General features: G+C 68.4%; 58 protein-coding genes and 2 riboswitches (1 of these 60 cut by a window edge). Of the genes, 35 read left to right on the top strand and 23 right to left on the bottom strand.

Annotated elements, in window-relative coordinates; all coding sequences use genetic code 11:
* The 4 genes from FN976_RS01190 to paoC all read left to right on the top strand — a co-directional run.
* Window positions 1-601, top strand: partial view of an alpha/beta fold hydrolase gene (locus FN976_RS01190; RefSeq protein WP_255440029.1) — the 3' portion only. It extends 221 nt beyond the left edge of the window; 601 of the gene's 822 nt are visible here — the last part of the coding sequence; its start codon lies off the left edge, out of view; it ends in the stop codon at window positions 599-601.
* 122 nt (window positions 602-723) lie between these two features.
* The gene (gene paoA, locus FN976_RS01185; RefSeq protein ID WP_145890156.1) at window positions 724-1,356 is read left to right on the top strand and encodes an aldehyde dehydrogenase iron-sulfur subunit PaoA; all 633 of its coding nucleotides are present in this window, start codon (window positions 724-726) and stop codon (window positions 1,354-1,356) included.
* Complete coding sequence (locus FN976_RS01180; RefSeq protein WP_145890154.1) at window positions 1,353-2,303, top strand: FAD binding domain-containing protein; 951 nt, start codon at window positions 1,353-1,355, stop codon at window positions 2,301-2,303. Before paoA ends, FN976_RS01180 begins: the two co-directional genes overlap by 4 nt.
* A gap of 2 nt (window positions 2,304-2,305) precedes the next feature.
* Entirely contained in the window at window positions 2,306-4,564 is a 2,259-nt protein-coding gene (paoC, locus tag FN976_RS01175; RefSeq protein ID WP_145890152.1) for an aldehyde oxidoreductase molybdenum-binding subunit PaoC, read from the top strand.
* Window positions 4,565-4,568: 4 nt separating this feature from the next.
* Here paoC and FN976_RS01170 read toward each other — a convergent pair whose 3' ends face one another.
* Window positions 4,569-5,462, bottom strand: coding sequence for a LysR family transcriptional regulator (locus FN976_RS01170; protein WP_145890150.1), 894 nt, complete (start codon window positions 5,460-5,462; stop codon window positions 4,569-4,571).
* Between the two features lie 194 nt (window positions 5,463-5,656).
* On the opposite strand from FN976_RS01170, the gene FN976_RS01160 reads away from it, so the two are divergent.
* From FN976_RS01160 to FN976_RS01150, 4 genes are all read left to right on the top strand, one after another.
* A complete protein-coding gene (locus FN976_RS01160) occupies window positions 5,657-6,382 on the top strand; it encodes a carboxymuconolactone decarboxylase family protein (RefSeq protein ID WP_145890148.1) in 726 nt (241 codons plus the stop codon).
* A 14-nt stretch (window positions 6,383-6,396) separates the two neighbouring features.
* On the top strand, window positions 6,397-6,528 hold the full coding sequence (locus FN976_RS29335; RefSeq protein ID WP_255440028.1) for a hypothetical protein: 132 nt from the start codon (window positions 6,397-6,399) through the stop codon (window positions 6,526-6,528).
* 9 nt (window positions 6,529-6,537) lie between these two features.
* Window positions 6,538-6,951 (top strand): cyclophilin-like fold protein, encoded by a 414-nt coding sequence (locus tag FN976_RS01155; RefSeq protein ID WP_145890146.1) that lies wholly within the window; start codon window positions 6,538-6,540, stop codon window positions 6,949-6,951.
* 162 nt (window positions 6,952-7,113) lie between these two features.
* Window positions 7,114-7,425 carry a KGG domain-containing protein gene (locus tag FN976_RS01150; RefSeq protein WP_145890143.1) on the top strand — a complete coding sequence of 104 codons (312 nt, stop codon included), beginning with the start codon at window positions 7,114-7,116 and terminating at the stop codon, window positions 7,423-7,425.
* Between the two features lie 27 nt (window positions 7,426-7,452).
* Here FN976_RS01150 and FN976_RS01145 read toward each other — a convergent pair whose 3' ends face one another.
* Entirely contained in the window at window positions 7,453-8,019 is a 567-nt protein-coding gene (locus tag FN976_RS01145; RefSeq protein WP_255440027.1) for a hypothetical protein, read from the bottom strand.
* The gene (locus FN976_RS01140) at window positions 8,016-8,528 is read right to left on the bottom strand and encodes a hypothetical protein (RefSeq protein WP_145890141.1); all 513 of its coding nucleotides are present in this window, start codon (window positions 8,526-8,528) and stop codon (window positions 8,016-8,018) included. The genes FN976_RS01145 and FN976_RS01140 overlap by 4 nt, the downstream gene beginning before the upstream one ends.
* 128 nt (window positions 8,529-8,656) lie before the next feature.
* Between FN976_RS01140 and FN976_RS01135 the strand changes: the two genes are divergently transcribed.
* Together FN976_RS01135 and FN976_RS01130 are read left to right on the top strand one after the other, a co-directional pair.
* Window positions 8,657-9,937: an SDR family oxidoreductase gene (locus tag FN976_RS01135; protein WP_145890139.1), complete on the top strand. Its 1,281-nt coding sequence runs from the start codon at window positions 8,657-8,659 to the stop codon at window positions 9,935-9,937.
* Between the two features lie 3 nt (window positions 9,938-9,940).
* Complete coding sequence (locus FN976_RS01130; protein ID WP_145890137.1) at window positions 9,941-10,402, top strand: DUF2269 family protein; 462 nt, start codon at window positions 9,941-9,943, stop codon at window positions 10,400-10,402.
* A gap of 8 nt (window positions 10,403-10,410) precedes the next feature.
* Here FN976_RS01130 and FN976_RS01125 read toward each other — a convergent pair whose 3' ends face one another.
* Entirely contained in the window at window positions 10,411-10,782 is a 372-nt protein-coding gene (locus tag FN976_RS01125; RefSeq protein ID WP_145890134.1) for a hypothetical protein, read from the bottom strand.
* A 149-nt stretch (window positions 10,783-10,931) separates the two neighbouring features.
* A complete protein-coding gene (locus FN976_RS01120) occupies window positions 10,932-11,126 on the bottom strand; it encodes a hypothetical protein (RefSeq protein ID WP_145890132.1) in 195 nt (64 codons plus the stop codon).
* On the opposite strand from FN976_RS01120, the gene FN976_RS01115 reads away from it, so the two are divergent.
* From FN976_RS01115 to FN976_RS01090, 6 genes are all read left to right on the top strand, one after another.
* A complete protein-coding gene (locus FN976_RS01115) occupies window positions 11,113-11,781 on the top strand; it encodes a DUF4130 domain-containing protein (RefSeq protein ID WP_145890130.1) in 669 nt (222 codons plus the stop codon). The genes FN976_RS01120 and FN976_RS01115 overlap by 14 nt on opposite strands.
* Before the next feature lie 25 nt (window positions 11,782-11,806).
* Complete coding sequence (locus tag FN976_RS01110) at window positions 11,807-12,160, top strand: hypothetical protein (RefSeq protein ID WP_145890128.1); 354 nt, start codon at window positions 11,807-11,809, stop codon at window positions 12,158-12,160.
* 371 nt (window positions 12,161-12,531) lie between these two features.
* The gene (locus FN976_RS01105; protein ID WP_186510706.1) at window positions 12,532-14,541 is read left to right on the top strand and encodes a S9 family peptidase; all 2,010 of its coding nucleotides are present in this window, start codon (window positions 12,532-12,534) and stop codon (window positions 14,539-14,541) included.
* An 89-nt stretch (window positions 14,542-14,630) separates the two neighbouring features.
* Entirely contained in the window at window positions 14,631-15,440 is an 810-nt protein-coding gene (locus FN976_RS01100) for a ferritin-like domain-containing protein (protein WP_145890124.1), read from the top strand.
* 11 nt (window positions 15,441-15,451) lie between these two features.
* The gene (locus FN976_RS01095) at window positions 15,452-16,624 is read left to right on the top strand and encodes a hypothetical protein (RefSeq protein WP_145890122.1); all 1,173 of its coding nucleotides are present in this window, start codon (window positions 15,452-15,454) and stop codon (window positions 16,622-16,624) included.
* Window positions 16,621-16,824: a hypothetical protein gene (locus FN976_RS01090; RefSeq protein WP_145890120.1), complete on the top strand. Its 204-nt coding sequence runs from the start codon at window positions 16,621-16,623 to the stop codon at window positions 16,822-16,824. The genes FN976_RS01095 and FN976_RS01090 overlap by 4 nt, the downstream gene beginning before the upstream one ends.
* A 22-nt stretch (window positions 16,825-16,846) precedes the next feature.
* On the opposite strand, the gene FN976_RS01085 is transcribed toward FN976_RS01090, so the two are convergent.
* On the bottom strand, window positions 16,847-17,710 hold the full coding sequence (locus tag FN976_RS01085; protein ID WP_145890118.1) for a transglutaminase-like domain-containing protein: 864 nt from the start codon (window positions 17,708-17,710) through the stop codon (window positions 16,847-16,849).
* A gap of 210 nt (window positions 17,711-17,920) precedes the next feature.
* Between FN976_RS01085 and FN976_RS28730 the strand changes: the two genes are divergently transcribed.
* On the top strand, window positions 17,921-18,328 hold the full coding sequence (locus tag FN976_RS28730) for a response regulator (RefSeq protein ID WP_186510705.1): 408 nt from the start codon (window positions 17,921-17,923) through the stop codon (window positions 18,326-18,328).
* Between the two features lie 49 nt (window positions 18,329-18,377).
* On the opposite strand, the gene FN976_RS01075 is transcribed toward FN976_RS28730, so the two are convergent.
* Window positions 18,378-20,021: an adenylate/guanylate cyclase domain-containing protein gene (locus FN976_RS01075; protein ID WP_145890114.1), complete on the bottom strand. Its 1,644-nt coding sequence runs from the start codon at window positions 20,019-20,021 to the stop codon at window positions 18,378-18,380.
* A 79-nt stretch (window positions 20,022-20,100) separates the two neighbouring features.
* Window positions 20,101-20,193: riboswitch (glycine riboswitch) on the top strand.
* Window positions 20,194-20,197: 4 nt separating this feature from the next.
* A riboswitch (glycine riboswitch) is annotated at window positions 20,198-20,296 on the top strand.
* Between the two features lie 57 nt (window positions 20,297-20,353).
* Between FN976_RS01075 and FN976_RS01070 the strand changes: the two genes are divergently transcribed.
* Complete coding sequence (locus tag FN976_RS01070) at window positions 20,354-21,616, top strand: D-amino acid dehydrogenase (RefSeq protein ID WP_145890113.1); 1,263 nt, start codon at window positions 20,354-20,356, stop codon at window positions 21,614-21,616.
* Here the strand turns inward: FN976_RS01070 and FN976_RS01065 are convergent.
* Window positions 21,580-22,491, bottom strand: a complete 912-nt coding sequence (locus FN976_RS01065) for a LysR family transcriptional regulator (RefSeq protein WP_145890111.1) — start codon at window positions 22,489-22,491, stop codon at window positions 21,580-21,582. The genes FN976_RS01070 and FN976_RS01065 overlap by 37 nt on opposite strands.
* Window positions 22,492-22,601: 110 nt before the next feature.
* Between FN976_RS01065 and FN976_RS01060 the strand changes: the two genes are divergently transcribed.
* Complete coding sequence (locus FN976_RS01060; RefSeq protein ID WP_145890109.1) at window positions 22,602-23,243, top strand: NAD(P)-dependent oxidoreductase; 642 nt, start codon at window positions 22,602-22,604, stop codon at window positions 23,241-23,243.
* A 32-nt stretch (window positions 23,244-23,275) separates the two neighbouring features.
* The gene (locus FN976_RS01055) at window positions 23,276-24,334 is read left to right on the top strand and encodes an RNA methyltransferase (RefSeq protein WP_145890107.1); all 1,059 of its coding nucleotides are present in this window, start codon (window positions 23,276-23,278) and stop codon (window positions 24,332-24,334) included.
* Here FN976_RS01055 and FN976_RS01050 read toward each other — a convergent pair.
* Window positions 24,304-25,005 carry a Crp/Fnr family transcriptional regulator gene (locus FN976_RS01050; protein WP_145890105.1) on the bottom strand — a complete coding sequence of 234 codons (702 nt, stop codon included), beginning with the start codon at window positions 25,003-25,005 and terminating at the stop codon, window positions 24,304-24,306. The two genes, FN976_RS01055 and FN976_RS01050, sit on opposite strands and share 31 nt — an antisense overlap.
* Before the next feature lie 139 nt (window positions 25,006-25,144).
* Window positions 25,145-25,870 (bottom strand): Crp/Fnr family transcriptional regulator, encoded by a 726-nt coding sequence (locus FN976_RS01045; protein ID WP_145890103.1) that lies wholly within the window; start codon window positions 25,868-25,870, stop codon window positions 25,145-25,147.
* Between the two features lie 158 nt (window positions 25,871-26,028).
* Here FN976_RS01045 and FN976_RS01040 point away from each other — a divergent pair, with 158 nt between their 5' ends.
* The gene (locus FN976_RS01040) at window positions 26,029-26,940 is read left to right on the top strand and encodes a sensor histidine kinase (protein WP_145890101.1); all 912 of its coding nucleotides are present in this window, start codon (window positions 26,029-26,031) and stop codon (window positions 26,938-26,940) included.
* Between the two features lie 70 nt (window positions 26,941-27,010).
* On the top strand, window positions 27,011-27,424 hold the full coding sequence (locus FN976_RS01035; RefSeq protein ID WP_145890099.1) for a hypothetical protein: 414 nt from the start codon (window positions 27,011-27,013) through the stop codon (window positions 27,422-27,424).
* Window positions 27,425-27,498: 74 nt separating this feature from the next.
* On the opposite strand, the gene FN976_RS01030 is transcribed toward FN976_RS01035, so the two are convergent.
* Window positions 27,499-28,533, bottom strand: coding sequence for an MBL fold metallo-hydrolase (locus tag FN976_RS01030; RefSeq protein WP_145890097.1), 1,035 nt, complete (start codon window positions 28,531-28,533; stop codon window positions 27,499-27,501).
* Between the two features lie 65 nt (window positions 28,534-28,598).
* Here FN976_RS01030 and FN976_RS01025 point away from each other — a divergent pair, with 65 nt between their 5' ends.
* Both FN976_RS01025 and FN976_RS01020 read left to right on the top strand, forming a co-directional pair.
* Complete coding sequence (locus FN976_RS01025) at window positions 28,599-29,435, top strand: hypothetical protein (RefSeq protein WP_145890095.1); 837 nt, start codon at window positions 28,599-28,601, stop codon at window positions 29,433-29,435.
* 61 nt (window positions 29,436-29,496) lie between these two features.
* The gene (locus FN976_RS01020; protein ID WP_145890093.1) at window positions 29,497-30,855 is read left to right on the top strand and encodes an alpha/beta hydrolase; all 1,359 of its coding nucleotides are present in this window, start codon (window positions 29,497-29,499) and stop codon (window positions 30,853-30,855) included.
* 236 nt (window positions 30,856-31,091) lie between these two features.
* Here the strand turns inward: FN976_RS01020 and FN976_RS01015 are convergent, their stop codons facing one another.
* Entirely contained in the window at window positions 31,092-31,508 is a 417-nt protein-coding gene (locus FN976_RS01015; RefSeq protein ID WP_255440026.1) for a hypothetical protein, read from the bottom strand.
* A gap of 149 nt (window positions 31,509-31,657) precedes the next feature.
* Between FN976_RS01015 and FN976_RS01010 the strand changes: the two genes are divergently transcribed.
* Complete coding sequence (locus FN976_RS01010) at window positions 31,658-31,984, top strand: DUF2200 domain-containing protein (RefSeq protein ID WP_255440025.1); 327 nt, start codon at window positions 31,658-31,660, stop codon at window positions 31,982-31,984.
* Window positions 31,985-31,999: 15 nt separating this feature from the next.
* Here the strand turns inward: FN976_RS01010 and FN976_RS01005 are convergent, their stop codons facing one another.
* The 7 genes from FN976_RS01005 to FN976_RS00975 all read right to left on the bottom strand — a co-directional run bounded on the left by FN976_RS01005 (window position 32,000) and on the right by FN976_RS00975 (window position 40,804).
* Window positions 32,000-32,707, bottom strand: coding sequence for an HAD-IA family hydrolase (locus tag FN976_RS01005; RefSeq protein WP_145890089.1), 708 nt, complete (start codon window positions 32,705-32,707; stop codon window positions 32,000-32,002).
* Window positions 32,704-34,212, bottom strand: coding sequence for an NAD-dependent succinate-semialdehyde dehydrogenase (locus FN976_RS01000; RefSeq protein ID WP_255440024.1), 1,509 nt, complete (start codon window positions 34,210-34,212; stop codon window positions 32,704-32,706). Before FN976_RS01000 ends, FN976_RS01005 begins: the two co-directional genes overlap by 4 nt.
* Window positions 34,209-35,324, bottom strand: coding sequence for an aromatic ring-hydroxylating dioxygenase subunit alpha (locus FN976_RS00995; protein ID WP_145890087.1), 1,116 nt, complete (start codon window positions 35,322-35,324; stop codon window positions 34,209-34,211). Before FN976_RS00995 ends, FN976_RS01000 begins: the two co-directional genes overlap by 4 nt.
* A gap of 27 nt (window positions 35,325-35,351) precedes the next feature.
* Window positions 35,352-36,152 (bottom strand): SDR family NAD(P)-dependent oxidoreductase, encoded by an 801-nt coding sequence (locus FN976_RS00990; protein ID WP_222432755.1) that lies wholly within the window; start codon window positions 36,150-36,152, stop codon window positions 35,352-35,354.
* Window positions 36,153-37,967 carry a PEP-utilizing enzyme gene (locus FN976_RS00985; protein WP_145890085.1) on the bottom strand — a complete coding sequence of 605 codons (1,815 nt, stop codon included), beginning with the start codon at window positions 37,965-37,967 and terminating at the stop codon, window positions 36,153-36,155.
* Window positions 37,968-38,004: 37 nt separating this feature from the next.
* Entirely contained in the window at window positions 38,005-39,084 is a 1,080-nt protein-coding gene (locus FN976_RS00980; RefSeq protein ID WP_145890083.1) for a PEP/pyruvate-binding domain-containing protein, read from the bottom strand.
* Window positions 39,085-39,160: 76 nt separating this feature from the next.
* Window positions 39,161-40,804 carry an AfsR/SARP family transcriptional regulator gene (locus tag FN976_RS00975; protein ID WP_145890080.1) on the bottom strand — a complete coding sequence of 548 codons (1,644 nt, stop codon included), beginning with the start codon at window positions 40,802-40,804 and terminating at the stop codon, window positions 39,161-39,163.
* A 199-nt stretch (window positions 40,805-41,003) separates the two neighbouring features.
* On the opposite strand from FN976_RS00975, the gene FN976_RS00970 reads away from it, so the two are divergent.
* Complete coding sequence (locus tag FN976_RS00970; protein WP_145890078.1) at window positions 41,004-41,366, top strand: hypothetical protein; 363 nt, start codon at window positions 41,004-41,006, stop codon at window positions 41,364-41,366.
* 124 nt (window positions 41,367-41,490) lie between these two features.
* On the opposite strand, the gene FN976_RS00965 is transcribed toward FN976_RS00970, so the two are convergent.
* Window positions 41,491-41,793 (bottom strand): hypothetical protein, encoded by a 303-nt coding sequence (locus FN976_RS00965; RefSeq protein WP_145890076.1) that lies wholly within the window; start codon window positions 41,791-41,793, stop codon window positions 41,491-41,493.
* A 159-nt stretch (window positions 41,794-41,952) separates the two neighbouring features.
* Window positions 41,953-43,155 carry a multidrug effflux MFS transporter gene (locus FN976_RS00960; protein WP_145890074.1) on the bottom strand — a complete coding sequence of 401 codons (1,203 nt, stop codon included), beginning with the start codon at window positions 43,153-43,155 and terminating at the stop codon, window positions 41,953-41,955.
* A gap of 81 nt (window positions 43,156-43,236) precedes the next feature.
* Here FN976_RS00960 and FN976_RS00955 point away from each other — a divergent pair, with 81 nt between their 5' ends.
* The 3 genes from FN976_RS00955 to FN976_RS00945 all read left to right on the top strand — a co-directional run bounded on the left by FN976_RS00955 (window position 43,237) and on the right by FN976_RS00945 (window position 45,951).
* Complete coding sequence (locus FN976_RS00955) at window positions 43,237-43,824, top strand: TetR/AcrR family transcriptional regulator (protein ID WP_145890071.1); 588 nt, start codon at window positions 43,237-43,239, stop codon at window positions 43,822-43,824.
* Window positions 43,825-43,897: 73 nt separating this feature from the next.
* On the top strand, window positions 43,898-44,599 hold the full coding sequence (locus tag FN976_RS00950; RefSeq protein WP_145890069.1) for an SDR family oxidoreductase: 702 nt from the start codon (window positions 43,898-43,900) through the stop codon (window positions 44,597-44,599).
* Window positions 44,596-45,951 carry an MATE family efflux transporter gene (locus tag FN976_RS00945; RefSeq protein WP_145890067.1) on the top strand — a complete coding sequence of 452 codons (1,356 nt, stop codon included), beginning with the start codon at window positions 44,596-44,598 and terminating at the stop codon, window positions 45,949-45,951. Before FN976_RS00950 ends, FN976_RS00945 begins: the two co-directional genes overlap by 4 nt.
* Here the strand turns inward: FN976_RS00945 and FN976_RS00940 are convergent, their stop codons facing one another.
* Complete coding sequence (locus tag FN976_RS00940) at window positions 45,952-46,242, bottom strand: helix-turn-helix domain-containing protein (protein WP_145890065.1); 291 nt, start codon at window positions 46,240-46,242, stop codon at window positions 45,952-45,954.
* 84 nt (window positions 46,243-46,326) lie between these two features.
* Between FN976_RS00940 and FN976_RS00935 the strand changes: the two genes are divergently transcribed.
* Window positions 46,327-47,043: an RNA pseudouridine synthase gene (locus FN976_RS00935; protein ID WP_145890063.1), complete on the top strand. Its 717-nt coding sequence runs from the start codon at window positions 46,327-46,329 to the stop codon at window positions 47,041-47,043.
* Here the strand turns inward: FN976_RS00935 and FN976_RS00930 are convergent.
* Entirely contained in the window at window positions 47,021-47,824 is an 804-nt protein-coding gene (locus FN976_RS00930) for a L,D-transpeptidase (protein ID WP_145890061.1), read from the bottom strand. The two genes, FN976_RS00935 and FN976_RS00930, sit on opposite strands and share 23 nt — an antisense overlap.
* Before the next feature lie 172 nt (window positions 47,825-47,996).
* Between FN976_RS00930 and FN976_RS00925 the strand changes: the two genes are divergently transcribed.
* The 5 genes from FN976_RS00925 (at window position 47,997) to gudD (ending at window position 54,012) form a co-directional block, all read left to right on the top strand.
* Window positions 47,997-49,046, top strand: coding sequence for a serine hydrolase domain-containing protein (locus FN976_RS00925; protein WP_255440074.1), 1,050 nt, complete (start codon window positions 47,997-47,999; stop codon window positions 49,044-49,046).
* 132 nt (window positions 49,047-49,178) lie between these two features.
* Window positions 49,179-50,090 (top strand): 5-dehydro-4-deoxyglucarate dehydratase, encoded by a 912-nt coding sequence (kdgD, locus tag FN976_RS00920; protein ID WP_145890057.1) that lies wholly within the window; start codon window positions 49,179-49,181, stop codon window positions 50,088-50,090.
* Window positions 50,091-50,123: 33 nt separating this feature from the next.
* Window positions 50,124-51,089, top strand: a complete 966-nt coding sequence (locus FN976_RS00915) for a Bug family tripartite tricarboxylate transporter substrate binding protein (RefSeq protein WP_145890055.1) — start codon at window positions 50,124-50,126, stop codon at window positions 51,087-51,089.
* A 17-nt stretch (window positions 51,090-51,106) separates the two neighbouring features.
* On the top strand, window positions 51,107-52,666 hold the full coding sequence (garD, locus tag FN976_RS00910) for a galactarate dehydratase (RefSeq protein WP_145890053.1): 1,560 nt from the start codon (window positions 51,107-51,109) through the stop codon (window positions 52,664-52,666).
* A 20-nt stretch (window positions 52,667-52,686) separates the two neighbouring features.
* Entirely contained in the window at window positions 52,687-54,012 is a 1,326-nt protein-coding gene (gene gudD / locus FN976_RS00905; protein WP_145890051.1) for a glucarate dehydratase, read from the top strand.
* The last annotated feature ends 43 nt before the right edge of the window (window positions 54,013-54,055 follow it).

The raw sequence follows: 54,055 nt of genomic DNA, 5'->3' as shown, positions 1-54,055 counted from the left end.
ACTCGACGACATCCTCGCTTTGCTGCTGGAAGTGGTGGACGCCCTCTGCCCCGGCGGCAAAGTGACCCTGGTCCTGCACGACTGGGGCTGCATCTTCGGCTACCAGTTCGCCATGCGGCACCCGGAACGCGTCGAGCGCATCATCGGCGTGGACATCGGCGACGTGGCCTCCCTCGTGCGCGAACTGGACGGGCGCGGCAAGCTGGCCATTGCGGCCTATCAGGTGTGGCTGTCGGCCGCGTGGAAGATGGGTGGCGCGCTGGGCGACTGGATGACGCGCAGCATGGCGCGTTGGCTGCGCGCGCCCGCGCCGGCTTCAACGCTCCACTGGCAGATGAACTGGCCGTACTACCTGACCTGGTTCGGCGGCAAGGCCGCGCTGCCCAGGCACAGTGTTCCGTTCCACCCCAGTTGCCCCATGCTCTTCATTCACGGCAGGCGCAAACACGTCCGTTTCCACTCGCGCTCGTGGGCGGCCGCGCTGGCCGAACAACCAGGAAACCGCGTCGAGGCTTTCGACACCGGGCACTGGGTGATGGTGCAGGCGCCGGCACGCTTCCACCAGGTCGTGCGGGACTGGTTGCTGCAGCGATCCGGCTGACGACTCCGCGGGGAACTGCCGCGCTGCATTCATGAACCCCGTTCATCACGCCATGCCGTAGCCACGCCGCACGCGCCGGCGTGGCGGCATAGATTCCAGGGTCGAAATCAAAGGGACCCTGCATGGACGACATCGCATCGAACCTGGCGCTCACGCGGCGCGACCTGCTGCTGGCTGGAGCGGCTTCCGCCGCGACCGCTGCGGCACCGGATGCGCAGGCCCAACCCACAGGCGGCGCCGTGGCGCTGGCGAAAGTCAGCCTCAACGTCAACGGCCGAGTTCACGCACTCGAGCTCGACACACGCACCACGCTGCTGGATGCCCTGCGCGAGCAGTTGCACCTGACCGGCAGCAAGAAGGGCTGCGACCAGGGCCAATGCGGCGCCTGCACCGTTCTCGTGGATGGCCGGCGCGTCACGTCCTGCCTGACGCTGGCGGTCATGCAGCAGGGCCACAAGGTCACGACCATCGAGGGGTTGGGCACGCCGGGCAAGCTGCATCCGATGCAGCGAGCCTTCGTCAAGCATGATGGCTACCAATGCGGCTTCTGCACGCCTGGGCAGATCTGCTCGGCCGTCGGGATGCTGGCGGAGCTGAAGGCGGGCGTCCCCAGCCACGTCACCGGCGACCTGACCCGGCGGCCGCAGCCGACCGACGCCGAATTCCGCGAACGCATGAGCGGCAACATCTGCCGCTGCGGCGCCTATTCCAACATCCAGGAAGCGATCGTCGAAGTGGCGGGGGTGAAGCGATGAAACCCTTCACCTACGAACGCGCGCGGACACCAGCGGAAGCCGCCGCGGCGGCGGCGCGCGTGCCGGGCGCCAAGTTCATCGCCGGCGGCACCAACCTGCTCGACCTGATGAAGCTGCAGATCGAGACACCGGCGCACCTGGTCGACGTGAACGACCTGGCCCTCCAACGCATCGAGAAGACGCGGGACGGCGGCCTGCGCATCGGCGCTCTCGTGCGCAACACGGACCTCGCAGCGGACGCCGCCGTGCGGCGCGACTACGGCGTGTTGTCGCGCGCCCTGCTGGCCGGCGCCTCCGGGCAACTGCGCAACCAGGCCACGACCGCCGGCAACCTGCTGCAGCGCACGCGCTGCCCCTATTTCTACGACACGAACCTGCCGTGCAACAAGCGCGTGCCGGGCAGCGGCTGTTCCGCCATCGGCGGCTACAGCCGGCACCACGCCGTGGTCGGCGCCAGCGACGCCTGCATCGCCACCCACCCCAGCGACATGGCGGTGGCGCTGCGCGCGCTCGACGCCACCGTGGAAACCGTGAGCCCGACCGGCGCGACCCGCACCATCCCGATCGCCGACTTCCATCGGCTGCCCGGCACCACCCCGCACCTTGAAACGGCGCTGGAGCCTGGCGAGCTGATCACGGCCGTGACCCTGCCCCGGCCCATTGGTGGCACGCAGATCTATCGCAAGGTGCGCGACCGCGCGTCGTATGCCTTTGCGCTGGTGTCCGTGGCGGCGATCGTGCAGCGCGACGGCTCCGGCCGCGTCGCACTCGGCGGCGTCGCCCACAAGCCCTGGCGGGTGGAAGCGGCGGAGCGGGAGATGCCACGCGGCGCCGGGCCGGTCGCCGCCGCACTGCTGGCCGACGCACGCACCACCCACGACAACGCGTTCAAGCTGCCGCTGGTGCAACGCACCCTGGCCTCGGTGCTCTCGGAAGCGAAGGCCTGACCATGAAATTCGACACCCCAGCCACCAGCAACCCCATCGACCAGCTCAAGGTGGTCGGCAAGGCGGTCGACCGCGTCGACGGGCCGCTCAAGACCACCGGGACGGCCGCGTATGCGAACGATCGCCACGACGTCGCGGCCAACCAGGCGCACGGCTACATCGTCGGCGCGGCCATCGCCAAGGGACGCATCGTTTCCATGGACTTGACGTCGGCCCGGGCCGCGCCAGGCGTGCTCGCCATCGTGACGGCGGAGAACGCCGGCAAGCTCGGCAAGGGCACCTTCAACACCGCCCATCTGCTCGGCGGCCCGGACATCCAGCACTACCACCAGGCGGTGGCGGTGGTCGTGGCCGAGACCTTCGAACAGGCCCGCGCGGCGGCTCACCTGGTGCGTGTCGAGTACGCGCGCGCCCAGGGCGTCTACGACCTCGCGGCGGCGACGGATTCGGCCAAGCCGGTGGAGAGCAACGGTGCCGCCGCGGAAACCGCGGTCGGCGACTTCACGGTCAACTTCGCGCAGGCCCCGGTGCAACTCGATGCCAGTTACAGCACCGCGGACGAATCGCATTCGATGATCGAGCCGTTCGCGAGTGTCGCTGCCTGGAACGGCGACCAGCTCACGCTCTGGACCGCCAACCAGATGATCGCGTGGACCGCGGCGGACGCCGCCAAGACGCTCGGGATCCCCGCAGACAAGGTGCGCGTGGCATCCCCCTTCATCGGCGGCGGCTTCGGCGCCAAGCTCTGGCTGCGTGCCGATGCGCTGCTCGCGGCCCTCGGCGCGCGCGCGGCCCGGCGCCCCGTCCGCGTCGCCATGCCGCGTGCCCTGATCCCCAACAACACGGTGCACCGCGCCGCAACCATCCAGCGCATCCGCATCGGCGCCGATCGCGACGGCAAGATCACGGCGATCGCGCACGAGAGCTGGTCGGGCAACCTGCCGGAGGGCGGCCCGGAAGCGGCGGCGATCCAGACCCGTTCCCTCTACGCCGGCCCGCATCGCATGACGGCGAACCGGATCAGCGTGCTGGACCTGCCCGAAGCCAACGCCATGCGCGCGCCGAACGAGGCGCCGGGCCTGGCCGCCCTGGAAATCGCGATGGACGAGATGGCGGAGAAGCTGGGCATGGACCCGGTGGCCTTCCGCATCGCCAACGACACGCAGGTGGTGCCCGACAACCCGGCCAAGCCGGCCTCGAACGATCCGCAGTCCAAGGCACCCACCGAGAAGCACAACCCGCATCCGCCCTTCTCGCAGCGGCAACTGGTCGAGTGCTTCCGGCTCGGCGCCCGGCGCTTCGGCTGGGACAAGCGCAATCCGCTGCCTGGGCGCGTGCGTGACGGCCGGTGGCTGGTCGGCCTGGGCGTGGCGGCGGCGATCCGCGACAACCTGGTGATGAAGTCCGGCGCGCGCGTGCGCCTCGACCGGCGCGGCTTCGTGACCGTCGAAAGCGACATGACGGACATCGGCACCGGCAGCTACACCGTGATCGCCCAGACGGCGGCGGAGATGATGGGCGTGCGGCTCGAACGGGTCGTCGTGAAACTGGGCGACTCCACCTATCCGATCTCGTGCGGCTCCGGTGGCCAATGGGGCGGCAACAGTTCGACCGCCGGCGTCTATGCGGCGTGCATGAAGCTGCGGGAAGCCGTCGCGCAGAAGGCAGGGTTGGCCGTCGGCACTGCCGTGTTCGCCAATGGCCAGATCCGCGCGGGATCGCGCAGCATCCCGCTCGGCGAAGTGGCGGGCGATCAGGGAATCGTCGCGGAAGATGCCATCGAGTTCGGCGACCTCAACAAACAATTCCAGCAGGCGACCTTCGGCGCGCATTTCGTGGAGGTCGGCGTCGACGCCGCCACGGGCGAGACGCGGGTGCGCCGCATGCTGGCCGTCTGCGCGGCCGGGCGCATCCTGAACCCCAAGACGGCGCGCAGCCAGGTGATCGGCGGCATGACGATGGGGGTGGGTGCGGCGCTGATGGAGGAGCTCGCCGTGGACAAGCGGCTCGGCCTGTTCGTGAACCACGACCTGGCTGGCTACGAGGTGCCGGTGCACGCCGACATCCCGCACCAGGAAGTGATCTTCCTGGACGAGGTGGACCCCACCTCGTCGCCGATGAAGGCCAAGGGCGTCGGGGAACTCGGCATCTGCGGGGCGGCCGCGGCCGTGGCCAACGCGGTCTACAACGCCACGGGCGTGCGGGTGCGCGACTATCCGATCACGCTGGACAAGCTGCTCAAGGGCCTGCCCGCGATCTGAACCGCTAGGCCCGGTGGCGGATCGCCTCGATCACGATCCGCAAGGCCCGCGAGGAATTGCGGTGGCTGGGGTAGTAGGCATGCAGTCCGGCAAAGGGCGGGCAGGCCTCGTCCAGCACCCGTCGCAGGCGGCCGGCTTCCACGTGCGGCTGTGTCAGTTCCTCCGGCAGGAAGGCCAGGCCGTAGCCGCTGAGCGCGGCATTGAGCAGCTGGTAGGCGCCGTTGACGATGATCTGCCCGCTCACCTTGGCATCCACCTTGCGGCCGTCGTCGAGCAGTTCCCACGCATAGAGACCGCCGGACGACGAGAGCCGGATGGTGATGCAGTTGTGCCGCGCCAGGTCGCGCACACAGGTGGGCACCTTGTGGGTCTCGAAGTAGCGCGGCGAGGCCACGATGGTCATCGGCACCTCCGGCGTCAGGCGCACCGCGACCATGTCCTTCTGCACCTGGTCGCCGTAGCGCACGCCGATGTCGAAGCGTTCAGCGGCGATGTCGACCATGCGGTAGTCGGCGCTCAGCTCGAGGCGCAGATCCGGGTACTCTGCGATCACGGGTGCCAGCCGGGGCCACAGCACCGAATCGATGACATGGTCGATCGCCGTGATGCGGATCGCCCCCATGGCCTTCTCGCCGAGTTCGCTGACGGCGGCGATCTCGGCCTCGATCTCCTCCAGCCGCGGCCGCACCGTCTGCAGCAGCCGCTCGCCCGCATCCGTTGGCGAGACGCTGCGCGTGGTGCGCGACAGCAGCCGCACCCCCATGCGTGTTTCGAGGGCTCGAATGGTGTGGCTCAAGGCGGACTGCGAGACCCCGAGCTTGCCGGCCGCGCGGGTGAAGCTGCGCTCCTGGGCGACGGCCAGGAAGGCGAGGAGGTCGTTGATGTTTTCGCGAGGCATGGGAGCGTGTGGCAGGTCCATTCTATGCATGGGTTGCATTGATGTGGACAGCTCATAAGCGCTTGCGGCCATCGCGCGTTCATCCGGTTCGGGCGCGCCTACCATCCATCGCATGATGATGACGAACCGATGGAACAGCGCGGTGACCGGCACGCTGGACGGCAAGAATGTGAACTGGATGGAGAAGGTCAGCGATGAACAGTACAACGCCCGCTAGCGCACTGCGGAACCTGGTGCTTGCCATCGTGACGGCGGGGGCCGCGGCGCTCGCCGCCGCGCAACCCGCGCAAAGCGCGCTTTCCTCGAGGCAACAGGCCATCGCGCCGATCACCGCGGCGACCGCGGTCGGTGACCTGCCGCAATTGAACGCCGCTCTCCACCGCGGCCTCGACGCCGGACTCACCGTGAGCGATGCGAAAGAGATCCTGGTGCAGATGTATGCCTACGCGGGCTTCCCACGCAGCCTCAACGCTCTGGGCGAACTGATGAAGGTCCTCGACGCGCGCAGGCAGCGCGGCATCCAGGACACGCCCGGCCGCGGCCCGGGCCCGGTTCCGACCGGCCAGGCATTGCTCGAGGCCGGCACGGCGAACCAGACGAAGTTGTCAGGTGCGCCTGTGAAGGGCCCGCTGTTCGAGTTCGCGCCCGCCATCGACGAGTATCTCAAGACACATCTGTTCGGCGACATCTTCGCGCGCGACAACCTCGATTGGCAAAGCCGCGAGCTCGCCACCGTGGGTGCGCTCGCGGCGATGACGGGCGTGGAGTCGCAACTGCAATCCCACATCCGCATCAGCATGAACGTCGGGCTGACGGCAGCGCAGCTGCGAGAGCTCGCAGAGGTCCTTGCACGGGCTGGGCAGCCTGAAGCGGCCGGCCGGACGCGCGCGGCACTCGACAAGCATCTGGCAGGCTCATGACACAGGAACTCACCATGCAGATCCAATCACAGGGTGGCACCTTCACCGCATTCGATCCTGGCACGCTCGTCGACATGTGGGCCAGCCTCTCGCTGGCCAGCCTGTTCGCCACGGGTTGCCTGGCCATGCTGCTGGCGCGTTGCTGACGCACAGCCATGAGCAAGCTTGCACGACTCGCGGTGCTCACCGCATTCCTTGTCATCACCGGAACCTCCATGGCCACCGAACGCATCCGCATCTCGTCCCCGTGGGGCGAAGTCACCGCGCGGCTGGACGACAATCCGGCGGCCCGATCGCTCCTGCGGATGCTGCCACTGGACATCCCCATGGACGACCACCTCCGGCAGGAAAAGACGAGCCGTCTTCCCACCCCGCTCGCGGAACACACGCGGACGCTGGACTTCAAGAGCGGCGACCTCGGCGTGTGGGGCAACAACGCATTCGTCATCTACTACACGGATGGCACGGTCCCCTCCCCCGGCATCATCCGCATCGGCCGCGTGGAAGGCAGCGCCGGCATCTTCAACCGGCCCGGCCCGGTGACCGTGAAGGTCGAGCGCATCCGGTAGAGCCTGGACGCTATCGCTCGGAGAGTGCGGGCCCGACCTGTGCGTGAGCCGAATCCGACAGGAGATGCGGTTTCTGCCGACATGACAAGGACACACCGTCGTCCCAAATCAGCTCCGTGGCGCCGGCAGGGGGCTGGCGCCCAACAACTTTCAGGAGTCAAGATGGCATCGAACCAAGGTAACCAGGGCGGCGGCAACCAGGGCGGCAACCAGGGCGGGGGCAGCCAAGGGGGCAATCAAGGGGGCAATCAGGGCGGCAAGTCGGAGCGTGGCTTTGCGTCCATGGATCCGGAACGCCAGCGCGAGATCGCCAGCGAGGGCGGCAAGGCCGCCCATGAGAGCGGCAACGCCCATGAGTTCACCTCGGAAGAAGCGCGCGAAGCCGGCCGCAAGGGCGGCCAGGCCAGCGGCGGTGGCAACCAAGGCGGCAGTCAAGGCGGGAACCAGGGCGGCAACCAGGGCGGCAATCGCTGAGGTCGGCTCATGAGGTGCGCAAGCGCCTCAGTCCATGCGGGCCGTCGCACCTCCAGGGCGCGGCGGCCTTTTCATTGCGGGTCGCGCTCGCCAGCACCGGCGGAATTCTTCGAGCAACGGCAGCACGTTGAGCAAGACGACCGCAACCACGACCCCCACCAGGTACGCCGGCGGCAGCGGCTCGTCTTTCAGCCGCAGGCGCCAGTCCGGGAGACTCGCGTTCATGCCCGCCACGACCACGAGCAGCAACAGCGCCGACAGCGGCAGGATCTCCATCAAGCTGTGAATCATCTGCTCGATCGGGCGGACTTCCCGGCGCGCCACCACGAAACGCAGCTCCGCCCACGTGGTCAGCTCGTGCAGCACGAACAAGAGCCCGAGCAGCAAGAGAATCGCTGCATTGACCTGCAGCAGCAGGACGGCCAGCACGCCGACGCCCATCTGCGCGAACAGCGCAAGGTGGAAGGCCGATTCGCGCACCCCGCTCGTCGTTTCGATCGACGTCCGGCGGTGGCACCACCAATCCGCCAGCCCGGCCGCCACCCAGAGCGGCAGGATCCCGTAGGCCAGCAGCTGGCGGGGCAGGTCCGTCACTCTTCCAGCTGTGGCTCTTGCGGCCGCTGCGGCAGCCGCAACTGCGGCGGGCGGCGCATCAGCCACGCGCCGGCCGCGAGCCCGAGGGCCATGGCGCCGTAAACGCCCACCATCGCGCCGGTCGAGAGCCGGTGTTCGAAGCCCGGCGTCAGGCGCTTCGGTACAACGCAGTAGTCGACGAGGTTCGCCAATGCACTCGTGACGACGGCGCCGGTGACGACGGCTTGCGGCGTCCGCAATGCCGGCCGGCCTTCCGCGGCGGCGGCGTGCAGCGCGGCCCAGAACACCGCGGCGCCATGATGGGTGGCGTAACCGGCCGCGGTGTGCTTCCAGTCGACCGCATCGGTCCTGAGGCTTTCCCGGTCCCACATCCAGTGGCTCACCGCGTTCACGGGGGCGGCCGCCGAGCCGGACTCGCGCCGGCCGGCCATCACCAGGACGACCGAGGACAACAGGCTGCCCATGCTGCCGGCCACGAATGCTTCCTTCAAGACCTGTTTCCAATCCATCGCGTTGCTCCGAGTTGGCGAGTCCCCCAATATCGCCGCGCCACGCAGTGCCCGGCGTAGGCGCGTGCCGACCGATTCGATCGGCTCGCGTCCGCCGCCGGGCAGCCAGTGGCGGCTAGCATGCGGCCATGAGAGTGCTCGTCGCCGGCGCCACGGGTCTGATCGGCCGACGTCTGTGCGCGGCCTTGCTGGACCGTGGCTACAGCGTCATTGGCGCGTCGCGCTCGCCCAACGGGCTGCCGCGCGGTGCCAGCTTTCTCGAGGTCGATTTCTCTTCCGTGCCCCCAGAGGCCTGGTGGACGGAGCGGCTCGCGGGCGTGGAGATCGTCGTCAACGCCGTCGGGATCCTCCGGGCGGGGCGCGGCCAGGATTTCGATGCGCTGCATGCCCGGGCCCCTTGTGAACTGTTCCGCGCCTGCGCCGGCTCCGGTGTGCGGCTGGTCATCCAGATCTCAGCGCTGGGCAGCGATGCGCAGGCTGCGTCGGCCTACCACCTGAGCAAGCGTACGGGCGACGACTGCCTGCGTTCGCTGCCCGTCCCTTCAGTCATCGTTCAACCGTCGCTGGTGTATGCACCGGACGGCCCCAGCGCCACGCTGTTCCAGAGCCTCGCTGCGCTGCCGGCGTTGCCATTGCCCGCCGGCGGGCCGCTCGTGCAGCCAGTGCATGTGGACGACGTGATCGAAGGGCTGCTGCGCCTGGTCGAACAGCCCGGGACGGGAACACGCACCCTCGCCTTCGTCGGTCCGGCTCCGCTGCCGATCGATGGTTACCTGGCCGAACTCCGCCGGGCGATGGATTTCCGCCGGCGCGCCGTGGTGATCCCGGTGCCGCACGGCCTGTGCCTGGCCGCTGGGCGCGCCGCGGGATGGGTCTCCACCGTGATCGACCGGGATGCCGTCGCCATGCTGCTGCGCGGCAACGCGGCGGACGCCGGGGCTTTCACTTCACTGCTAGACCGGCCACCGCGACCGCCCGCCACTTTCATGGATGGGGCCGCGGCACCGGCCGCACGCACGCAAGCCGTTCTGCACTGGTTGCTTCCACCATTGCGCTGGACCATCGCCTTCGTGTGGATCTGGACGGCACTGATGTCCTTCGGGCTCTACCCGATCGAGGGCAGCCTGGCCCTGCTGGACGATTTCGGGCTTTCGGGCCGCCCGGCGATGGCGGCGCTTTTCGCGGGCGCCGCGATCGATCTCGTGCTGGGAATCCTCATTCTGCTGCCGGGTTCGCGCGACCGCGGCTGGCTCTGGGCGGCGCAGTTTGCGGTCATCCTCGGCTACACGCTCATGATCACGGTGCGCATGCCGCACTGGTGGCTGCACCCGTACGGCCCGCTGTCGAAGAACCTGCCCATGCTGGCTGGCATCGCCATGGCCTGGGCCCTGGAAAGCAGGAGGCGCTGACCGGTGGAATACCTGATCGTCAAGTGGCTGCACGTCCTGTCGTCCACCGTGCTGTTCGGCACGGGGATCGGCTCCGCGTTCTACCTGCTGGTGGCGAGCTTGAGCCGCGACGTGCGCTTCACCGCGGGCGTGACGCGCTGGGTGGTGCGCGCCGACTGGATGTTCACCGCGACCACCGCGGTGCTGCAACCGCTGACCGGCCTCTGGCTGGTCCATCTGATGGGCATGCCGCTTGCCACGCGCTGGCTATCGGCCTCGCTCGTCTTGTATGGCATCGCCATCGCCTGCTGGCTCCCCGTGGTGTGGTTGCAGATGCGCCTGCGCGACCTGGCGGCGCAGGGCGTGGCGCAGGGCGAACTGCCGGCCGCCTATTGGCGCTTCTTCAAGGCCTGGGTGGTGCTGGGCATTCCAGCGCTGCTGGCTTTCCTGGCGATCTTCTGGCTGATGATCGCCAAGCCGGGTTGAACGGGAGCTCAGCGCGCGCGGCCCTTGTTTTCGGCCACCCAGAGCGCGGCTTCGCGGGCCCGAACCAGCGCCTCGGCAAGCACCTTCAATGCAGCCTGCACCGCCGGATCCGTGGCGACGGCGCACTGCCCGGCCGCCGTTTCCCACGCGCAGTGGATCAGCTCGGTATGGGTGATCAGCACGTCCGCCCACGGCCCGACCAGCTGGGGCACCGCGTGGCAGTACCTGCCCATGCGGTCGATGGCCGCACTGAGGCGCAGGTACTTCTCCATGTCCAGCCAGTGGGCGATCAATTCCTCCACCTCGGGCAGGTGATCGTCCAGCTCGACGATGAGCCGTGAAGAAATCGCGACGAACGCGGCTCGATCGTGGACTGCCATGGGGCACCTGGTACTGCCCTTGAATTTTAGCGCCGGCCATCGCGCTGAAGCTTGCTGCACGCTGGCTTTTTCCTACGCGCGTGTCGTCATCGTCCGACGAAGGCGGTCCACCGGCCGCAGCGTAACTTGGGACGCGTGGCCAATGTCAGTCACGAACTCTCCAGGAGACCGAAATGGATCAGCAGAACCAACAGCGCGAGCAGCAGCAGCAGCAGCGCAAGTGATGGCTCTGCCATGGCAAAAGGCCGCATCCGCGGCCTTTTCTTTTGTGCGCAAGCTTGTCGCATGGCCGCGCGCAAGGCCACAATGGACGGCAGGAAGTAACTGCAGATGCCGCGACTCATCAGTACGAATTTCGACAGCTTTGCGACTCAAGCCGGTGTGTTGCTGACGGGCGGGGTGCATCCTGCGTCCGTGAGCTGGGACGTCGACCCTGGCTCTGCCGTGCCACCGAATGAGGTGCCCCCCGTCCTTGCTCCCAAGGGCGGTGTGCAGCGCCGCGCCGGGCGTTCAGCGGTGGTCCCCGCCTCGTTCGTGAAGGCGTCCGAGTACGTGGTGCGCCACCGTGACGATGACCGTTTCGACGTGCTGTACCGGCTCCTCTGGCGCTTCGTGCACGAGGCCGCGCATCGCCCCACCCGCGATGACCCGGACATGCACCGGGTCCTGCTCATGGCCCATGCCGTGCGGCGCAACATCCACAAGCTGAAGATGCAGACGAGGTTGCGCGCCATTCCGGAGGCGTCTTTGCCCGGTGGTGCACTGCTGGTCGGCTGGTGCGAACCCGCGCACCGCGTGCTGGAACCGCTCGCGCAATGGCTGGCGAAGCAGCACGCCGGTGCGTGCTGGATGCTGCTGTCTCCCCAGGGCAGCGCTTACTGGGACACGGCACTTCTGCACTATGCCGCCGGCCTCGATGCCGCCCCGGCACGTGACGCGGCCGATGAAGATTGGACGCGCCGCTGGCATGCGCTCTTCCCGCTCGCCGCGGCCAAATGAAATTGCGAAAAAGGAGGATGAGGGCATGTTTCCCAGCCACCAGCACGAGATCGGCGCGATCGCGTTCCAGCTTCTTGCTTCACTGGATGAATACGAAGTCGGCATGGACCAGCTGGTCCACGAGGCATGGGATGGCGCCTTGTACCAGTCCACCACGGACTGCTTCGACCGCATGAGGAACTACGCGGGCGCGATGCCGCGCCTGTCGGCGGCCTGGATCGAACTGCTGATCCGCCGGTTCGAACTGATGGCGCATCTCTGGGAGCGGATGGGCTCCAGCGAACGGACAGATCGCTTCGCGGAACTCAGCCCGAACCACATCGATGCGATTCGAGGGTTGCGCACTCAGGTTCTGCGCTATTTGCCCAAGTCCAGCTAGGGCCTGTTCACACAAATATCTGCGCTCTCGTTCGGACCCTGCGGGGATGCTCGGTGGGTGGGCAAAGGGGGTCAAGACTGGGCGTCTTGACCCCCTTTGCACGCCCGGCGAGGGCCCCGCAGGGCGCCGAACCCTTCGGGCTGCCCCGCATCGGGCCGCATGCCGCGTTGCGGTCACAGGTCAAGCCGTCCAGGCTTGACCCGCGCCCGCGCCTTGCCTGCGGCCCGATGCGGGGCAGCGAGAGCACAGATATTTGTGTGAACAGGCCCTAGCCCGTCGGGCGTCGGACGCGCTGCGTCGTCGGCAGTCGTTCCATTCCTACGAGCTTGCTACATGGCCTGATCCCATGATGGGTGCTAGGAGCCATGAGCATGCAACCATTCACCGTCGACGACCTCTACCTGCACCAGAAAATCAGCGAGATCCATTGCACGGAGGCGCCCACGCTGGCTGCCTGCACCGTGCGTTCGGTGGATCGCGAATCCAACACCTACATCTCCCGCATCTGGGGCTACGCGCTGGACGGCAGCGCAGCGGCCCAGCAGCTCACGCACGGACCGGGCAACGACCAGAGCCCGCGGTGGTCGCCCCAGGGTGACCAGCTGGCCTTCATTTCCGACCGTGGCGGCACCAGCCAGGTGTACCTGCTGCCACGCCACGGCGGGGAAGCGCGCCAGCTCGGCCAGTTCAGTGGCGCCGTGTCCAGCCTGCGCTGGGCGGCCGACGGCAAGACACTGATCGTCGCGGCCGCGGTGCAGGTGGACCCCGATTGGCGCGGCCAGCGCGCGAACGGCCGCGAGCCGGCGCAGCGCAACGAGAGCGCGCCCGAGGTCGCCTGGCGCCTGCCCTACAAGTCCGACGGCATGGGCTACATGCTGGCGCGCGAGATCCATCTCTTCTCACTCGAGGTGGCCACCGGCAAGACCCGCCAGATCACCGACGGGCCCTTCGACGTGATGGCGTTCGGCGTTTCGTTTTCCGGCGACATCGCTTATGTGCGCACGCGCGAGGGCCGCTTCGCCCATCGGACGGATTTGTGGCGTTGCTCCATGGACGGCAGCGGGCAGCGCCGGTTGACCACCAGCCTGGCGATGGTCCTGGAGCCCGTCTGGTCACCCGACGGCAAGTCGATTGCCTTCAGCGGCAGCGAGAAGGAGGGCGATGCGCAGGAGAACCTCTGGCTCGTCGATCCGACCGGCCGGCTGCGCAGGCTGGGTGATGAATCGCTGTGTCTGGCGGATCCGCTGACGCTCTACTGGCACCCGGACGGACAGAGCCTCCTGTTCGCCGAGGCGCACCGCGGGTGCCATCGCATCGTGAAGCTTCGTCTCGACGCCAGGAAGCCGGAAGTGCTGGTCGATGGCGACGTCCAGTTCGGCGCGTTCTGCCCGGCCGGCGCGCGGTATGCGTACACCGCCGAGCACCCTTCGCAGCCCAGCGAGCTGTATGCCTGCGATCCCGATGGTGACAACCAGGTCAAGGTGAGCGACCTCAACCCTTGGTGGCGGGACCGCACGCCCATCCAGGCCGAGGCACGCCAGTTCACAGTGCCCGACGGCAACGGCGGGCAGGAAACCATCGAGGGTTGGCTGCTGCGGGCCGAAGGTCGCAGCGGCCCCTATCCGCTGCTCAATGACGTGCATGGCGGCCCGGCCGCCTATGCCCTGCTGGACTTCGACACCAACGTCTTCTGGCAGGTGCTGTGCTCGCGCGGCTGGGCCGTGCTGGCCCTGAATGCCGTCGGCTCCGCGAGCTATGGCCGCGAATTCTGCGACCGCCTGCAGGGGCGCTGGGGCACGCTCGACCTGCCCCAGCACCTGGCCGCCATCGAACAACTCCGCCGTGACGGCATCTGCGACGACCGCGTCACCATTTCAGGGAAGTCGTACGGCGGCTACCTGAGCGGCTGGGCCATCGGGCACACCAACCTGTTCCGGGCCGCAGTCGTGATGGCCCCCGTCGGCAACATCGAAACGCACTACGGCACCTCCGATGGCGGCTACTACGCGGACCCGCTCTACATGGGGACGCCGGAGCAATTCGACCGGGAACTGGCGCGCAAGCTCTCCCCCATGTTCTCGATCGAAAAGGCGCGCACGCCCACGCTGTTCGTGCAGGGCAAGGAGGACGAACGCTGCCCGAAGTGCCAATCCGAGGAGCTGTTCGTGAGCCTGCTGTGCGCAGGCGACACGCCCACGGAGCTCATCCTCTACCCCGGCGAGGGCCATACCTTCCTGGGCGAAGGCAAGCCGTCCGTGCGCGCGGATGCGGCGCAGCGCATCGTGGACTGGCTGCAGAAGCACGTGGGCCAGCCGGTCCCGCCTTCCGACCTCAACGTCATCGAGGACGAGCAGGCGCCACTGACATCGGTGTCCGCCTAGTCCTACGCGGCGAGTACAGGGGCGCGGGTATGTTTTTCATGCCGTGCCCCGCGCCGCGCCACCCCACAACCGAATCTCAAGGAAGCCACATGGAAGCCACCACCACGGGAATGAACCGCACCGGATCGAAGATGTCGCCTCTCGGCACCAAGGCCATGGTCGATGCGGCGAACCAGCTGTCGCCTCCCCAGCCGATCGACACGGCCGGGATGGAAGCCGAGCGCATCAACTACATCCACGCCGCGGACTCGGTGGGTTCGATCCCGCCACCAGGCTCGGTCAAAGGCACGCTGAAGATGGGCATTGCCAAGATGAAGGGAGGGCAACCCACCATCCTGATGGACAAGCTCGGGGAACGCATCGCCTTCGAGCGCGGCGGCACGCGCCTCTATGACGCGCTGCTCGCGAAGTACAACGCGTTGCAGGACGACGGCCAGGACCTGCTGCCGCCGGCCGAAGAGGCCATGGGCGCGCTGGCGGGCGACGCGGCCTCGCTGGCCCCGGTGCAGGGCGAATCGCCCGCCCAGACCCTGCTGCGCATCCGGAACGAGGAAATGCAGCACTTCAAGATGCTGGCGGCCGAGATGGAACGCATGGGCGGCGACCCGACGGCCATGACGCCGTGCGCCGACGTCACGGCGACGTCGACGATGGGCCTCATGCAGGTCGTCACCGATCCGCGCACCACCCTCGCGCAATGCTTCAACGCCATGCTCACGGCGGAACTCACGGACAACGCGGGCTTCGAGCTGCTGATCATGCTGGCCGAAGACGCCGGCGAAAGCGAACTCGCGGGCAAGCTGCTGGGCGCGTTCACGCAGGAGCAGGAACACCTGGCCGTCATCAAGGGCTGGCTCGCCGCCCTGGTCACCCGCGCCGCCGGCACCGAAACCGTTTGAGGAGAAACCGAATGACCATCAACCTCCTGCAGGACAAGGGCGTCCCGCTGGCCAGGCAGCAGATGACCTGGAAAGACATGGTCGGCAAGCCGATCAGCAAGCTCGACGATGACGCGTTCACGCGCGTGCGCATCATCCTCATGAACGGGGTCGAACTCGATTCCCTGCGGACCAAGCAGGTGGCGATCCGCCAGAACCTGGAGGCGCGGGTGCCGCTGGCGCAGCTGATGCGCATCGAGCAGCACCAGGCGACCGCGATCAACTGGCTGATCAGCGCGGATCACTCGCCGATCGAAACGACCATCGGCTACGAGCAGACCGCCATCGAGGTCACGGCCTCGGTCGCGCAGCTCGAGCCCGACAAATACCTGGCCCAGGGCTACCGGTACGCGCTGCTCGAGGACTTCGACCACCTGTACCGCTATAGCGCGCTGCTGGACCGGCTGGAAGGCAAGGACGCGAACAACATCACGCAGGGCTATACCGACATCGTCCCCGCGCGCGCCACGCTGTTCCACCATCGCGCGCCGGAGCACGAGCTGCTGGAGCCGTACGGCCCCGATGCCGTGCTCGCCACCAAGCTGCACGCGCTCACGCTCACGGGCGGCGAATACCAGACGCACGACTACTACATGAACATCGGCCCGGTGTTCGCCGACCCGCTGGCGCGGCAGCTCTATGCGGAGATCGCCTCGGTGGAATCGCAGCACATCCAGCACTACGGCTCGATGCTGAACCCGAACGAGACGCTGCTGGAGAAGCTGCTGGTCTGCGAAGCCTGCGAAGTCTGGAACTACGCCGGCTGCATGGAGCAGGAAACGAACCCGCGCGTCAAGGCGATCTGGGAGCGCTTCCTGGACTACGAGCTCGGGCACTTCCAGGTCGCGCTGCAGCTGTTCAAGGACGTGGAGCGGCGCGATCCGCAGGAGGTCCTGGGCACCGGTGCGCTGCCGCCCTTCATCCAGTTCAAGAGCCAGCGCGATTTCGTCCGCCGCGTCGTCGAAACCGAAACGCAGCTGCGCAAGGACGGCACGAAGTTCGTCGACGAGGCGCAGGAAGGCAAGTCCTCCCTCGACTACCGCGCCGCGATCAACGCCGCGGGTTCGCCTTCGGAAACCGTGTCGGCCACCTACAGCTGGATGCCGGGGACCGAGCTGATGCGCGAAACCGAGAAGGCGCTATGACGGCCACGCCCAATCCTTCGGACACGGGCAACGACGACGCCTCGGGCGAGCCCGTGGGCAATCGCGGCGACGGGAACGCCGCGCCTGCCACGGGCTTGGATACGCGCAACGGCGACCGGGGCGATGCGTCGGGCCGGAACCTCGAGCAGATGGAACAGGCGCGCGGCAAGCCCGGCGACGGCGAAGGGCCGGCGCGCTGACGCGGCCGCGCCTGCGTTGCTTTCAGGAGGCCGTCGACAGCGCCTGTGCGCAGTGCGACGGCCACTCGAACTCGACGCCGGGTTGCGCGATCCGGGTCGAGATGACGGGCGCCAGCGATGTCACCGCGCCGAAGATCGTGGCGAAGGCGACGTCCGCTGCGTCCCGGCCCGTGCCGAAGCGCACGAACCCCATCGGAATGCCGGTGCCTGAGGCATCGAAGATGTACCAGCGCCCGCTCAGGTAGACCTCGACATAGGCGTGGAAGTCCGGTGGGCCGAGCGCCGGGTCCGCGCCGAAGTCGGTGCCGGTCGCCATGCGCGCCGGGATGTTGACGGCGCGGCACAACGCGATCATGAGGTGCGCGAAATCGCGGCAAACGCCCACCTGCTCGATCAGCGTATCGACCGCGGATGTGTTGCTGTTGCTCGTGTTCGAGGTGAACGCCACATGGCGCTGCACCCACTGCTGGATCGCCAGGACGCGCCCATGGCCCTGCCACAGGCTGCCGAATTCATTGAACGCCAGTTTCAACAGGCGGTCGGACTGGCAGTAGCGGCTCGGATAGATGTACTGCATGGCTTCGAGCGGCAGGAAGCGGACCGGCACCTCCTGCAGGCTGCCGTGGTCCGCCCGGTAATGCTCGATGTCGATCGTGGCCGAATAGCTGACGTGCAGCGGACCGGGTTCGGCATGCAGCCGCATGTAGCGCGACGACGTGGCGGGGTCCGTGGCGACGTCGTGCGCGATCGGCTGGCTCAGGACCAGCTTTTCGACGCGGACGAACTGGTGCGGTGTGTGCGCCGCATGGATGTTGAAGATGAAGTCGGCGCCGTTGGGGTCGCTCACCGTGTAGTCGAGGTCGACCTGGAGTTCGATCCTGACCATCAACGGGCTCCCCGGGCATGTGCGCTGTCTGACAATTTCATGACGTGTCTCTGTGAAGGGTGGATGACTGCGCGTGAAAGCATTGTGGGCCCTCCGCGGTCACCTTGGGGTTCCATACAGCCGAACGCGGTTCGTGCCTACATGACGGAGGCCTCCTCGTGCGTAAAAACGGATCAGCGCAACATTTCTACAAGCACGGAGACATCGGAGATGAGAGTGGTCCTGGTGGAAGACGATCGGGCGATGCAGCAAGAGCTCGCGCGGACGGTCTCCGCCCTGTCCGGCGGACGGGTCGTGCTGGTGTCCGAGGCGGCCCGCCCGGCGATCGAATGGCTGGCCGAGCACCCGGACGGATGGGACCTGGCGATCGTCGACATGTTCCTGAAGGAAGGGCATGGGTTCGACGTGCTGCGCCAATGCCGGCGCGCCATGGCGCTGCCGCACCAGAAGGCCGTGATGCTTTCCAACTACGCGCGCGACCAGGTGGGCCGTTACGCCCACGCCCTCGGCGCCGACCGCTTCTTCGACAAGTCCTTCGACCTCGACGAACTCGTCGCCTATTGCAAGTCGCTGAGCGCCGAACTCGCGGGCCGCGGACGGGAAGGCGCGCCGTCCTGACATCGGCGCGGCGCCGGTCTGGCTTGCGACAGCGATGGTGGTGCGGCGGCTACGGCCGTTTCCAGCGGCCGGTGACCTCGGCGCCGCCGTCCCACCGGCCCGTGCCGGCCAGCGTGCCGTCGCGCAACGCGCCGACCAGGTGCGCGTCCGTCGGAGTGCCGTTCTTCGTCCAGCTCGACGCCGTGACGCGCAGCGCGCCGTCCGGGGCCAGCGTGCCGCGCACCGTCGCGGCTTTCTGCGCGTTCTCGCTCACCCAGCTGCCCTCGACGGCACCGTTGCGCACCCGCAGCGGGACCGCCCAGCACTGCGCCGGCTTGATCCAGGGATGGCACATTTGCCCGATGTAGTCACCGTCGTGCCGTCCCGCGCCTGACTTTGCGTCCTGGGGCGTGGCAACGGCAGTGGATGCCTGCTTGAAGGTGCCGTCGATGGTGGCCCGGTCGCCCCATTGCCCCGAGACGGTCATGGCACCGTCGGCAACGCGCCCGGTGAGGGTCCCGTGCATCGACTGGTCCTTGCGCGACCAGCCCTGCAGGTTCAGGGCGACGGCGCCGGCGGCATCGAGGCGGCCTCTTGCGGTCGAAGTGGGGCCCGCACGGCTGGGCCAGCTGCCTTCGACGGCACCGTCCCTCACGGTCAGTTCCACGGGCCAGCAGTTGGGCGCCCGGTTGGCGAACTGGTTGCACAGGCGGCCGGCATAGACGCCGTCGAAACGGTTCGCTGCGGGCCGGGCCGGGGCGGGGAGCGGCGCTGCTGCGGCAGCGGATGGCGCGACCTGCTTCTTCGCCGCCTCGGTGAGGGCCTTCTTCTCGTTTTCGAGGGCCTTGCGGTCCTGCTCGACGCGCGCCCGCTCATCCTGCGCGCGGCGCATCGCCTCGTCCGCCGCCTGCTTCTGCGCCTGGTGCTGCGCCTCGCGCTTGGCATCCTCGGCGGCACGTTGCGCCTGCCGCGTGGCTTGCGTCTGCGCCGCGAGTTGCGCGGTCAGCTGCGCCGCCACGCGCGCCTGCTCGTCGCGCGCGGCTTCGGCCTGGCGATAGTTCCAGTAGCCGGCGCCGCCGGCGAGCGCCACGCCGAGCGCGACCGCGGCCGCGATCATCGGGTTGCGGCTTCGGGCGGAGCGGGTCACCGGCACGCCGCCCTCATGGAGGGTGAAGGTCCGGACCGGGTTGGCGATGTTCTTGTACTTCTGCTCGCCCAGCGCCTTGAACGAGAGGGAAAGCTTGTTCTGGATCTGGTCGTGCACCGTGCCCGAGATGCAGATGCCGCCCGGCTCGGTGGCGGTCTGGATGCGCGCGGCCACGTTGACGCCGTCGCCCAGCAGGTCGCCGCCCTGCACGATGACGTCGCCCAGGTTGATGCCCATGCGGAACTGCATGCGCTCCTCGGGCGCGAGGCGCTCGTTGCGTGACCGCAGCGCCGCCTGGATGTCCGTGGCGCAGCGCACCGCCTCCACCGCGCTCGCAAACTCGACCAGCAGCGCGTCGCCCGCGGTATTGAAGATGCGGCCGCGATACTGGCGCACCAGCGACTCGAAGACTTCGCGGTGGCCCCGGAAGACACGCACCGTGCGCTCCTCGTTGGCCCCCATCAGCTGGCTGTAGCCGGCCACGTCGGCACACAGGATGGTCGCGAGGCGGCGCTCGATGACCGAGTCGTCCCGTGGCATGCCCTCACTCGAAGTGTCGCTGCTCATGGATGCTCTCCTCCAGCTCCCAGTCTACAATCGCGGTGTGGAGCCTGCCAAGGCGCCACATTGCGCCCGGCTCCTGGCCGGCGCGGGATCGGGAGAGTCCCGGCCGCTGCGGCCGGGCGCCGAAGGAGCAACCGCCCCGGAATCTCTCAGGCAAAAGGACCGGTCTCGCGAGCGATCTCTGAAGAGCGTCGGGTGGCATCGCCGGCCCGTCGCACCGAAGGAGCAAGCGGCAACGGCGTCGAGCCGTCCGTGAATCTCTCAGGTCCAGCACAGAGGGGGTGGCCGTACACGGGCGTGTGCGGTCCAACCCTTCGGCGGTGCGGAGACTTCTCATGCAAACGATCGCAGTCATCGGCGGCGGCATTGCCGGCGTCACGACAGCCTATGCCCTGGTGCGGCGCGGATTCAGCGTCAGCCTGTTCGAACGGCATCCCTATGCCGCCATGGAGACCTCCTTCGCCAACGGCGGCCAGCTCTCGGCCAGCAACGCCGAAGTGTGGAACCACCCCTCGACCATCGCCAAGGGGCTGAAGTGGATGCTGCGCGGGGATGCGCCGCTGCTGGTGAACCCCAAGCCCAGCTGGCACAAGCTCTCGTGGTTCGCGGAGTTCATCGCCGCCATGCCGCGCTACGAGGACAACACGATCCGCACGGCGCGGCTCGCCATCGCCGCGCGCGACCACATGTTCTCCTGGGCCGCCACGGAAGGCATCGAGTTCGACCTGAAGCGCGCAGGCATCCTGCACATCTACCGCAGCAAGGCGGCTTTCGACCATGCGGCGGCGGTGAGCCAGCTGCTGGCGCGAGGGGGACTGGAGCGGCGCGCCGTCACGCCCTCGGAGATGCGGCAGATCGAGCCGACGCTGTCCGGCAATTTCTACGGCGGATTCTTCACCGAAAGCGATTCGACCGGCGACATCCACCTGTTCACGCAGGGCCTGGCCCAGGCCGCCGCGCGGCGTGGGGTGGAATTCCACTACGGTGCGGAGGTGACGCAGCTGCGCACCGGCGGCCAGCGTGTTCACCTGCGCCTGGGGCACGGCGACGCGCAGCAGGCGTTCAGTTTCGACGCCGTCGTGGTCAGCGGCGGCACCGCGAGCCGAGCGATGGCGGCTGCGCTGGGCGACCGCGTGAACGTGTATCCCGTCAAGGGCTATTCCATCACGGTCAATCTGGCCGACGAGGCCAGCCGCGCTGCCGCGCCGCAGGTCAGCCTGCTGGATGACGAGACCAAGCTCGTGACCAGCCGCCTCGGGCCCGATCGCTTCCGCGTCGCCGGCACGGCGGAATTCAACGGCTTCAACCGCGACATCCGCGCCGACCGGATCCGGCCGCTGGTGGATTGGGTGCGGCAGTGCTTCCCCGGCGTGAGCACGCGCAGCGTGGTGCCCTGGGCGGGCCTGCGGCCGATGATGCCGGACATGCTGCCGCGCGTGGGGCGCGGCCGTGCGCCTGGCGTCTTCTACAACACGGGGCACGGCCACCTGGGATGGACGCTGAGCGCGGGAACGGCCGAACTGCTGGCGGACGTTGTCAGTGCGGCGGCTTCGCCGCGCGCTCAGGCGCCGCGCCCTGCTTTCAACCAGTCCGCATAGAAGTCGACGAAGGCCCGCGCTTTCGTGGACATGCGGGCGCCCGGTGGGACGACCGCGTGCACCCCGCCGCGCGGCAGCGACCAGTTCGGCAGCAGCCGAACCAGGGCACCGGAGCGCAGCGGCGCCTCCGTGGTGAATTCATCCATCACCGAGACGCCGCAGCCCTGCACCAGCAGGGCTCGCAGCGTGGAGGCGGCGTCCGTGCGCATCCGGCCGGCGACGCGCACGGTGCGCACCTGGCCGGCGGCCGAGGTGAATTTCCAGGTCAGAGGGGTGGGCAGCAGCATGAGCGCGACCCAGTCATGCTTGACCAGGTCGGCGGGCTGCCGGATGGGAGGCGCCCGCCGCAAGTAGGCCGGTGACGCCACCACATGCTGTTCGAAGGTGGTGAGCCGGGTCGCGCGCAGGCTGGAATCGCGCAGCCAGCCCATGCGCACAGAGACGTCGATGCCTTCCTTCAGCATGTCGACCACGCGGTCGCTGGTCCGCAGGTCGACCTCCAGCCGCGGGTGCGCGGCGGCGAAGGCCGCGACCGCCGGCGCCAGCGTCTGCGCCGCGTACTCCACGGCCGCACTGATGCGCAGCGTCCCGTGCAGTTCGCCGCCGCCGGCCATCTGCGCCAGGCTCTCCTGCACACCGCGCAGGGCCGGGACGCATTGCGCATAGAGACCCTGCCCTGCTTCCGTCAGGACCACCCGGCGCGTAGTGCGCGAAAAGAGCTGCGTCCCCAGCTGCGCCTCCAGCCGGCTGACGGCCAGGCTGACCTTGGCTTTCGCCACGTCGAGCCGGTCCGCCGCGGCGGTGAAGCTGCCTGTTTCGGCGACCGCGGCGAACAGCAGCAGGGCGTTGAGGTCGGGCTCCCGGACAGCGGGCATGGATGCGATTGGTCTGGATTTCTAAACAATCAATTGTGTCATGCCTTCTTTATCGCAACGATCGAAGGACGCACAGTTGATGCATCAACAACCCACCAGGACCTTTCGACATGAAAAAGATCGCCCTCATCGGTGCCAGCGGCTTCATCGGCTCGGCACTCCGCCAGGAAGCGCTGGCGCGCGGCCACAAGGTGACCGCGCTGGTCAGCCAGCCGGGCAAGCTCGCTGCCGCCCCGGGCCTCACAGTCGAAGGCGTGGACGTCAACGACACTGGCGCCCTGGCCTCGGCCCTGGAAGGGCACGATGCCGTGCTCAGCGCTTTCAGCGGCCATGCCCAGGGCGACGTGCTCGCCTACTACCTGCAAGGCTTCCGCTCCATCGTCGCCGCGACGCGCAAGGCACGTGTGCCCCGGTTGCTGGTGGTTGGCGGGGCCGGCAGCCTGGAGGTGGCGCCCGGTGTGCAGCTGCTGGACACGCCCCAATTCCCGGCCGCCTACAAGCCGACGGCTGAAGGCGCGCGCCTGGCTCTGAACCTGCTGCGCGAGCAGAGCGAGCTGGACTGGACCATGCTCAGCCCGAGCGCCATCATCGCGCCCGGCGAACGCACCGGGAAGTTCCGCCTGGGCGGTGACCAGTTGCTGACCGACCAGGACGGCAACAGCAAGGTTTCGGTGGAAGATTACGCCGTGGCGTTCCTCGACGAGTTGGAGAAGCCGGCGCATTCGCGGCAGCGGTTCACCGTCGGCTATTGAGGCCCGGCTCCCGGGAGTGCAACAATCCCGGAGTGCAGATCGCCCACCTGAGAGAACGCCTCCGTGCCGCCGGCGCGGGGCCCAGCCATGAGCAGCGTGTGCTGCGCCTGTGGGCGCAGGCGCTGCCGCAGACCAGCGGCAAGCGCCGGCCGCAGGACTTCCTGCCCGCGACCCTGCTGGCGGCGCTGCCCCGCATCGAATCCGAACTGGCGCGGATTGCCCGCCTGCAGTCCGTGCACCCCGCCGCCGACGGCGCCGAGCGACTGCTCGTCGCCCTGGCGGACGGCCAGACCGTCGAAAGCGTCCTGCTGCCGCGCGATGGCGTGTGCATCTCGTCGCAGGTGGGCTGCGCCGTGGGCTGCGTGTTCTGCATGACCGGCCAGGGCGGCCTGGTGCGCCAGCTGGCCAGTGCGGAGATGGTGGCCCAGGTGGTGCTGGCCAGACAGCGCCGCCCCGTGAAGAAGGTCGTGTTCATGGGCATGGGCGAGCCCGCGCACAACCTCGACAACGTCGTGGAAGCCATCGACCTGCTGGGCACCGCCGGCGGCATCGCGCACAAGAACCTGGTGTTCTCCACGGTGGGGGATCCGCGGGTGTTCGAGCGGCTGCCGCAGGGCCGCGTCAAGCCGGCACTGGCGCTCTCTTTGCACACCACGCGCGCCGACCTGCGCGAGAAGCTGCTGCCGCGCGCGCCGCGCATGTCGCCACAGGAACTCGTGGACGCCGCCGAAGGCTACGGCCGCGCCACGGGCTACCCGGTGCAGTACCAGTGGGCCTTGCTGGAAGGCATCAACGACAGCGACGACGAGATCGAAGGCATCGTGCAGTTGCTGAAGGGCAAGTACGGCGTGCTGAACATGATCCCGTACAACACCGTCGACGGCCTCCCGTACCGCCGGCCAACCTGGGAACGTGCCGCCGAAATCGCCCGCACCCTGCACCGGCGCGGCGTGCTCACCAAGCTGCGGCAGTCGGCGGGGCAGGACGTGGATGGCGGCTGCGGGCAGTTGCGGGCGCGCGCGCTGGGCGTCCCAGCAGCCCAGCCCGCAACCCGGCCCGTCTACCCGGCGGGCCGCATCGCCGACTTGTAAGAGGCCACGTCGGCAGCGTAGCAACTGCAGGCCGACTGCTCCAGCAGCGGCCGGTCGAGCACGGTGATCAGGCCGCGCTCATAACGGATGGCACCCGTGCGCTGCAATGCACCGGCGGCTTCCGTGACACCGGCCCGCCGCACGCCCAGCATGTACGACAGGTATTCATGGGTGGCGTGGAACTGCGCGGCCTCGGCCCGGTCCTGCGTCATCAGCAGCCACCGCGCAAGCCGTGGCGCGAGCAGGTGGAAGCGCAGGCAGGGCGCGGCGATGGAAAACTGCACCATCAGCGTGGCCATGTAGCGCATCAGCACGGAACGGAGCAAGCCACCGCCCCCGACTGCCTTCTGGAAGGCCACAGCCGGCATTCGTTCCGCCACGCCCGCGCCTTGCACGAGCACGACCCACGGCGCGCTCGGCACGCCCAGCACCAGTTGCGTGCCGACATAGCCTTCGCGCCCCACCATGCCGATTTCGACCTTGGGCGTGTCCGGCTGCCTGGAGATGAGCGACAGGTAGCCACTGCGCGGGAAGTAGACCTGCCGGGTGTTGTCGCCCGGTTGGTAGATCTCGGTCCCGGACACAAGCTCGACGGTGTCGCAAAGCGCGAGGATCGACTTCTGTTCTGCGCGGGGCAAGCGGGCCAGCAGGGCATTCTTCGGCGTGGACAAGGATTCTCCGAACATCGCGGGAGGAAAGCTGGCGAAGCCGGAACCCGGCGCCGCGACCGCCATGCTTCCCGAGCCACCGCAGCGGTTGCCAGTGTTCGTCCGTTTCGCCGGCTCGTCTGCCCGCCAGCGCACACAGCGCCTACAAGACGTCTTCGACCCGGGGCGGAAGCAGCCGCTCGTATTCCTTCTTGACCACCGCATAGCACTCGCAGGTGAGCCGCTCCAGGCCGGGCCGGTCCAGCACCTCGATCTGGCCACGCTTGTAGCGGATCACGCCCGCCGTCTGCAGTTTCACGGCCGCATCGGTCACGCCTCCGCGGCGCACCCCCAGCATGTTGGCGATCAGCTCCTGCGTCATCGACACGACGTTCCCGTCCAAGGCGTCGAGGCTCAGCAGCAACCACCGGCACAACTGTTGCTCCAGTGCGTGGTGCCGGTTGCACACCGCCGTCTGCGCCATCTGCGTGAGCAGCGCCTGCGCGTACCGCAGCAGCAACTGCATCACTTCGGTGTCCGTCATGAACTCCGCATACAACTCGTCGCCACGCATGCAATAGCCACCGCCGGCGCCCTGCACGACGGCGCGGCTGGGGGTGGAGTTGCCGCCCATGAAGAGCGAGACCCCAACGACGCCTTCCTTGCCGACGACGGCGATCTCGGCCGACGCGCCGTCCTGCATCACGTACAGCAATGACACGATGGCATTGGTCGGAAAGTAGACGTGCGACATCTGGACACCCGACTCATAGAGCACCTCGCCCAACGGCATGTCGAAGCGCTGCAACTTGGGGAGCCAGCGCTCGTAGATGGCTGGCGGCAAGGCCGCGAGCAGGCGATTCTTGCGGGGGTCGTTGTTGGATTGCATGGAGTGGTTGTGAGTATGCGCCGCAACCCCCGCTTCTGCGCGGTGGCGTACACGGGCCCGGTCCAGGTCTGATGGAACATTCGGCCCGCTATGCACGGTTCCGGACAGACGCGCCCGTTGGTGCTCGCGTAGGATCTGTCTGACAGGATCAGGAAAAGATGAACACGCTGGCACCTCTCGTGACTCTCCGGCCCGCGATGGCGGCGCCCGAGGAGTTGGCGCGCCTCAACGGGGCGTTGCAGGTGATCCTGGGGAGCCTGGCGCACGAGTTGCGCAACCCGCTCGCCCCCATCCTGACCGCCGCCGCGATCCTGCGGCGAGGCGAACTGAGCCCCGAGAAGCTGCGCGCCATCGGCGCCCTGATCGAGCGCCAGGCCACGCACATGACGGCGTTGCTGACCGACTTGCTGGATAGTTCGCGGATCGACCAGGGGTTGGTCGCACTTTGCCGGCAGGAGGTGGACCTGCACGCGGTGCTGGCCCATGCGGTGGAGCAGGCGAGACCCCTGATGGAGGCCCGGGCGCAACGCTTCACCCTGCACGCGCCTGCCGGCGCGCTATGCCTGGACGGGGACGCGCACCGCTTGGTGCAGGTCTTCGCCAATCTCCTCAACAACGCGGCGAAGTACACCCCGGAGGGCGGCCAGATCACGCTCACGGTGGAAGCCACAGGTACCGAGGCCGTCGTCCGCGTGAGGGACACCGGCATCGGCATGAGCAAGGAACTGTTGCCGCACGTCTTCGAGATGTTCACTCAGGGGGAACGTTCGGCGGACCGGCACATGGGCGGTCTCGGGCTGGGCCTGTCGATCGTGAACAACCTGGTCGCGTTGCACGGCGGCACGGTGCGCGCCTCCAGCGCGGGTCTGGGCCAGGGCAGCGAGATCACGGTCACCTTCCCCCTGCTCGATCACTCGGCATCGCATGCCCAGACCCGTGAAGCCGGCGCCATGGCGCCCGAGTCCGCGCAGGACCACGACGGCCGGTGCCTGTGCTCCTCTCGCACCGGCGAACGAGCACCTGGCGCTGCACCGGACCGGCAAACAGACCGGCTCGGGCCCCAGCGTTGATCGGCAGGCTGAGGCCACCGTGTGACTTTTTTGGGCCTGGCGTCCGTGCCCGCAATGGTAGATTCGCCGGATGCCGCTATCGCAACACGTGGAGAGCTACCGGTTCTGGGACATCGTGCAGCTCTGGTCGCAGGAACAGCTCGCGCACGAGTATGTCGTCGCCCGGGCCATGGCCAGGGGTGTGCTGCGGGACGGCCTGCGGGTTCAAAGCGTGGATCCGCGCTGGACCAACCCCGGCACCTTCGAGCTGCGCGGGGCGCCCCTGGTCGGCTTCGTGGCGCGGGACGGCGTGCTGCCGGTCTTCATTCGCGCCGCGGCATTGGCTCATCTCCGGCAGATCGTGGAGCGCGGCGGGCAACCTGACCCGTCACTTCTCCATGAGGAGTTCGTGACGAAGCAGGACTTCGGTGCATGGCTCGCCCGCGAGCACCTGCCGGTGCCGACGTTCTGGTTCGCCGTCGGCAGGCCCGAAACCGTTTCCTGATCGACGCCGCCGATCGCAACCACGCGGCGAAAGCTGTGCCGTGCTGATCGTGTGTTCCACCGGGCGAGGCAAGCTCAGGCGCGCTGGTACCAGGCGACGCCGTTCTCGACCCGCCGGGTCGCTTCCCCGCTTTGCACCAGGTAGTTCAGGCAAGCCAGGCTCTCCCCCGTCGCCATCCCCAGCAGGCTCGCATCCGCCTCGGTGATCGGCCGCTTGAACAGCGATTCGAAGACATCCATCACCCGCCGTGGCTCGGCCAGGCGCTCGCGCAAGCGGTCCAGCGAGACCACCTGGTCATCATGCAGTTGCTGCAGCCTGAAATGCAAGCCGTGGAAGCAGCCACCGTGCGCGGGCAGCACCAGCACGTCGTCCGGAACACGCTCGCGCAGCTTGGCGAGCGACGCCAGCCAGTCGGCCATCGGGTTCGCTTCCGGCTCCATCGGCTGCACCGACACGTTGGACGAGATGCGCGGCAGCACCTGGTCGCCGGAGATCAGCAGCTTCAGGTCGCGGCAATACAGGCTCGCGTGTTCGGGCGAGTGGCCATTGCCGGTCACCACTTCCCAGTCGTGCTCGCCGATGCGGACCATGCCGCCGTCCTCCAGCCGCTTGTACGTGGCCGGCAACGCGTGGATGTGCTTGCCGAAGCCGCCGAAACGCGCGCGGTATTTGTCGATGGACGCGGGGCTCCAGCCGGCCTCGGCGTAGAACCGCAACGCCTCCGCGGGCGCCTCGCGGCCGGTGTCCGCCGCGACGACGCGGCACGTCATGTATTCCAGCCGGGTGATCCACAGCTGGACGCCGAACTTGCGCGTGAACCAGCCGGCCATGCCGATGTGGTCGGGGTGCATGTGCGTCACGATCACGCGCCGTACCGGCTGGTCCAGCGGCGCCTGCTGCAGCAACTGGCCCCAGCTGGCCAGGCTTTCCTCGGTGCTGATGCCGGTGTCCACCAGCGTCCAGCCGTCGCCGTCTGCCAGGCCCCAGACGTTGATGTGGTTGAGCCGGAACGGCAGGCCCAGGCGGATCCAGTGCACCCCGGGAGCGACCTCGGTGAAGGTGCCGGGCTCGGGCGTGGCGAAGGGGTAGGTGAGTTCGGTGTGCAGCATGCGTCTTCGTATTGGACACCATCCGGCGGCGAGGGGAGCGCCTGGGCCGCGCGGACAATAGCGCCATGCCTTCGGCCACCGCCTCGCGCGTCATCACCGCCAACGCGTACCGCGTGCCACCGCCTTTCCGCGCCTTCGCCGTCCGCAGCGACGAACCCGCACACGCGTTCGACGCCCGCGCGCCCTATGGCCGCGTGCACGCGGTGCGGACTGACTTTCTCGACGCGGGCTCGCTCGCGAGCCTGGCGGCCGAGGGGTATCCGCGCGTCGACGTTGAAGCTTTCGCCGACATCGACTACGCCGCCACAACCTGGGAGGAACTGGCCGCGGCGGCGCCCCTCGTGGACGATCTGGTGGGGCACATGTCGCGAGCGTTGCAGTGCACGGGCGTCCTGGGCGACGACCTCCCCGCCTACCAGACCATAGCAACCACCCGCATCGACTACCTCGCATGCCGCGGCGCGGGTTTCCACAACGACGTGCGGGGACACTGGTCGCGCTGCCTGTTCTGGCTTCTCGCGCTGGAAGTCGCCGAAGTGGATTTCGTCATGCCGCACGCCGGCGTGGAGCTGCCGCTGGCACCCGGCGACCTCCTCGTGTTCGACCAGGCAATGGCGCACGGCCTCTGTCGCCGGGGTGACTGCGGGCAGGTGCTGGAAGCATCCTTTCCCGCGGGAGATCAAGGTCGCCAGATCTTCCTGACCGGCGAACTCCTGCTGACCGATGCGCAATGGGCCGCCATCGGCGCACCCTGGCTCCCGGTCGAGGAGCATGAACGCCGGGGAGCGCTCGATTTGATGGTGGCCGAGTTCGACGAGCGCAGCGGCGCCGTCAAGCGCCCGAACGAGTTGCGCGACTGCATGAAGCGGACGACCTGCTACGTGGATGGCAACGGGGCCTGAGCGCGGCGAGGGGCAGCGCACGCTGTGGCATCCTCGATCCCTCAAGAGAGGAGTCCATCGAGTGCTTGCTTTTCGACTGGCAGCCGCTTGCGCGGCATCATTCATCACGGCGACGGCTTGGTCGCAGGCCGCCGAGGGCGTCTATCAGGGCGAGTTGGCCTGCGGCCCGCTGATCACCCAACCCACCCAGGCGGGCTGGCGAGCGCCCGTCTCCATGCGCCTGGAGCGTGCGACCCTCACCTGGACTCGCGGCGATGACACCTACGAGGAGACCGGCCGGGCGGGCTGGTCCGACGCCCAGGGCACGGCATTTCGCGTGCAGGGCACGTGGAAGGCGGCCAGCGGGCGCCAGGGCGGGTGGGCCGGGCAGGTGGCACTTCGCGCAGATGGGCAGCGGATCGCGGGAACCATGACGCAGACCTCGACCGATGGCTCGCAGCGCTTTCGCGAATGCACAGTGGCAGCGACGATCGCCGTTGCGGCATCCGCCGCCGCACCAGCGACCGCCCCGCCGGCGCCGTCAGGCCCGGTTCCGTTGCTCGCGCAGCCTGGCGCCCCCCGCTGGAAGGACGCGCCCGCCTATCACGCCCGGCATGCCGCGACGGCCCTGCGGCGCAGTACCTTCTTCATGCCGCTGTTCGGCGCGGTGTATCCCGAAAAGTTCGAGACCTTGCTGGACCAGTTGCCGCGGGGCTCGCTGCGCGGCGTGGTGATCTACAACCACGGCTGCGGCGGCCAATGGGGCTGGGAGACCACGGTGGCCCAGCACTTCTACCGCTGGGGGTTCGCGGTCATCACGCCGGACTTCCTCGGGCGCGAGGGCAACAAGTCAGGCTGCCCGGGCGCGAGCGGCGAGGAGATGCTCCGCATGGCCGGCGAGCGCTCCGCCGAAGGCACGTTCCAGGCGATCAACCCGGCCCGGCTGGCGGCGCGCGGCCAGGACATCCAGGCAGTGATCGCCTGGCTGAAGCAGCGCACGCGCCTGCCCATCATCGTCAGCGGGCACAGCGAAGGCTGCCGCGCCATCTACGCGATGCACTTCACCGACGCGCAGGTGGTGGGCGGCGCCTGCGTCAAGCAGGGCCTGCAACCGCACTACGCCCACACCTGGCGCTGGAACACCAGCTTGCCCATGTGGCAGTCCCTGGAGGAAAACGACCCGTGGGTGGTGACCGCGGGCGCGACCCACGTGTCGCAGGTGACGTTCACGCCCCGGTTCGCCGCGAATCCATCGGCGTTGACCGTCGTGATCGTTCCAGGGCGCACGCATGATCCCCTCAACCACGAGAATGAGCGCAACAGCCTCCAGAGATGGCTGGACGAGCGTGTTCAGCAGCCGCTGACCGCCGGCCAGAACGGGATGGACTACGAGAAGGCCTTGCCGGCGCTGCAGCAGCGCGTGCCCGCACCGGGGCAGTGACGGGAAAACCAGGTCATCAAAAGAAGCAGCCGGGCAAGCCCGGCTCTTCCAGCGTTTCACTCGATTCACACGCGCCACCCGTCACGTGGGTGGCGTGGCTCCATTGTTGGCGCGGCGCGCGGACAACCAGGCCATCACGACCAAGGCTTTACCGAGGTTTACCTTGGCCGCGCATCGCATGCGGTTGGCGGCTTACAGCAGCGTGCTTTAAAACACGCTTTGGCCGCGGCCGCGCGTCAGCCCACCTCGTGGCGCTGCTGCTTGCGCCGGGTATCGAGATACCAGGCCAGGAAGGGCAGCAGCACCATCGATCCGGGCACCGCCCAGATGAAGAGGTAAGGGCTGACGGAGGAAGCCGAACGCACCATCGTCTTCAGCTCCTGCTTTTCCTCCGGCGTCCAGGTGCCACCGCGGCGCTGCTTCATCAGCAGCGGCCACGCGCCCTTGATCGTCACGAGTTCGTCGCGAAACCGGCGTTGCTCCCGGCTGTTGCCGGCCAGGAAGGAGCAGAACCACACCGGCGCCCGGCGCAGTTTCACCTGGTAGTGGCTGGTGGTATTCGGGTCGAATCCACTGCCGGCGGAGGTGGACGGTGGCTCGGTTCGCCTCATGAACTTCGGGAAGCGCATGCCGCGAGCATAGGGCAAGCGCATCGCGATCTCTGCGCAAATCCGCACAAGGATCGCGATTGCAACGATTGGTCACGAACCCGGGCCAGCTCATCCACGCGGACGCCAACGCGGTCCGCCGTTCTGGCATATTCCGCTCGATGCCACACGCCACCAGGCACCGGATCTTCGGAATGGCCTTTGCGAAGGTCTACCCGCTGTACGTCCAGAAGGCCGAGCGGAAGAACCGGACGAAGGATGAAGTCGACCAGGTGATCCGCTGGCTGACGGGGTACAGCCAAGCGCAGCTGGAGCGGCAGATCGGCAAGGGCGCCGATTTCGAGACGTTCTTTGCCGAGGCACCGGCCATGCACCCGAACACGTCGTTGATCAAGGGCGTGGTCTGCGGCGTCCGGGTCGAGGAGGTGGAGGACCCGCTGATGCGGAAGATCCGCTACCTGGACAAGCTGGTCGACGAGTTGGCCAAGGGCAAGGCGATGGAGAAGGTGCTGCGACGGTAGGCTACGTCACGAAGTTCACGAGACCACACGTTCCTGCCCCGGCTGCAGCAACCGCGCATCCACTCCCAGGCGCTCGAGCACCCGGGCATACGTCTCGGCCGGCCGGGTGACGTCGAACCACTCCACCTGCATCCCCGCCTGGCGCGCGCCCTCGATGTTGCGTGGCTGGTCGTCCACCATCAGGCACTGCGCCAGCGGCACGTCCAGCGCCTCGGCCACGGCCCGGTAGGCGCGCGCATCGGGCTTCAGGATGCCCGTATAGGTGGCGTCGACGATGGTGTGCATCAGGCCCATGATCGGCAGCCTGGTGCGGAATTCGGGGCCGTTGAACAGGTCCATTTCGTTCGACAGCACGCCAACGCGGCGCCCGGCCGCGCGCACGGCCTGCACGGCCGCCATGGCTTCGGGCCGGGTCGTTGCCTCGGGCCGGTCATCCTGCCCCTGCTGCATCAGCATGCGCGCTTCGGTCCACTCCTGGCCGACCAGGCGGCCGACTTCGGCGGCGCGCCGCTGCCAGTACTCCCGCTCGCTGATGCGATCGGCCAGCATGTCGCGCCACAGGTCGTCGCCGGCCGGGTCGAAAGGGCCGCGCCAGGCGATGCTGCCGGGCTTCAGGTCGAGCTTGCGCTCGATCAGCGGCAGCCGCTCGAACGCGGTGAGGCAGATGACGCCGCCGTAGTCGAGCACCAGTGCCTGCGCGGTCGGTGTGGGAGCAGTGTTCATGGCGAGATGCGTGGCGGCGTTCCGTCGAAAGCCGGGAACTGGTGGACGAATTTGGGTTGCAGGTAGGCGTCGAGTCCCTCGACCCCGCACTCGCTGCCGTAGCCCGAATCGCCCACGCCCCCGAAGGGCGCTTCGGGCGACGACACCGAGGCATGGTTGATCGCGACCATGCCCGTGCGCAGCGCCGGCACCAGGCGCGCCTGGCGGCTGGCCGAATCGGTGTAGAGATAGGCGGCCAGCCCCATGCGCGTGCCGTTGGCCACGGCGATGGCCTCGGCCTCGGTGTCGAACGGCCGCGTGAGCACCAAAGGGCCGAACGGCTCGGTGCCCATGGCCCGCGCTTGGGTCGGCACGTCGGCCAGCAGCGTCGGCCGGTAGAAGAAGCCTTGGCCCTCGGGGCGCGTGCCGCCCACGACCAGCCGCGCGCCGTTCGCCAACGCGTCATCGACCAGCGGCTGCATCGCCGCCTGCCGCCGCGCACTGGCCAGCGGACCGAGCGTGGAGCCGGGGGCCAGGCCCGGACCCAGGCGGAGCTGCTCGCACGCGGCTGCCATCCGTTCCAGGAAGGCATCGTGCACGCTGCGCTCCACCAGGAAGCGCGTGGGTGCGGCGCAGATCTGCCCGGCGTTGCGGAACTTGGCGCCTGCCAGTTGCACGACCGCCGCGTCCAGGTTGGCATCGGCGAACACCAGAACCGGTGCGTGGCCACCAAGTTCCAGCGTCACGCGCTGCAACTGGTCCGCCGCGAGCCGGGCCAGTTCGCGCCCGACCGGCACCGAGCCCGTGAAGCTCAGCTTGCGGATGATGGGTGAGCCCAGCAAGCGGCGCGAGACCTCCTCCGGCACGCCATAGAGCAACTGCAGCGCACCGTCGGGCAAACCGCTCGCCAGGAAGCAGTCGACCATTGCAGCCACGGAGGCAGGCGTTTCCTCGGCGGCCTTCAGCACCACACTGCAGCCGGCCGCCAGCGCGCCTGCGATCTTGCGCGACGACAGCATCAACGGGAAGTTCCAGGGCGAGAACGCCGCGCACGGCCCCACGGGCTCGCGCAGCACCTGCAGGGCGCTGCCCGGCACGCGCGGCGGGATGATGCGGCCGTAGCTGCGCCGCGACTCCTCGGCGTACCACTGGATCACCTGCACGGTGCCGGCGATCTCGCTGCGTGCCTCGGCCAGCGGCTTGCCCTGCTCGCGCGTCAGCAGCGTTGCGATCTCTTCGCCGCGCTGTTGCAAGCGCCGCGCCGCGGCCAGCAGCGCCTCGCCCCGCTTGAAAGCCGGTACCTGGCGCCAGGCCGCGAAGCCGCTTTCGGCGGCGGCCAGCGCTTCGTCGATGTCGGCGCCGTTCGCCAGGCCCAGTTCGCCGATCGGCTGGCCGCAGGAAGGATCGAACACGGTGTGCCGCCGCTCGTGCCGCCCCGCGCGCCAACGGCCAGCGATATGCAGCAGCGGCACCGCGTAGGGCGCAGGCAGGGGTTCGGTGGCGCCCACCTCCGCGCGCGCGTTCACTTGGCCGGCACCAGCGCGATGCGGCGTGAAGCCGCTGCGGCTGGCGTCGCCTGCGCCGCCGACTGGACGGCGCGGTCCTCCTCGTCCAGCTGGCGCTGGATCAGCCGCCTGGCCTGCACCAGCGCCCCGTCGTGGCCGATGCCCACGGTCTGGAACGGCCGGCCTTTCAGCAGCGCCTGCTGCTGCGCTTCGATGATGGTCTTGTCCTCCTTGAAGGCGCGCAGCACGCCGTCGAACACCACATCGATCACCTCCGAGGTCTCCAGGCCGAAGTTGGCGGCGTGCGAGAACCAGTAGTGGGTGGTGCTCGCCGTCTCGGGCGTCTGCACCGAGCAATGGCGGTACTGCATGGCTTCGGGCACCAGGTGGCCTTCGTGGGCGCCGGTGCCGGCCGGTGCCGAGCCGGTGTAGAGACTCAGGAACGAGGGGGCGTACCAGTCGTAGATCTGCCAGCGGTCGGCCGGGCCGTCGAAGGTCGCGATGCTGCGGCGGTTCGCCTGGATCTGGTCGTTGTGGTAGCGGCGCGTGACGCGCAACCCGCCTTCGATCGGTTCGACCTGGGCGCGCGTGGTGGCGTTGCTGGGCGTGCCGATCGTGTTGCTGTGCACGTAGGTCAGGTGCGAGAAGTCCAGCAGGTTGTCGACGATCAGGGTGTACGGCGCCTGGTAGTGCAGGTACTCGCGCTTCTTGCGCCAGGCCGGGTCGGTGTGCCACCAGAAGCGGATGATCTTGCTTTCGTCGGCGAGCGCAGGATCGCCCATCCAGATCCACAACAGTTCATCCTTCGCCACGACGGGGTAGGTGCGCACGCAGGCGCTCGCCGGGATGTGGTCCTGCCCCGGGATCTCGACGCAGCGCCCCTCCGGGTTGAACATCAGCCCGTGATAGAGGCAACGCACGCAGTCGCCTTCCCTGCGGCCCAGGTGCAGCGGCGCGCCGCGATGGCAGCAGCGGTTCTCCAGCGCCACCACCCGGCCGCCGGAGGCACGGTAGAACAACACGGATTCATTCAGGAGCGTGCGCTCGAACAGGCCTTCGGCCGGCACTTCGTCTTCCCACCCAGCGACGTACCAGCAGTTGCGCAGGAAGCGGTCGACTTGCGTCTCGATCATGGAAACCTTCTCCGGTGGTGTCTTCGTTCAGATGAATTGCTTGCCGCCGTCGACCACCAGGGTCTGCCCGGTCATGAAGGCGGCCAGGGGCGATGCCAGGTAGAGCGCGGCGCCGACGATGTCGTCGGCGTTCGCCGCGCGGCGGATCGCGCCGCGCGTGGCGCCGTAGCCGGCGGCGTCGGGCAGCAGGCCCAGGCTGGCCCCGGTCAAGGTGATGCCGGGCGCCAGCGCGTTGACGGTGATGCCGTGCGGCCCCAACTCGTTCGCCATCGACCGAGTGAGGCCGATCACGCCGGCCTTGCTGGCGATGTAGTGGGCCCAGAGCGGCGTTCCACTCAATACGGTGGCCGAGGCGACGTTCACGATGGACCCGCCGGCCTGCAGCATCCAAGGCCGCACGGCACGTGCCATCAGGAAGGGGCCCTTGAGGTTGACCGCCATCACGCGGTCCCACTCATCGATGTCCAATTCGTGGAAACCGGCGCGGGTCAGCGTCGCATAGATGGCTGCGTTGTTGACCAGCACGTCGATGCGGCTGCGCTCCGGTGCGAGATCGGCGGCCTGCCGCGCCAGCGCGTCGCAGGAGGCCTGCTGTGTGACGTCGACCGCCAATCCGCTGATGCGCTGCTCGCGAAACTCTCTGGCCAGGTCTTGCGCCGCCTCGCGCACGGCGTCCGCCGCAATGTCGGCCAACACCACATCGGCACCCGCCGCCGCGAAGGCGCCGGCAAACGCCCGGCCCAGCCCGCCGGCCGCGCCGGTGACCAGCACCGTGCGGCCGCGGAAATCGATCTGGGTGGCGGGCTTGGCGTCGCGCATCGTCTGCATTCAGGCTTCGGCCAGCACTTCGACCGTGCCCGTGTTGCCATCCACCCGCAGGCGCTGGCCGGTCTTGATCACGCTGCTGGCGTTGCCGGTGCCGGTGACGGCGGGCAGCCCGTACTCGCGACAGACGATGGAGGCGTGGCTCATCATGCCGCCGATGTCCGTGACCGTGGCAGCGATCTTGCCGAACACCGGGGCCCAGCTCGGCGCGGTGACGGGTGCCACCAGGATCTCGCCAGGCTGCACTTCGCTCAGTTGGTCCGCGCTGCGGATCACGCGAGCCAGCCCTTCGACCAGGCCCGGCGAGGCGGCCATGCCCTTCAACTTGTTCTCGCCGCTGCCGCGGCCCAGCCAGGCACCGATGCTTTCGCTGGTGATGCCCCACAGCATGATGGTGAACGGCTCCGTGATCACTTCGGGCGGCGTGTTCAGCGCCGGCTTGGGTGGCTGCGTCGCCAGTGCCGCCATCGTCTTCTTGCGCGCGGCGATCAGCGGGTCGAGGTGCTTGCGGCCGATCGGCTTGGCACCGACGCCCCAGGACATGCAGTGGTCGGCCAGCACGTCGCGCACTTCGTTGCGGCCCAGGTAGAACATGTCGTTCGCATCGGTCCAGAAGCCGGCCTGTTGCAACAGCACCGACAGTTCGCGCATCTTGCGCCAGAACACGCCCATGGACCAATGCTCGATGTAGAAGTTGTGGTCCTCCACGTACGGGAACACGGTGCGCGCCAGGCCCAGCTTGCCTTCGAAGGTGGCCAGCGCCTCGCCATCGAGCAGCTCACGCACCTCCTGGGTGACACGCTCGCGTTCGGCCTGCAGGGCGGCCACCGGACGCTCGATGTTCTCCCCCTTCTGGATGCGCACGATGTAGTCGGCGACGTAGCCCAGCGGGATGTCGAGGTGCTCGCACCAGTACTTGTCGTCGGCGTAGAAGCCGTTGCCCGAAGTGAAGTTGAACCACGGGTCCTGCGCGCCCTTCCAGGCAGCCAGCCAGCGCTCGCCACCCGGGCGCGCGGCCACGCGGGCCAGCGTCGCCGCGACGTCGGCCGGGTTGGCGAACGCGTTGGCCAGGTCGAGCTCCACCGCCAGGTGCGCCAGCTTCTTCAGCTCGTCGTCGGGCCGGAACAGGTCGACGTTGACGCCCTGGACCATCTTGGCGATCAGCAGGTCGGAGATCGAAGGGAAGTTCTGCTTGCAGAACATGAAGAAGTCGAGATACGCCGCGTAACCCAGGTTGAGGAATTCGAAGTGGTAGTTCCAGGTGCGGTAGCACAGCGAGATGGCCTTGTCGTACGCGTCGAGCAGCGGCACGGTGTTGTCGATGCCGGCCCCGGACTCGATCCATTCCATCGGCACCATCTCGGGCAGCGGATCGAAGCGCACCGCCTCCATTTCGCCGATGCAGGCCAGCACCTTCTTGCGCCAGTTCTCGATCAGGCGGTCCCAGTTGCCGAAGTAGTAGCCGGCGCGCTGCATGAAGAGTTCCACGCGCTTCGGGATGTCCTCGGGCGGCGCCGCCACCGGGCTCAGGTAGCAGTAGCCGTTGTGGAAGCGCGCCTCCACGCCGTTGGCCGGCGGCACCATGTAGTGCCGCGTGTTGTACTGCCCCAGGGCCTTGACCGCGAACTCCACCGTGAGCGACTCGAACGGGCGGAAGGGCTGCGGCCAGTGCTGCGAATCGCAGAACCAGAACTTGCCCTCCTCCTCCGCGCGCAGGTCGTCGCGGAAGGTCATGTAGTAGGGGTACATGCTGCGCCAGTCTTCGGCGCCGGCGGGCGCGGGCAGCTCGTACGGGCTGGGGAATTTGGCCTGGGTCATGGTCGTCTCCTGGGTGTCTGGTGCGTGGGAAGGGCGTTCAGGCCTGGATGCGGACGGGCGTCAGCAGGTTGGCGACCAGGCCGCTCAGGCCGGCGGATGCGTGGGCCACCCCGGGCTTGCGCTGCGACCAGACGGTCTCGGGCCGGCACTGCAGCAACATGAGGCGGCCACAAGGCTGCCCTGGGGTGTCCTCGAAGGCCCATTCGATGTCCTGCGGCCCGCCGAACTGCTTCTCCAGCTGGCGCGCCATGGAGGCGACGGCCTGGATCTGTTGATCGTCCAGGCAGGGAGCTTCGCGGCGGTCGGCCGGCACGTCGCGGTGCACGGTGCAGCGAGACGCGCGATCGGCCACCACCTCCACGGCCTTCGACGAGATCGTGCGGCTGACCACTTGGCGCAGCACCTTGTCGACGACGAAATGGTCGGGCGTGACGTCACCCGACACCACGGTTTCGCCCAGCCCCCACGAAGCGTCGATGGCGATGCGCGTGCGGTCACCGTTGAGCGGATCCAGCGTCATCGCGACCCCGGCAACGCGAGCGTCGACCATCTTCTGCACGCCCACGGCCATCTGCACGCCGGCGTGCGCGATGCCGCGGTCGGCGCGATAGCCGATGGCGCGCGCCGTGTAGAGGCTGGCCCAGCAATCGCGCACGCGCCGCAGCACGTCATCGACACCGACGACCCAGAGGTAGGTGTCCTGCTGGCCGGCGAAGCTGGCGTCTGGCAGGTCTTCGGCGGTGGCTGAACTGCGCACCGCGACCGGCAAGTCACCGTCGGCGCCTTCCATACGGCACAGGGTTTCGTAGGCGCAGGTGACCGCCGCGGCCACTTCAGCGGGCAGGGGCTCGCCGGCAAAGAGTTTCGCGATGCATTCGGCCGCGGCTTGCTGGCCCGCGACATCACCGGGCTGCAGCCCTTCGACGGCGGCGGCGATGCGTCGCGCCAATCCCCCTTGCCCCAGCATCGCGTTCCAGGCGGCGGTGGTCACCGCGAACCCCGGCGGCACCGGCGCACCGCTGCGCACCATGCGCACCAGCGACGCGCATTTGCCGCCGAGGCGGGTCTCGTCGTCCGGTGTCGCCGCGCTGAATTCGACCGTGTGGGGAGCCGTCATTGGAAGCCCTTTGGCTTGCTTCGAATGAGTCGCATCGTATGCGCCGGACTTTGGTTTTTCTGTGGTTTTGCGGCGCTCAGGCCCTCGCGCTTCTTGGGGTTTTCACGGGGGCCAGCGATTCCATCAACTCGACGTAGAGGTCCATCAGCGGCAACGCGGCGGCCTTCGCGTGGCTCGCGGCCAGCATGGTCTGGCGATACAACTGGAACTGCCGGTCGAGCGCCTCACGCCGGCCTTGCATCGCGTGCAGCCGCATCAGTTCAGAGTGCGCGAAGCTGCTCGCCGGCTCCTGCTTGAGCAGCGTGTGGCAGTGCGCCGCGGCTTGCAGCAGGTTGCCCAGCTCGCGGTGGCTGCGCGCGCAATCGGCGTGCACCTTCAGGCACAACTCGCGCAGCCACGCGCGCGTGCTCGCGCACCAGTCCGCGTCGGCGCCATCGGTCAGGCTGGCCGGCAGATCGGCGAACAGATCGCCGGTGTAGAGCTTCAACGCCGATTCGAAACAGATCAGCGCTTCGCGCAAGCGGCCGTCACGCAGCAGGTCGCCGCCCTGGCGGCACAGCTGCGGAAACTCCTCCACGTCGATCCACGAATTCGGCGGCAAGCGAAGGAAATAGCGCTGGTCGTGCCGCACCAGGTAGGGGTGCTGTCGCGGGGCGACGCGTTCCTCGCCGGCCACGGGCGGCAGCAGGCAGCGCCGCAGTTCGTTCACGGTGTGGTGCAGGCGATTCAGCGCGAGCTCGGGCGTGCTGGCATCCGGCCACAACACCTCGATCAGTTCAGCGGCCGTCGCGCCGCGGTCGGCCGCGAGCAGCAGCATCGCGAACAGGCCGCGCAGCTTGCGCGTGGAGCCGGCTTTGCCGGGGCGGTCTTCGCGGTGCCACAGGATGGGTTGGCCGTCGCTGCGGTAGGCGCGCATGTTGCCCAGGCAGCGCACCTTCCAGCGTTCGGTGGAGGACACCGGCGGCGCATCGTCGATGTCCGAAGCACCACCGCGCAGCATCTCGTGCATCTCGCCGCCGGACAACGGCGCTTCCAGCGGTTCGACGCCGCGTGGTGCATCGCTGCGATCCGGCAGCAGCGCGGGACTGAGGTGGCCGAGCCAGTGGTCCACGCGCATCTGCGCCGAGTACGCGCTGCCCGGGTTGACGCTGGCTTCCGGCGGCAACTTGTAGGGATTGATGCGGCAGCCGTCGGCCGCCAGGACGGCGGTGTGCGCGTGCAGTCCGGCGAGCAGGTCACGCTCGGGCAGGTGCCGCCGGTGGTACAGCGACAGGCAGCCCAGCACGCCGAGCTTCAGCATGCCTTCGATCATCGTGCTCCAGAGCGCGCCGTTCGCCATGGCCGAGGCGGCGCCCAGCAACCAGTCCATGTCCACCACCAGCACCGTGCGCTGGGGCACGCGGCCGTCGGCGTTCATCTTCGCGAGGACGTTGGTTTCGATGCGTGCCAGGGAGAAGGGCTTGTCCAGCAGCCCGACTTCCTTCGGCGTGAAATTCAGGCTGGGCGGTGCACGTTTGCCGCGGGCCCAGGCGGCCTCGATCGCGCTGGCATGCTGGGCCAGCACGACGGCCTGTGCGGGCCGCGCCGGCAAAGCGCGCAGCCAGGCATCCACCAGCTCATGAATGCGATCGCGCGGCTGCAGGAACACCGCGGTATCGCGCGCGGCGGCCGTCAGCTCGCTCCTGGCGGTCCGGCGGTCTGGCGGGGTCTCGCGCTGCATGGCGCAGGATTGTGCGCCACGCCTGCCTCACGTGTCAGTCCCGGCCTTGTTGGCACGATGTCCGCGCAGTGATGACCAGCGCAGCCCTACAGCCGCGCAGGACTGCCCGCACGTGTCAACGGCCACCAGGCCGCTCCCTCACGAACCCTCTTCACGATGCAATCACTGGAAGCGGAGTTTTCCGCGCAAGGAGTAGCTCATGAAGAAGTTCGCAGTGACCGCGGCCGCAGTGGCCGCTTGCACGTTCGGCGGCGTTGCGCAGGCCGACCTGATCGACGGCGTGGGGAATACCCTCTCCCGGATCTTCGGCGTCCCGTACGACCCGAGGCCCGCGGGGACCATCACGCACGTCTACACCGACGCCTACGGGCGCCAGGTCCAGGTCGACACGGCGGGCCGGCATACCGTGATCAGCCAGCCGACATACGTCGACCAATACGGCCGGGCCATCCCGCATGGCAGCGTTCCGGGCAACTACGCGCTCGCACCATCCTACGACCACGACGCCGACGGTGTCGCCAATGCGTACGACCGCTATCCCAACGACTCGCGGTATCGCTGACCCGGAGATGAAGAGCGCACCTTCGGGTGCGCATCAATGGCAGCAAACTCGTCGCAAGTGACGATTCCCCGGCCGGGCGCACGGCAAAACCATGCGGTAACCCGCGCCGGAATCCAGGTGAACGTCAGGCGGAAATCTCTTTCTTGAGTTCCACCATGGGGATGATCCCCTGGTCGCCGTCCTCATAGACCAGATGGGCGACACTGCCCATCTCGCGCCAGCAGGCCACGAAGTTCTGGCCTTGCACGGTGGCCGAGGCGGCCTTGTATTCGCCGTGCGTGCTCGGCTCGACGAGTTTCATGATCACCTGGTTCTGGCACGGCGCGTCGGCGAGACGCACCGAATCGTTGCCCTCGCGGGCCACCAGGTCTTCGGCGAACGCGGGCGCAAGGGCCAGCGCGGTACAGAGGGCGATTGCGGCTTTCATCAGAATTCTCCGTGACGACGAGCGCACTGGCAGGCGACGGTAGGAGGTCTGACTGCGCTTCGGTGAGTTCATCGTCAGCGAGGCCCACAACGCACGTTGTAGGAACCGGCGCGCGCGCATCGTCCGACAAGGGCCTCTTTGCCCAGGCGGAAAAGCCGGTCAGGCTGGCTCAGCCGGCGGGGCATGCGGTCCCCGCAGCGTGAGCCGGGTGAGCACGAAAGCAAGCATGGCGCTGCCTGCGATGCCCCACAGCATCGGCGTCGGATTGCCGTTGGCGAACGGAATGAGCAAACCCATGACCGCGATGCCGGCCGCGAAGTGCAGCGTGCCGCCCAGCGCCGACGCGGTGCCCGCGATGGTGCCGTGCGCTTCCATCGACAGGACCATCGTGGCCGGCACCACGAGGCCGAGGAAGCCGTAGCCGACGAACAGCATCCCCAGCAGCACGGCCAGGCTGTCGATGCCAGCCAGGTTCAGGGCCAGCGCCAGCACCATCACGCCCGCATACAGCGCCACCGCCACCTTGACCATGGGGGCCAGGCCGAAGCGCGTGCCCAGCTTCGCCGTGAGCTGCGAGACCCCGATGAAGGACGCCGCGTTGGCCGCGAAGGCGATCCCGTACTGGCGCGTGCTCAGGCCGTAGTGGTCGATCAGCACGAAAGAAGAATTGGCGAGGTAGGCGAAGAAGCTCGCCACGCCGAAACCGCCGATCAGCGAGAGTCCCAGGAAGTAACGGTCCTGCAACAATACCCCGTAGCCGGCCAGGGCGCTGGCGACACTGCTGCCCACGCGCTCTTCGGGCGGCCGCGTTTCCGGCAGGCTCGTGAACAGCATCACCAGCGACAAGCCAGAGGCCAGCGTCACCGCCCAGAACACCGCGCGCCAGCCGGCCACTTCGATCAGCAGGCTGCCCGCCAGCGGCGCCAGGATCGGCGACACGCTGAACACCAGCATCAGCAGCGACATCAGCCGCGCGGCCTCGTTGCCCGTGTGCAGGTCGCGCACGATCGCGCGCGGCACCACCATGCCGGCGCAGGCGCCGAGACCCTGCACGAAGCGCAGGGCGATCAAGGTGCCGATGTCCGGCGCCAGCGCACAGCCCACGCTGCCCGCGGCAAACAGCAACAGGCCGAAATACAACGGCGGCTTGCGGCCCACCATGTCGGAGACCGGGCCGTAGATCACCTGCCCGACCCCGAGCGACACGAAGAAGGCGATCAGGCTCGCCTGCACCGCGCCGGGCGAAGCACCCAGCGTCTGCCCGATGGTGGGCAGCGCCGGCAGGTACATGTCGATGGCGAACGGCCCGACGGCCGAGATGAGGCCCAGCACCAGGGCCAGGCGGAACAGCGAAGAAGGCATGGCCCGGATTCTCGCGCCCCTGCCGGGTCGAGAAAGCCCCTCCAAATATGACGGCCATCATAAAAGTCCAGAATCCGGCCCATGGACCTGCAACCGACCCGCAAGCAGCTCACCCACGATCGCATCGTCGACACCGCGGCGCGCGCCATCCGCGCCACCGGCTTCCATGGCGTCGGTGTCGCGGACATCATGAAGCAGTGCGGCTTGACCCACGGCGGCTTCTACGCGCACTTCGCGTCACGCGAGGCTCTGCTGGCCGAGGCGCTGGAACGCGCCGGCGCCGAGAGCCGTGAGCGCATGCGGGAGGCCGTGCACAGCGGCATGGCCAAAGGGTCCAGCCCGCTGCGTGCCTTCGTCGAGAATTACCTGGCGGACCGCCACCTCGAAGCACCGGAGGGCGGCTGCCCCGTGGCGGCCCTCGCCTCCGAGATGCCGCGGCAGGCGCCGGAACTGCGCGCCGCGGCCGTGGACCGGGTGAAGGCCCTGTTGGCCGGCGTCGCCTCCGTGCTGCCTCCCGGCAGCGCCAAGGAATCACCCGCCATCATCGCCAGCCAGCTCGTGGGCGCGCTGCAGCTCGCCCGCACCGTGGGTGACAACGCGCAGGGCCGCGCCCTGCTCGCCGCCTCGCGCGAGTCGCTGCTCGCGCAGTTCGAGGCGCCGGCCTCCTGAATCTTCGCCCAGCACTTCGCTGCCTTCGTTCGCACACAAAAATATGACGGCCGTCATAGATACTGGAGCCACCATGCAACTCAAGAATGCCGTCGTCCTCATCACCGGCGCCAACCGCGGCATCGGGCTCGCTTTCGCGCGCGAAGCGCTGGCCCGGGGGGCGCGCAAGGTCTACGCGGCGGCGCGCGACCCCGCCACCGTGCGGCTGGAAGGCGTCGAGGCCATCCGGCTGGATGTGACGGACGCCGACCAGGTGGCCCGGGCCGCCGCGCATTGCGGCGACGTGACCTTGCTGATCAACAACGCGGGCATCGCAGCGCCCGGTGGCTTCCTGGCGGACCCGACGCTGGAGTCCGCCCGCAGGCAGTTCGAGACGAATTTCTTCGGCCCGTTGCGCATGGCCCAGGCCTTCGCGCCGGTGCTGGCGCGCAACGGCGGTGGCGCGATCCTGAACGTGCTGTCCATCGCCAGCTGGCTCAACCGGCCACTGCTCGGCGTCTACGGCTCCACCAAGTCCGCGGCCTGGGCCCTGACCAATGGCCTGCGCCACGAACTCCGCGCGCAAGGCACGCTGGTGACTGGCCTGCACATGGGCTTCGTCGACACCGACCTCACGCGCGGCATCGACATGCCGAAGTCCACGCCCGAATCCGTGGTGCGGCAAGCCCTGGATGCTGTGGAAGCGGGCCAGGAGGAAGTGCTGGCCGACGACGTCACGCGGCAAGTGAAGGCTTCGCTCGCCAGCGCGCAGAGCGCCTACCTGGCTGCCGCGTGAGCACCGCCGCCGTCCTCTCGCCCACCCAGCGGATGCTGAGCGGGCCCGTGCTTCCCACGCTGCTGCGCCTGGCCACCCCGAACATCGTCGGCCTGTTCGCCATGACCATTATGATCGGCTACGACGGCTTCATCCTCGGCCGTCTCGGCGCCGACGCGCTGGCCGGCGTGGCGCTGGTGCTGCCGCTGTCGATGCTGATGATGCAGATGTCGGCCGGCGGTCTCGGCGGCGCGACCACCGCGGCCGTGGCGCGCGCACTCGGCGCCGGCGACAGCGAGCAGGCAAGCCGGCTCGCGCAGCATGCACTGATGATCGCGCTCGCCGCGGCGGCGTTCTTCACGGTGACGGAGGCGGTTTTTGGCCACCGCCTGTTCCAGGCGATGGGCGGCCGCGGCGGCGCCCTGGCGGACGCCACCGCGTATTCCTCGATCTTCTTCGGCGGCATCGCCGTGATCTGGCTGGCCAACGTGCTGGCGTCCATCGTGCGGGCGACCGGCAACATGCTGCTGGCGGCCCTGGCGATCCTGGGCACCGCGGCCCTGCACCTGGTGCTGTGCCCCCTGCTGGTGTTCGGCTGGGGTCCGGTGCCGGCCATGGGCGCCGGCGGCGCCGCGGCCAGCCTGGTCATCGCGAATGCCGTGGCCAGCCTGGGCATCGGCGCCTGGCTGGTGCGCCCGGCCGGGGCCGTGAACCTGATGCGCAGTTGGCGCCTCAGCGCGCCGCTGTTCCGCGCGATCCTGCGCGTGGGCCTGCCGGCCTCCCTGAACCCCGTGATCAGCAACGCGTCCATCGCCGCGTCGACGGCCTACATGGGAACCTTCGGAACCATCGCCGTCGCCGGGTATGGCGTCGCCGCCCGGCTGGAGTACATCCTGGTGCCGATCGCTTTCGGTTTTGGCAGCGCGCTCACGGCCATGGTCGCCACCAACATGGGCGCGGGCCAGGCGGAACGCGCCAAGCAGATCACCTGGGCGGGCGCCGGCATCGTCTTCGGGGTCACGGGGGTGATCGGGGTGGCGGCGGCCCTGTGGCCAGGCGCCTGGATGTCGCTGTTCACCACCGACGACGCCGTGCGCGAAGCCGGCAGCGCTTACCTGCGCGTTGTCGGCGGCTGCTACGGCTTCTTCGGGCTGGGGCTGGCGCTGTTCTTCGCGTCGCAAGGCGCGGGCCGCATGATGTGGCCGCTCGCGGCCAGCACGACGCGGCTGGTGATCGTCGCCATTGGCGGCTGGGTGTGCGTCCACGTGGCGGGAGCGTCCGCCACCGCGCTGTTCAGCGTCGTGGCGGTGAGCTTCGCCGCCTATGCGCTGACGCTCGGGCTGGCGGTGCGCTGGAGCAACTGGGGAAAGTAGTCAAGGCGCTCCAGCTGATGGCTCAGCCGGGAGGTGCCCACCTTCCGGCTCGACCGGGCGCACGGTGACGCCGTAGAGGGCCAGCATCCCCAGCACGTGCCCGATGGCGACGCCGGGCTCGCCAGACTCGATGCGCGCGATCGTCTGGACATGGACGCCCAGCCGGGCGCCCGCGGCGACCTGCCCCTCGCGGGCCTTGGTGCGTGCCAGGCGGGCGGCCGCACCCAGCGCCTTGATCTGCTGCAGCGCGCCGCCGTCGATATCCGCCGAGATCCGTTTGCCTTGGGCCATGCGCGGATTGTCGCCTGGGCGCTTTCCTCTGCCACAATCGATCGGCATTGGAGAACTCCTTGATCCATTTCACGGTCGCGCAGCGTGTCTGAAGCGGAGACCAGGCGCCTCTCCAAGGTGGTCGCGGCCCTGGTGCCGTGCTCGCGCCGCGAAGCGGAGCAGTACATCACCGAAGGGTGGGTGCGCGTCGCCGGCCAGCTCGTGGAGGAGCCGCAGCATCGTGTGGGCACGGAACTGGTCGAGGTCGACCCCAAGGCCCGGCTGCAGGCCGCGGCACCCGCGACGATGCTGGTGCACAAGCCCGCCGGAATGGGTGTGGCGGACGCCCAGGCGCTGATCGCCGTGGCGACGCATTGGGTAGGTGACGTCTCTGGCATCCGCCGCGTCAAGAGCCACGCCGTCGGGGTCGTTCCCCTGCTTGCGCTTCCGGTGCCGGCCAGCGGCCTCTGCGTCTTCAGCCAGGACGGCCGGATCATCCGCAAACTTCACGAAGATGCGAACGTGATCGAGCAGGAGCTGGTCGCGGAAGTCACCGGCACCATCGCGGCGAACGGACTCGAGCGGCTGTGCGGGGGATTGGTGTTCGAGGGTCAGGCCCTGCCGCCTGCGCGGGTGAGCTGGCAGAGCGAAGCCCGCCTGCGCTTCGCCGTCAAGGGCATCGCACCCGACATGGTCCCGTGGATGTGCACGCAGGTGGGCCTGAAGCTCAAGGCGCTCAAGCGCATCCGGATCGGGCGCGTGCCCATGGCGGGTCTGCCGCCGGGCCAGTGGCGCTACCTCACGCCGGGCGAGAAGTTCTAGCGGCGCCCGCCGTGCGTGGGACGTCGAACGAGCCGAACTGCTGCTGCGGCGTCTTCGTCTCGGGCAACACGTAGACGAACGCGCCCTGCTTCATCACCGTCGGCTTCAGGACGCTGTTGTAGAACCGCGGCGGCACATTCACGCAGCCATAGGAGATGCGGTTGTCCGTGGCTTCCGGTGTGGCCATGCGGTCCGCGCGTTGCTCCTTGGCGGACACCTTGCGCAGGCGGTGCATGGAAACGGCGGCGTTGTAGTCGATCCAGAGGATGTCTTCGCCCCGCGTGTTCCTGCCTGGGTGCACCAGGAAGCGGCCGGCCGGCGTGGTCTTCTCATCTTCCTTGATCTGCGAGAACGGCTTGTTGCCGATGCCCGGCACGCTGTGGTCACCGACGGCCTTGCCCAGCAGGATGGGCGTGCTGCTCTTGAGCTTGCCCTGTGGATCGAACACGTAGAGCTGGGCCGCCTTCTTGTCGATGAGGACGAAGGCCTTCTTCTTGTTGTTGCGCGTGTGGGAGACCCAGTTGGCCACGTGGACCACGTCGGGGGAAGCATCCGTCGCCTTGCCGAAGTCGGCGAGGGGACCGGGCGTCTGCGGCTCCTGCTTGCCGGCGGCCGCTTTCTTCACCGGCTTCTTGCCGGAGTTGGGCTTGGCTTGTGCCTTCTTGGCGGCGCTGGCCGACGTCTTCGGTTTCGAGTCGCCCTTGCCGGGCGGCTGCGCGGCGAATGCCGGCGCCAGCGACAGCGCCGCGCCGAGCAGCAGGGCATTGCGAAGCGTTGACAAGAGGGCAGTGGGTCGCATGTTGTCTCGGTGAGTTCGTCCAGACTATGGGTCTGCTCCGGCCCGAGCTGGGTGCGACGTTGGCGGCAGCATTTGTAGGAGCGTCTCGGCATCGACCGTCGCGACGTCGACCCCGCACCCGTATGGCCGCGCTAGGATGGCGGGCGTGAACCCCATGCGCCATCCCAATCGCCGCAGCGCCGTGGTCGCCATGGCCGCCGTGATTGCCGCTCGCGTCGAAGCCGCATCCGTGCCCTGGCCCACCAGAGCGTGGGCGGAAGCGCCACCCGCGTCACAGGGCATGGACGCCACGGCGTTGCAGGCCCTGTCCGAGCTGGGACGTGCCGCGCAGATGGACAGCCTGCTGGTGGCGCGCCGCGGCCACATCGTGCTCGAAACGTACTACGAGCCATTCCGCGCGGAGATGCGTCACCGGATCAACTCGGCAACGAAAGGGATCGTCGCGGCGCTGCTTGGCATGGCGCAGGCCCAGGGCCGGCTGGGTGGTAACGACACGCCGGTGCTCGATCACTTTCCGGACCGTTCCTTCGCCAACGTGAACGCGGCCAAGCGCACGATGACGCTGCAGCACCTGCTCGACATGCAGTCCGGGCTGGCTTGGCAGGAGCCGCTCAACGACCTGCCGCCGGTGAGCTTGCGCGAGATGCGTGCGAGTGGGGACTGGGTGCGGTTCGTCCTGGACCGGCCCATGGCGCTGCCGCCAGGCCAGGCCTTCAACTACAACAGCGGCAACAGCCACCTGCTGTCTGCCGTGCTGGCCCGCGCGACCGGCATGAGCACCGAGGCGTACGCGCGGCAGCAACTGTTCCAGCCACTGGGCATCACCGACGTGGAATGGCCCCAGGATCCCCAAGGGATCTCCGCCGGCGGTTTCGGCCTGGAGATGACGACACGCGACATGGCCCGCATCGGCCTGCTGGTGCAGCAGGTAGGCCGCTGGGAAGACCGGCAGCTGCTGCCCCGCGAATGGGTGGCGCAGCTGCAGGTGTCGCGGGTGCCGATGATCATTTCAGCGAACCTCGACTTCCGCTATGGCCAGCAGTGGTGGCGCTTGCCCGAGTTCAACGCCGTCATGGCGGTGGGCTTCAACCGGCAGGTCATCCTGGCGATGCCCGACCTGGAACTGGTGACCGTCACCACCGGCCGCAGTCATTGGGATTTCCGGCGCGTGCTGGGTGCCCTGCGCAGTTGCGTCAGGACTTAGTTGTACGACAACCAAGTTGCGATGCAGCATTTTTGCGCAGCTTCATACCTTCGATTTACGTCCCTGCCATTGCAGAGTTGCAGTGGCCTATCGCAAGTTGTATGATGTCTTATCTCTCATCGACAAGCACCCATGTCCCCCAATGAATTGAAGACCGCCCTGACGTCCGGGCTCCTCTCCTTTCCCCTGACCGACTTCGACGCCGACCTGAAGTTCGCGCCGCGCGGCTATGTGTCGCGCCTCGAATGGCTGATGCCCTACGGCGCCACCGTGCTGTTCGCCGCCGGTGGCACCGGCGAATTCTTTTCGCTGGCGCCGCAGGAATACGCGCAGGTGATCAAGACCGCCGCCGACACCTGCCGCGGCCGCGTGCCCATCGTCGGTGGCGCCGGTGGCGGCACCACCTTGGCGATCCAGTACGCGCAGGAAGCCGAGCGCAACGGCGCCCAGGGCGTGCTCTTGCTGCCGCACTACCTCACTGAAGCGTCCCAGGAAGGCCTGGTCGCCCACGTCGAGGCGGTGTGCAAGAGCGTGAAGATCGGGGTCATCGTCTACAACCGCGGTGCCTGCAAGCTGTCGGCCGAATCGCTGGTGAAGCTGGCCGAGCGCTGCCCCAACCTGATCGGCTTCAAGGACGGCCTGGGCGACATCGAGCGCATCGTGGCGATCCGCCAGAAGTTGGGGGACCGCTTCGTCTACATCGGCGGCATGCCCACCCACGAGGTCTATGCCCACGCGTACAAGGCGCTCGGCGTGCCGACCTATTCGTCGGCGGTCTTCAACTTCATCCCGCGCACGGCCATCGAGTTCTACAACGCTTATGCGGCGGGCGACACGGTGACCACCGGGCGGCTGCTCGACGAGTTCTTCCTGCCGTATCTCGCTATCCGCAACAAGGGCGAGGGCTACGCGGTGAGCATCGTGAAGGCCGGCGCCACCGTGGTGGGCAAGACGGCAGGGCCGGTGCGCCCGCCGATCTCGGACCTGAAGCCGCAGGAAGTGGAAGAACTGGCGGCGCTGATCCGCAAGCTCGGCCCGCAGTAGGGCAACCCCTCGCAACCCACGAAGGAGACATCCATGAAAAAAGCATTGCTCGCATTCGCTGCCGCGGCGCTCACCAGCGTCAGCGCCTTCGCCGCCTGGCCGGTCGACAAGCCCGTGACCATCGTGGTGCCGTTCCCGCCGGGCGGCTCCACGGACTCCATCGGCCGCGTGATCGCCCAGAAGCTGCCCGAGAAGCTGGGCGGCGGCAGTTTCGTGGTCGAGAACAAGGCCGGCGCGACCGGCACCATCGGCGCGGCGTTCGTCAAGCGCGCGCCCGCCGACGGCTACACGCTCTTCGTCTCGTCGCTCGGCCCGTTCGTGATCGCACCGCACCTGATCAAGGGCGTGCAGTACGACGCGCTGAAGGACTTCGACCTGATCACGGTCGCCGTGCAGGCGCCCAACGTGCTGGTGGTCCCGGTGAGCTCGCCGCACAAGAACCTGGGTGACCTGCTCGCCCAACTGAAGAAGACGCCGGGCAAGGTGAGCTTCGCCTCGGCCGGCAACGGCTCGTCCGACCACCTCTCCGCCGAACTGCTGTGGCAGCAAAGCGGCACCGATGGCCTGCACATTCCCTACAAGGGCGGCGCTCCCGCCATCAATGACCTGCTGGGCGGCCAGGTGGATGCAGGCTTCGTCAACATCAACGCCATCATCCAGCACATCAAGTCGGGCAAGGTCCGCGCGCTGGGGATCGCTTCCGAGAAGCGCAGCCCGCTGCTGCCCGACGTGCCGACCATCTCCGAGCAAGGCGTCAAGGGCGCCGAAGTGCAGTCGTGGCAAGCCGTGGCGGCTCCCAAGGGCCTGCCGGCCGACATCCGCAACAAGCTGCGCGATGCGATCGTGGCCGTCCTGAACGACGCGGACGTCAAGGACAAGCTGCTGGCCCAGGGTTTCGAAATCGTCGGCAACACGCCGGAGCAGTTCGGCCGCTACCAGGCGACGGAGTTCGCGCGCTGGAAGCAACTCATCGAGGCTCGTAAGATCACCGCAGATTGAGCATTCGAGGACCTGCCATGCCAGCCCGCCCGCGCCGCATCGCCATGCATCCCGCCGACAACGTGGCCATCGTGGCCAACGACGGTGGGCTGGATGCGGGCACCACCTTCGACGACGGCCTGGTGCTGCGGGACCGCGTGCCGCAGGGCCACAAGGTGGCGCTGGTCGACGTCCCGGCGGGGGGCGAGATCCGCCGCTACGACGTGGTCATCGGGCGGGCGCAGAAGGACATTCCCGCGGGCAGCTGGGTGCACGAGCGCCTGCTGCACATGCCGGGTGCGCGCGGCCTGGAAGACCTGCCGATGGCAACGGTCAAGGCGAAGGCCGCCGAGCCCCTGGAAGGCTACACCTTCGAGGGCTACCGCAACGCCGATGGCTCCGTCGGCACGCGCAACATCCTGGCCATCACGCAGACCGTGCAATGCGTGGCTGGCGTCACCGAATTCGCAGTGGATCGCATCAAGCGGGAGCTGCTGCCGCGCTACCCGAACGTCGACGACGTGGTGGCGCTGGAACACGGCTACGGCTGCGGCGTCGCCATCGACGCGCCGGACGCCAAGATCCCGATCCGCACCCTGCGCAACATCAGCCTGAACCCGAACTTCGGCGGCGAGGTGATGGTGGTCAGCCTGGGCTGCGAGAAGCTGCAGCCCGAGCGCCTGCTACCGCCCGGCTCCATTCCCGTGCTGGACCAGCGCGCCGAAGACGCTCCGGCGCTCGACGTGGTCTGCCTGCAGGACGATGCGCACGTCGGCTTCATGTCGATGGTGGATTCCATCCTGCGCCAGGCCGAGGTGCACCTGAAGCGCCTGGACGCGCGCCGCCGTGTGACCGTGCCCGCGAGCGAGCTGGTGGTGGGCGTGCAATGCGGCGGCAGCGATGCGTTCTCCGGCGTCACCGCCAATCCGGCTGTCGGCTTCTGCACCGACCTGCTGGTGCGCGCCGGTGCCACCGTGATGTTCTCGGAAACCACCGAAGTGCGCGACGGCGTCGCGCAGCTGACCTCGCGCGCGGCGACACCGGAGGTCGCCCAGGCGATCGTGCGCGAGATGGCCTGGTACGACGAATACCTGCAGCGCGGCAGCGTGGACCGCAGCGCCAACACCACGCCCGGCAACAAGGCCGGCGGCCTGTCCAACATCGTCGAGAAGGCGATGGGCTCGATCATCAAGTCCGGAACGTCCACCATCTCGGGGGTGCTCTCGCCCGGCGAGAAGCTGCCGCACAAGGGGCTGTTCTACGCCGCCACGCCGGCCAGCGACTTCATCTGCGGCACGCTGCAGCTGGCCGCGGGCATGAACCTGCATGTGTTCACCACCGGCCGCGGCACGCCCTACGGCCTGGCCGAAGTGCCGGTGATCAAGGTGGCCACGCGCAGCGACCTGGCGCGCCGCTGGCACGACCTGATGGACATCAACGCCGGCCGCATCGCCGACGGCGAGGCCAGCGTCGAAGACGTCGGCTGGGAGATGTTCCGCCTGATGCTCGAAGTCGCGAGCGGCCGCAAGAAGACCTGGGCCGAGCAGTGGAAGCTGCGCAACGCCCTGGTGCTGTTCAATCCTGCGCCGGTGACCTGATTCCCTTTCCTCCGAACTCCATGTCCAGCCCTGTCATCCAGAGCATGCGTGTCATTCCCGTCGCGGGCCGCGACGGCATGCTGCTCAATCTCTCCGGCGCGCACGCGCCCTTCTTCACCCGCAACATCGTCATCGTCACCGACAACGCCGGCCACACGGGCCTGGGCGAAGTGCCGGGCGGCGAGAAGATCCGCCAGACGCTGGAGGACGCGCGCCCGCTGGTCGAAGGCCAGGGGATCGGCCACCTGCAGGCGATCCTGAATGCCATGCGCACGAAGTTCGCGGACCGCGACGCCGGTGGACGCGGGCAGCAGACCTTCGACCTGCGCACCACGATCCATGCGGTGACGGCCGTCGAATCCGCTCTGCTCGACCTGCAGGGCCAGCACCTGGGTGTGCCGGTTGCGGCGCTGCTCGGCGAAGGCCAGCAACGTGACGCGGTGCAGATGCTCGGCTACCTGTTCTACGTGGGCGACCGCAAGAAGACGGATCTGCCGTACACCAGCGAGCCGGAAGCCCAGGACGACTGGTTCCGCCTGCGCCACGAGGAAGCGATGACGCCGGAAGCCATCGTGCGCCTGGCCGAAGCCGCGCAGAAGCGCTACGGCTTCCAGGACTTCAAGCTGAAGGGCGGCGTGCTGCGCGGCGACGAGGAGGTCGAGGCGGTGAAGGCGTTGCACGAGCGCTTTCCGCAGGCTCGAGTGACGCTGGATCCCAACGGCGGCTGGCTGTTGAAGGATGCGATCCGCCTGGGCGAAAAGATGCGGGGCGTCGTTGCCTACGCCGAAGACCCCTGCGGCGCCGAAGAGGGCTTCTCCGGCCGCGAGGTGATGGCGGAGTTCCGCCGTGCCACCGGACTGCCGACGGCCACCAACATGGTCGCCACCGACTGGCGACAGCTGGCGCATTCGCTCGCGCTGCAGTCGGTCGACATCCCCTTGGCCGACCCGCATTTCTGGACCATGGCCGGTTCGGTGCGCGTGGCGCAGACCTGCCGCGACTGGGGCCTCACCTGGGGTTCGCACTCCAACAATCATTTCGACATTTCGCTGGCGATGTTCACGCACGTGGGCGCCGCGGCGCCAGGCAAGGTGACGGCCATCGACACGCACTGGATCTGGCAGGACGGGCAGCGGTTGACGAAGGCGCCGCTGGAGATCCGCGGGGGCTACGTCGAAGTGCCGAAGAAGCCGGGGCTCGGGATCGAGATCGACATGGCGGAAGTGGAGAAGGCGAACGCGCTGTACCGCCAGCATGGGCTGGGCGCGCGCGATGACGCGGCGGGCATGCAGTTCCTGGTGCCGGGGTGGAAGTTCGATCCGAAGAAGCCTTGCATGGTGCGTTGAGGCAATTTGCTCCTTCCCCCTCTGGGGGAAGGCTGGGATGGGG

Source organism: Caenimonas sedimenti (assembly GCF_007833165.1).
GTDB classification, from domain to species: Bacteria; Pseudomonadota; Gammaproteobacteria; order Burkholderiales; family Burkholderiaceae_C; genus Ramlibacter; species Ramlibacter sedimenti.
The sequence above is the reverse complement of the archived record's forward strand: the minus strand, read 5'-3'. Positions and strand labels throughout refer to the sequence as shown.

What these genes read in the sequence shown, in the direction of transcription:
- FN976_RS01030 (WP_145890097.1), bottom strand. Translation starts at nt 28,533, where the DNA reads ATGCTGCACACCGAACTCACCTACCCCTTCGCCACGCCCGAGCCCGGC.
- FN976_RS01025 (WP_145890095.1), top strand. Translation starts at nt 28,599, where the DNA reads ATGCCTTCGGCCACCGCCTCGCGCGTCATCACCGCCAACGCGTACCGC.
- FN976_RS01180 (WP_145890154.1), top strand. Translation starts at nt 1,353, where the DNA reads ATGAAACCCTTCACCTACGAACGCGCGCGGACACCAGCGGAAGCCGCC.
- FN976_RS01015 (WP_255440026.1), bottom strand. Translation starts at nt 31,508, where the DNA reads ATGCGCTTGCCCTATGCTCGCGGCATGCGCTTCCCGAAGTTCATGAGG.
- gudD (WP_145890051.1), top strand. Translation starts at nt 52,687, where the DNA reads ATGTCCAGCCCTGTCATCCAGAGCATGCGTGTCATTCCCGTCGCGGGC.
- FN976_RS01075 (WP_145890114.1), bottom strand. Translation starts at nt 20,021, where the DNA reads ATGAGCAGCGACACTTCGAGTGAGGGCATGCCACGGGACGACTCGGTC.
- FN976_RS01085 (WP_145890118.1), bottom strand. Translation starts at nt 17,710, where the DNA reads ATGGTCAGGATCGAACTCCAGGTCGACCTCGACTACACGGTGAGCGAC.
- FN976_RS00915 (WP_145890055.1), top strand. Translation starts at nt 50,124, where the DNA reads ATGAAAAAAGCATTGCTCGCATTCGCTGCCGCGGCGCTCACCAGCGTC.
- garD (WP_145890053.1), top strand. Translation starts at nt 51,107, where the DNA reads ATGCCAGCCCGCCCGCGCCGCATCGCCATGCATCCCGCCGACAACGTG.
- paoC (WP_145890152.1), top strand. Translation starts at nt 2,306, where the DNA reads ATGAAATTCGACACCCCAGCCACCAGCAACCCCATCGACCAGCTCAAG.
- FN976_RS28730 (WP_186510705.1), top strand. Translation starts at nt 17,921, where the DNA reads ATGAGAGTGGTCCTGGTGGAAGACGATCGGGCGATGCAGCAAGAGCTC.
- paoA (WP_145890156.1), top strand. Translation starts at nt 724, where the DNA reads ATGGACGACATCGCATCGAACCTGGCGCTCACGCGGCGCGACCTGCTG.
- FN976_RS01095 (WP_145890122.1), top strand. Translation starts at nt 15,452, where the DNA reads ATGACCATCAACCTCCTGCAGGACAAGGGCGTCCCGCTGGCCAGGCAG.
- FN976_RS01170 (WP_145890150.1), bottom strand. Translation starts at nt 5,462, where the DNA reads ATGCCTCGCGAAAACATCAACGACCTCCTCGCCTTCCTGGCCGTCGCC.
- FN976_RS01135 (WP_145890139.1), top strand. Translation starts at nt 8,657, where the DNA reads ATGAGAGTGCTCGTCGCCGGCGCCACGGGTCTGATCGGCCGACGTCTG.
- FN976_RS01090 (WP_145890120.1), top strand. Translation starts at nt 16,621, where the DNA reads ATGACGGCCACGCCCAATCCTTCGGACACGGGCAACGACGACGCCTCG.
- FN976_RS00950 (WP_145890069.1), top strand. Translation starts at nt 43,898, where the DNA reads ATGCAACTCAAGAATGCCGTCGTCCTCATCACCGGCGCCAACCGCGGC.
- FN976_RS29335 (WP_255440028.1), top strand. Translation starts at nt 6,397, where the DNA reads ATGCAGATCCAATCACAGGGTGGCACCTTCACCGCATTCGATCCTGGC.
- FN976_RS01125 (WP_145890134.1), bottom strand. Translation starts at nt 10,782, where the DNA reads ATGGCAGTCCACGATCGAGCCGCGTTCGTCGCGATTTCTTCACGGCTC.
- FN976_RS00995 (WP_145890087.1), bottom strand. Translation starts at nt 35,324, where the DNA reads ATGATCGAGACGCAAGTCGACCGCTTCCTGCGCAACTGCTGGTACGTC.
- FN976_RS00960 (WP_145890074.1), bottom strand. Translation starts at nt 43,155, where the DNA reads ATGCCTTCTTCGCTGTTCCGCCTGGCCCTGGTGCTGGGCCTCATCTCG.
- FN976_RS00975 (WP_145890080.1), bottom strand. Translation starts at nt 40,804, where the DNA reads ATGCAGCGCGAGACCCCGCCAGACCGCCGGACCGCCAGGAGCGAGCTG.
- FN976_RS01060 (WP_145890109.1), top strand. Translation starts at nt 22,602, where the DNA reads ATGAAAAAGATCGCCCTCATCGGTGCCAGCGGCTTCATCGGCTCGGCA.
- FN976_RS01100 (WP_145890124.1), top strand. Translation starts at nt 14,631, where the DNA reads ATGGAAGCCACCACCACGGGAATGAACCGCACCGGATCGAAGATGTCG.
- FN976_RS01120 (WP_145890132.1), bottom strand. Translation starts at nt 11,126, where the DNA reads ATGAGTCGCGGCATCTGCAGTTACTTCCTGCCGTCCATTGTGGCCTTG.
- FN976_RS01105 (WP_186510706.1), top strand. Translation starts at nt 12,532, where the DNA reads ATGCAACCATTCACCGTCGACGACCTCTACCTGCACCAGAAAATCAGC.
- FN976_RS01045 (WP_145890103.1), bottom strand. Translation starts at nt 25,870, where the DNA reads ATGCAATCCAACAACGACCCCCGCAAGAATCGCCTGCTCGCGGCCTTG.
- FN976_RS01155 (WP_145890146.1), top strand. Translation starts at nt 6,538, where the DNA reads ATGAGCAAGCTTGCACGACTCGCGGTGCTCACCGCATTCCTTGTCATC.
- FN976_RS01070 (WP_145890113.1), top strand. Translation starts at nt 20,354, where the DNA reads ATGCAAACGATCGCAGTCATCGGCGGCGGCATTGCCGGCGTCACGACA.
- FN976_RS00980 (WP_145890083.1), bottom strand. Translation starts at nt 39,084, where the DNA reads ATGACGGCTCCCCACACGGTCGAATTCAGCGCGGCGACACCGGACGAC.
- FN976_RS00965 (WP_145890076.1), bottom strand. Translation starts at nt 41,793, where the DNA reads ATGAAAGCCGCAATCGCCCTCTGTACCGCGCTGGCCCTTGCGCCCGCG.
- FN976_RS00925 (WP_255440074.1), top strand. Translation starts at nt 47,997, where the DNA reads ATGCGCCATCCCAATCGCCGCAGCGCCGTGGTCGCCATGGCCGCCGTG.
- FN976_RS01035 (WP_145890099.1), top strand. Translation starts at nt 27,011, where the DNA reads ATGCCGCTATCGCAACACGTGGAGAGCTACCGGTTCTGGGACATCGTG.
- FN976_RS01150 (WP_145890143.1), top strand. Translation starts at nt 7,114, where the DNA reads ATGGCATCGAACCAAGGTAACCAGGGCGGCGGCAACCAGGGCGGCAAC.
- FN976_RS01005 (WP_145890089.1), bottom strand. Translation starts at nt 32,707, where the DNA reads ATGAACACTGCTCCCACACCGACCGCGCAGGCACTGGTGCTCGACTAC.
- FN976_RS01040 (WP_145890101.1), top strand. Translation starts at nt 26,029, where the DNA reads ATGAACACGCTGGCACCTCTCGTGACTCTCCGGCCCGCGATGGCGGCG.
- FN976_RS01115 (WP_145890130.1), top strand. Translation starts at nt 11,113, where the DNA reads ATGCCGCGACTCATCAGTACGAATTTCGACAGCTTTGCGACTCAAGCC.
- FN976_RS01110 (WP_145890128.1), top strand. Translation starts at nt 11,807, where the DNA reads ATGTTTCCCAGCCACCAGCACGAGATCGGCGCGATCGCGTTCCAGCTT.
- FN976_RS00955 (WP_145890071.1), top strand. Translation starts at nt 43,237, where the DNA reads ATGGACCTGCAACCGACCCGCAAGCAGCTCACCCACGATCGCATCGTC.
- FN976_RS01010 (WP_255440025.1), top strand. Translation starts at nt 31,658, where the DNA reads ATGGCCTTTGCGAAGGTCTACCCGCTGTACGTCCAGAAGGCCGAGCGG.
- FN976_RS00940 (WP_145890065.1), bottom strand. Translation starts at nt 46,242, where the DNA reads ATGGCCCAAGGCAAACGGATCTCGGCGGATATCGACGGCGGCGCGCTG.
- FN976_RS01160 (WP_145890148.1), top strand. Translation starts at nt 5,657, where the DNA reads ATGAACAGTACAACGCCCGCTAGCGCACTGCGGAACCTGGTGCTTGCC.
- kdgD (WP_145890057.1), top strand. Translation starts at nt 49,179, where the DNA reads ATGTCCCCCAATGAATTGAAGACCGCCCTGACGTCCGGGCTCCTCTCC.
- FN976_RS01065 (WP_145890111.1), bottom strand. Translation starts at nt 22,491, where the DNA reads ATGCCCGCTGTCCGGGAGCCCGACCTCAACGCCCTGCTGCTGTTCGCC.
- FN976_RS00985 (WP_145890085.1), bottom strand. Translation starts at nt 37,967, where the DNA reads ATGACCCAGGCCAAATTCCCCAGCCCGTACGAGCTGCCCGCGCCCGCC.
- FN976_RS00990 (WP_222432755.1), bottom strand. Translation starts at nt 36,152, where the DNA reads ATGCAGACGATGCGCGACGCCAAGCCCGCCACCCAGATCGATTTCCGC.
- FN976_RS01140 (WP_145890141.1), bottom strand. Translation starts at nt 8,528, where the DNA reads ATGGATTGGAAACAGGTCTTGAAGGAAGCATTCGTGGCCGGCAGCATG.
- FN976_RS00970 (WP_145890078.1), top strand. Translation starts at nt 41,004, where the DNA reads ATGAAGAAGTTCGCAGTGACCGCGGCCGCAGTGGCCGCTTGCACGTTC.